A 57,671-nucleotide genomic window follows, 5' to 3' on the forward strand; every position below is an offset into this window, starting at 1 on the left:
GACGTCACCTGGTCGCTGCCGTCGGTGCCCGTCGTGCGCGATGACATCGTCCACGTCGGCTCGATCGCCGCGTTCGTCCAGCCCGGCGCGGACTCCGTGCTCACCGCGCTGCAGAACACCCCGGAGCCGACGGTGATCTCGTTCGACCCGAACATCCGCCCGGCTCTGGTCGGCGACCGCGCGGCGGCGCTCGCGCAGGTCGACGCGATCACGGCGCTCGCCGACATCGTGAAGCTGAGCGACGAGGACGCCGAGTGGCTCTACCCCGGCTGGGGTGCCGAGGCGGTCGTGGACCGCCTGCTCGAGACCGGTGCGCGTGTCGTCGCCGTGACGATGGGCGGCGACGGCGCGCTGATCGGCTCGGCGCACGGCAAGGTCACCGTGCCTGCTCCGCACGTCAAGGTGCGCGACACCGTCGGCGCGGGCGACACGTTCTCGGCGGGGCTCATCGACGCGGTGCTGCACCAGCCCGACCTGCTGCAGACACCGGATGCCGACGCCCTCACCTCCCTCGGGCGCCACGCCGCCGCCGCCGCGGCGATCACCGTTCAGCGTCCCGGTGCCGATCCGCCGACCCGGGAGGAACTGGACCGCGCGCTGCGCGCGGAGGGGGTCCGGCGCTGCACGACCGAGGGCATCGGCCTCTTCCCGTACTGACGCCGCACGATCGGAGGCTATCTCGCTTTCGGAAGGACGATCTCAGCGAGATCGTCCCTCCGAAAGCGCGAAACCCTGCAGAACCGGAGGCGGCGTGCTCAGGGCAGCTCGACGGAGTCCGCGTACACCAGGCGGTGGTCGCGCTGAGGCAGGACCGCGAGGAGGGGCGGCAGCCCGATCGTGTCGGCTTCGTGCACCTCGTACTCGGCGAGCTGCACGCGCAGGCGCTCGCCGGCCACCCGCTCGGGCAGCGCGACGCTGCCCACCCACTCCGCCTCGGCGAAGCGCTCCTGTCGAACCGCCGAAAGGCTCAGGCGCACATCGAGCTCCACCGGGTCGCCGACCGCGGTCCAATCCAGATCGCTCGTCGCATCGGCGGGCAGACGCTCCGCCCAGGCCGCGATGCGCCGCGACGCACGGATCTCGGAAGCGAGATCGGGAAGTCCGCGTGCATGCTCGGGAACGCCCACGGTTCCGGCGAGCGAGAGGATGACCGCCGACGAGTCGGGAGTGACGGTGAACGTCGCCTCACGGCGGGGGAGCGGCTGCAGCCAGTCGGCGCGGACGACGCTGGAGATCTCCACCCCTGGCACCGAATGGGGCTGATACCTCGCGAGCGCCAGCTGCACGAACGGCGTGTACGCGTCACCGGATTCGATCGCGACGTCGCAGAACCAGAGGCGACGCTCCGGATCGAATTCGGGTTGATGGCCGACCACGACGACGGTGTCGGGCACCTCGGCCAGCGCGACGGTCCCGACCGCTGTGCGCCGCGGGAAGTGCGTCGCGTACGGTCCCGCCGGGAGCGACTCTCCCGCGAAGACCGGATCCGCTCCCCACGCTGTCGTGAAGCGCAGCCCCGCCGCCCCGGTGCCGGGCGTGAACGTCCGGAACTCGGTGACCAGCGCCGCCGTGGCGCGGACGTCGGCGGCCGCCGAGAGGTCGGCATCCGCGGTGCGTGCCTCGCCGATCGAACGGTCGACACTCACGAGGAAGCGATCCAGCGCGGTGCGGGGGCGGGCCGATCGGATGCCGCGCTCGGGCGCCGGCGTGGCCTGCGCCGCCTGGGCGAGGCGCTCGGCGATGAGCGTCGTGGCGTCGCCGCCCGGTGCGCCGATCGCGCTCTGCGCGACGACCTCCTGCGCCCACGCCTGCGCGGCACCGCGCGTGGCGCTGTCCACGAGGATTCCGGCGTCGACGTCGACGGGCCAGCGCACGTGCGGCTGGCGGGCCAGCACGACTCCGAGGAGCTCGTCGGGGCCGCTGGAGAACCACGGGCGGCCGAGATAGACACGCAGACCGCCGGCGGTGCGGATGCGGCGCACCGCGAACGGCGCCTCCACCGCGAGCGCCTCGGTGCGCCACTCCCAGTACGGCACGAGGTACTGCACGTCCGGCGGGGCGGGTCGCGAGCTGGAGGGCACGTCGACCCGCAGGGCCGCGCCCGTCGATGTGGTCAGCGCCGGGTCGTCGGTGATCCGCGCCGGGAAGTATTCGCGGAAGCGCGTCGTCGCGGTCGGGGTGTAGTCGACCCACCGATGCCGGGTGTCGCCGAACTCGTGCCGGACGGCGTGGCGCGGACCGTCGGGTCCCGCCGGCGGGCCGTTCGTGCGCCACAGGCGCGCGTCGACCTCGAAGGGCTGGATCTCGAAGTCCGACACGTGGGATCGCTTGCCCTCCTCCCGCGGCATCGGCTCGAGGACGTCGTCGACGGGGTCGGACCACGCCGCATCGATGTCGAGGCGCCCGGTGCTCGCGGCGTGGTTGTGCACGACACCCGGCAGCAGCGAGAACGTCGCGTCGACGTCGCGCATCCAGCCCGGTTCGAGTCGGATCTCCGGAGCTTCGAGCGGCTTCTCGACCGCGTGCACGAGTGTCAGGTCGCTCGCGGGGGTGATCATCCAGTGGCGACCGCGCCGGACGGTCTCGCGCTGCGCGGCCGATGCCGGCGCCTGGTCCTCGTCGATCAGATGCCACACGCGCATCAGGTCGATGTCGGCGTCGTCGAGGAACGAGCTCAGGTGGACCGTGCGCAGTGTCGCCTTCGGCAGCGCCACCGTCAGGACGCGGGCATCCGCGTCGAAGTCCGGCGGCCCGTCGCCCTCGACGACGCGCAGCAGCACCGGCCGGCGGTCGGTCCAATCGGCGGGGTCTCCGGGCCAGCGCAGGAGTCGGGTGGGCGGATCGCCCTGCACGTCCGGTGCGCCGCCGGCCTCGTCGCCGGGCAGCGTGGTGAGCGAGATGCCCCGGGAGAGCGGATCGGGCAGATACGGCAGGTCGAGCGACGCGGCCGGGTGCACGACGTACTGGCCGTCGGGCAGCACCTGATCCTTCTGGCCGGTCAGGGCATCGGCCGGTCCGCGCGGGTTGATCACCTGCGCACCCGGCGCGGTGAGGAAGCTGCCGGCCTCGCGCGCGGCGACCTGGAACTGGGCGGCGACCGCACCGGCGTCGCCGGTGAGGGCGGCGTCGAACATGCCGTGCATCTCGGCGAGCTGCACGCTGCCGATCGGAGCGGCCAGGTGGCGCTCATTGCGCGCGCGGTAGACCACACCGGCGTCGCCGCCGGGCTCGTGCCCGGGGAGCGTCCGCACGCGATCGAGAGCGATGTACTCCTCGACCGGGACGTCGAGCGTCGACCGGATCACGAGACGCATGAGGGATTCGCCCTCGGTGTACTGCGTGAGCGGGATCACCGCCGGGGAGGGGACCGGCTCCCAGCGCTGGTACGTCTCGAGATCGCGCTCGTGGGCTTCGTCGAGCTGATCGTCGGGGATCGACATCCCGGACAAGTCGACCGCCCGCACCCGCAGCCGGTACGCGCGCCCGAACCGCAGGCGGGGAAGCGACCCGCGCTGCACCCGGAATCGCGCGGCGAGCGGGAAGCCGGTGTCGGCGACCTCGGGCGGGGTGGCGGGATCCACCGGCGCGGTCTCGCCGACGACCTTTCCCGGCCGCTTCACCGCGAGCGACCATCCGTCCCAGCCGGCGAGCGTCTCGTGCAGGTATTGGTCGGCGGCGGGGTCCGGTGCCGCACTCGAGGTGGCGGCGGCCTTCAGGTAGCCTTCGTCCGGCGCGGGTTGCACGCTGAGGGGCCGCGCGTCGGCGCCGGGCGCGACGAGCTCGTACCGGCCCTCGCGCCGGTGCAGCGAGAACCACTCCCGCGTCCCCGACTTCTCGTCCTGGATGTCGATGCGCCACCCGCGGGTCACATCCTCGGCGCCGAGCTGCGCCGGCTGACCGGCCGTGTGGCGCTGATCGTGTCGGGCGGACCGGTCGAACTGGGCGACCATGTCCGCCGCCCGGTCCTGCCGGGCGACGATGATCCCGGTGGAGCGAAGGGCCGGCAGCGACGACGCATCCGCCGTCATGGACTCCGCCCCGTTGTTCGCCTGGGCGCTGTCGCGCAGATCCTGATCGGTGCGTTCGAGGTGCGCGAGAAGCGTCGTGAGCTTGAGTGCGGCGCCGTCCGGGTCGAGCTGGTCGACGAGGAAGCGTCGGGCATCGTCGACGGTGAGGCTGCCGTCGACGATGTCGGGGACCTCCGAGCGGGATGCCGGAGCCCACGCGCGGTCCGTCCGGTGCGCCAGCGTCCGGGGTCGCGCCTGCTCGGGCGCGGTCGCGGGGACGATGAGCTCCTCGAGCCGCCCCCCGTTGAACCCGGACGCGACGCGGATCTCACTGATCTCGCGGATGCCGCCGTCATCGGGGATGCCGATGTCGATCGCGAGCCCGAGATGGCGCAGCAGCGCCGGGTAGTCCGCGCACCGGGCGACGAACGAATGGAACTCCGGCGCGATCGGCGGCGGCGCGACGGCTGTGGCGGCGGCCTCGTCCCAGGGGTCGTCGGTGCGGTCGTAGAAGGTCGTCGCCGCCGCGAGTGCGAAGGCCGGCCGCTCGGCCGGCGGGACGTCCTCGATCCGCAGGAAGCGTCCGGGCAATCCGCCCGGACGCGGGTCGGAGGTCCGCCGCACACCGGCGATGAGTTCGCGGATCGCGCGCCGGTGACCGCCCTCGCCGAACCGCTCGCGCACGCTCAACGGCGAACGCAGCTCCGCGAGCTTGCCCGCGAGCGGTCCGCGGGTGATCGTGGGGAAGGCGGTGGGGCTCGTGACGGCGACGGTCTGGTACAGCCCCGCGACGGCCCGGGCGACATCGGCGACGGGGTACGAATGCACGACGGCCTGCGAGAAGTCCTGGAACCCGGCCTCGCCCACCGCGGTCGCCCCGAACAGCTCCTCCCACACCTGCGGGTCTGGCGTCACCGCCCCGGGGTCACGCACCTCGGTGAGCGGGATGCCGTCGAGCACCCCCAGCCCGTCGACCTCGATGGCCCAGCGCGCCTCGGTCAGGGTCTTCGGCCAGTTCGCGAACGCCGCGAAGTCCGCGAGGGGGAGACGGATGCCGCTCCCGGCCGGCGCGCCGGTGGAAAGTCTCGGCGTGACGAACACCGTCACTTTCAGCAGCCCGTGCTCCGGCATCCGGCCCGCGGGGATCGCCGTGAAGATCGCGGCCTCGGTGCTCACGGCGTCTCCACTCCGAACGCCTCGCAGTACTGCGCCCACGGGTCCTGCTCGAGCCCGCGGTCATCGACGTACCGGTCCATCGTGTCCAGGAACGTGGGGTCGCCGCTCGAGCCGGCGAATTGCTTCTCGCACGAGACCGACACCGAGAAGGACAGGAAGCACACCGACACCTCGATGCTGATCGAGGCCTTGCCGACGGCCTTGGAGGCTCCTCCGATCGAGCGGTAGCTGAGCTCGAGGTAGAGCTCGATCGCGGCGGTGATGAGTCCGAGGACGTCCACTTCACCGCGCGCCCGGAAGTAGCCGGTGAGCTGCACGGCCTCGGTGTCGCCCTGCCGCTCGAGGCGGAAGTAGATGCCCGCCATGACCGACAGGCTGCCCGACGCGACCACGAAGCTCATCTCCACCGCGGCGCCGAACTCGAACGCCGCCTCGATGACCTTCAGTCCCTTCGGCGAGACCGTCAGCGCGAAGAACCCGCCGCCGGCGAAGAACGCGACCTGCAGTCGGAACGGGTTCTCGCGGGTCGCGAAGAAGAACCGGAACTCGAGGGACTCGCCGATGAACGGCACCGAGAGCTCGGCGCCGACGTGGATGTTGCTCAGTGCGAACACCCCCACCGCGAGATCCGGGATCTGCAGATCGAAGCCGGCCTTCAGTCCGCTCGGCTGGATGTCGAGATAGGGCGGATCGCTGAAGCCGTCGAACGGGATGATCTCCTTGAGCGTGTTCACGAACGCGAGCGGCCCCAGGAACTCGATGCCCTCGGCGCGGCCGTCCTCGCCGTCGCTCAGCTCGACGTTCACGTCGGTCTTGCGGCCGGGCTGGACGGAGAACTCCATCACCGTGACGTGGATCGCGAGGAAGCCGGTGTCGCCGAACAGCGTCACCGTGAACGGCGGCAGGGCGCACGAGACGAGCGTGGTCGGCGTTCCGCCGCGTAGCGGCGCCTGCACTTCCGAGACGAGCCGCAGCACGCCGTCGCCTTCCGGGCGGAACACCGGCGGGCTGACGCCCGTGGGCGGCCACGGGACGAGCGGTGTGCTCCACTCCAGTCGGGCACTCACCCGCTCGGGCAGCAGAGCGCCGGTCGCGAAGGCCTGAACGGCCTGGGCGACGGTCGCGGCATCCGTCACGAGGTCCGCCAGCCGGTCCAGCAGCGCCAGCAGGCGCTCACGCTCCGGTCGCGCCACGGCGAGCGCGTCGCCGATCTCGCGGAGACGATCGGCGAGGGCGCGGGCGTCACCGGCGACCTGCGTCAGCAGCACGTCGAACGGCTGAGGCGGATGCGGCGGCTGCAGCACCGCCGCGAGGGCATCGGCCACCGCCGCCGCGGAGACGCCGAGATCGGCGGCTGCCTGCTGCACCGCCGCGGACTGCGCGGCGAGCGGAGCGCTCTGCGCCGCGAGGAACGCCCTCGCCTCGGTGATCGACGATCCCAGGTCGACGACGACGTTGACCGACTTGGTGACGAAGGCCGGAAGCGGTCCGCCCGAGGAGGGCAGGAGCTCGGACAGAGGCAGGATGCCGAACAGCTTCGCCGCATCGAGGCCGAACATGCCGCCGACGTCGAATCCCGCGGCGTTCGACGCGAGCTGGGTGAGGTCGCCGCCGACGGGACCGACGCGGCGGGCGAGGGCGGTCACGCCGACGCTCGGACTGACGAAGCCGCCGGAGCGCTGGGACTGCGTGGAGAACCCCATCGTGACGGCGGATGCCGGAGGCAGAGGAGTGCCGCTGTCATCCGACAGCTGCAGGAACAGCCCGCCCTGATTGCCGGGGGCATTCGCCCCGGCGCCGACACCGTGCTCGCGATACGCCTTCGCATACGTCAGGGCCTGGGCGCCGGTCTGACCGGTGAACGCGGACATCGCGGGCACCGGCGCGTGGGCGACGCGCATGACGGGAAGCACGAAGTTGATCGACTTCTCCTTCGTGACCGTGTCGAACTCGGCGTCGAAGCGGATGCGCTGCGTCGCGAGCGTCGTGTCGTCGGGGTCCAGGGGCGGCGCGAACGCGAGCCGCTGGCCGAGGAGCGGATAGGTGGTGTCCACCGCGTTCGCCGCCGCCAGTGCGGCCTCCCGGGACGCGGCGCCCTCGAAGACGGTCTTCTCGACGAACACCGCGGGGCCCTCGAACTCGACCAGCCGGTTGGCGATGTCGTTCGCGAGGAAGCGGAAGTGGAAGGCGTGCGTGCCGGCGCCCGGCGCGCCGGGTCCCGGTGCCGGACCGTCGCCCTCGGCCACCTCGGGGACGAAGATCTGCCCCGGTGCTCCGGTCAGGAGGGTGCGCGGGGCGGAGAGCGGCGGTGTCTCCTGCGTGAGCAGCCGCACCCAGCGCAGCGGCATCCGATTGTCGAACTTCTTCGTTCCCGTCGCGAGGAACCGCCGCTCCGGCTCGCGGACGACGACGAAGAGCCGCTGGTAGAGCGTCGCGCGGCCGTCGGCCTTGACCCGCCGCTCGGTGACCTTGACGAGCGAGGCGCGGTGGCCGAACGGCAGCAGCACGCCCTGATAGACGACCTTCACGTAGTGATCGCGGCCGAGGGTCGCCCGGTGACGCCACTCCTGGATCGACAGCCCTTCGGCGCGGGCCGGATCGAAGTGCGCCTCCAGCGCCAGCCATCCCCCCGGGGCGGTCAGCATGAGGCGCTCGACAGCCGCGGGCTGCGGCTTGTACCCCGGCCACCGGTGGTTCGAGGTGAGGTGCACGAGCTGCATGCGATCGCGGACGGTCAGGCTCGCGCGGAACGGAGGAAGGGTCGCGGGGTTGCCGAAGTCCTCGCTGGGGAAGACGGCTTCGCGGGCCACCGCGGCTTCGGGCGTCCGGAAGTCACGGGTCCACACCGCGCGCACCGTGCGCGCGGCAGCCCGGGCTTCGTCCAGCGGCGGAGCGCTCGCCGGGTCGAGGTCGGCCGGGCCGTCGGTGCGCGTGGCGAGCCGTGAGTGCCACAGCTCGATCCGTCCGTCGTGCTCCGCCTCATGCAGCGCGTGCGCGAACGCCCCGCGCGAGTGCGGGCTGAGCTGCAGCCGCCACGGGATCTCCAGGGCCGTCTCGGTCTCGGTCGGCGGCCGCGGGATCGGTGGGCGCACGTCGATGGGGATGCGCGGCCCGATCTCCAGGCCCGGCCGGATGTCGGTCGTGACCGCGGCCACCGCCGCGGCCGCCCCGAACCGCTCCTCCAGCTCGGCGGCGGTGCGCCGCAGCTGCACCGCCGCGGTCAGGTCGACGAACGCGGCGTCCGTCCGCCGAAGGCTGCGGCGGACCGCGGCGCGGCGGGAGACCCGCACCCGCGCGTCGACCGATGCGATCGCCCCGCGCTCCACCGCGAGCTCCTGCCACCGGATCAGCGGCGCCGCGTGCTCGGCGTGCGGCACGACGCTCAGGGGCAGCACCCGCATCGCGTGCAGCAGACCGGCCGCCGTGAACGGGATGCGCTCATCGGCCACCGCGTACGCGACCCGGCTCTCGCGCGCGATGCGCGCCTTGACCGGATAGCTCGGGACCTCCGCGCCGCCGGGCGGTGCCGCGGCACGGTTTCCGTCACCGGGCACCGGCTCCGTCGCGAAGGCGCCGGCCGGACCGGCCGGGTCGAAGAACGCCTGCTCGAGCAGGTGCTGGGGTCCGAACACCGCGACGAGGAAGGCGGGCTTTCCGGCGTCGCGGCGGACGAGGACCGGGATGCCGGCATCCTCGTTCCGGTCGAGGTTCACGAACCGGAATCCGATGTTCAGCAGATCGCCGGCCCGCAGAAGATCCAGCCGGGGAAGCGTCTCGCCCGACGCGCCGGCGACCATGTCGACCACGCCGCCCAGCTCACCGACCGGCACCGTGATCGAGGGCGCCCGCTCGAACACGCGCGACACCGCCGCGGCCATGCGTGGATCCCGTTGCCCCGCCATCGTGCCCCCGCACTGCGCCGCTCCCCCGAGTCGACGGCGACACTCTACTCGCGCCGGCCGCGCGGCACACCCCCTCCGGCGACAGCCGTCGTGGCACGCCGAGTCGCCTCGGTCAAGCCCCCGGAGCACCGGGGTGCGGGCGCGCAGAGTGGAGACCCCCCCCGACGACCCGGAAGGACCCCATGCCCCGTTTCGGCTACACCCTCATGACCGAGCAGAGCGGACCCCGCGACCTCGTTCGCTACGCCGTCGCGGCCGAGGAGGCCGGCTTCGAGTTCGAAGTCTCCAGCGACCATTTCACACCGTGGCTGACGAGCCAGGGCCACTCGCCCAACGCCTGGGTCACGCTCGGCGCCGTCGCGCAGGCCACGTCGAACGTCGAGCTCATGACCTACGTCACCTGCCCGACGATGCGATATCACCCCGCGGTCGTCGCCCAGCAGTCCGCGACGCTGCAGCTGCTCTCCGAGGGGCGCTTCACCCTCGGGCTCGGCTCGGGCGAGAACCTGAACGAGCACGTGATCGGCGAGGGCTGGCCCGCGGTGCAGGTGCGCCAGGCGATGCTCGAGGAGGCGATCCAGATCATCCGCGAGCTGCACACCGGTGAGCTCGTCACGTGGGAGGGCGACTACTTCCGGGTGGACTCCGCGCGCATCTGGGACGCCCCCGAGGGCGGCGTTCCCATCGGCGTCGCCGTCTCGGGTGACAGCTCGATCGAGCGGTTCGCCGATCAGGCAGATCACCTGATCGCGGTGCAGCCCGCCGGAGACCTGATCGAAGCGTGGGATGCCGCCCACGGGAAGGGCTCGCGCAAGATCGGTCAGATGCCGATCAGCTGGGATCCGGACGAGAAGGTCGCGCGCGAGCGCGCGCACGACCAGTTCCGCTGGTTCGCCGGGGGGTGGGCCGTGAACGCCGACCTGCCGACGCCGGCGGGCTTCTCGGCGGCGAGCCAGTTCGTCCGGCCGGAAGACGTCGCCGATTCGATTCCGTGCGGCCCCGATCTCGACAGGATCGCGGAGGGCGTCAAGGAGTACCTCGACGCAGGTTTCACCGACGTCGCCCTCGTCCAGGTCGGTGATGAGGGGCAGGAGCGCTTCCTCGCCGAAGCGGCCGCTCCGCTCCTGGAGAAGCTGCGCGCGCTCTGAGGCGCACCGCGGGGCCGGGTGTCCGGCGGGAGTACGGTGGAGGGATCCCCCCACTGCCGACCGTCGGACACCCGTGACCTCTCCCGCGCTCCCCACGCCCTCCTGGCGCGCGTGGACGATCTGGAGCGTCGGGGTCGCCGCCTACGTCCTCGCGATCACGAACCGCACGTCGCTCGCCGCGGTCGGCGTGGACGCCGCCGATCGGTTCTCCGCCGACGCGTCGACCCTGTCGATGTTCGCGGTGCTGCAACTCGGCGTCTACGGCGCCATGCAGATCCCGGTCGGGGTGTGGCTGGACCGCTGGGGTGCGCGCCCGATCATCACGATCGGGATGATCCTGATGGCGGTCGGCCAGCTCGTCATGGCCCTCTCGCCGAACGTGGGCATCGCGATCGCCGCCCGCATGCTGCTCGGCGCCGGCGACGCGATGGTCTTCCCGAGCGTCCTGCGCGTGATCGCCACCTGGTTCCCCGCGCAGCGCGGTCCGGTGATGGTGCAGATGACCGGCATCCTCGGACAGCTCGGTCAGATCATCGCGATCATTCCGCTCGCTGCGCTCCTGCACGCCACCTCCTGGTCGATCGCGTTCGGCAGCGTCGCCGGGCTCGGTGTCCTGTTCGCGGTGCTCGTGTTCGCGGTCATCCGCAACCATCCGCCCGATCGGGCCGAAGACGTCTCGGTCGACACCGACACCGGGGCGATCAGGGTCGTCACGTCGGCCGTGGACACGAGGGTCGGCATCCGCGCCGCCTGGTCGCACCCCGGCACGCGCCTGGCGTTCTGGTCGCACTTCACGACACCGTTCGCAGGAACCGCGTTCATCATGCTGTGGGGTGTCCCGTTCCTCACCTCGGGGGAGGGGCGCACGCAGGCCGAGGCGGCGGCGATCACGACCGTGCTGGTGCTCTCGGGCATCGCGATCGGGCCGGTCATGGGTCTGCTCTCCGGGCGCCTGCCGCACATGCGGTCCCGCGCGCTCGTCCTGCCGACGATCGCCGTGCAGATGATCGCGTGGCTCGTGGTGATCGCGTGGCCCGGTCCTGCGCCGCTGTGGCTGCTGTTCGTGCTCGTGGTCGCCCTCGCGACGGGGGGACCGGCATCCATGATCGCGTTCGATCACGCACGGACGCACAACCCGAGCCACCGGCTGAGCACCGCGACGGGCATCACGAACTCGGGCGGGTTCCTCGCCGGGATGATCGCGATCTTCCTGATCGGTCTCGCGCTCGACCTGCAGGGAGCGGGCACGCCCGACACGTTCACGCTCGACGCGTTCCGGATCGCGTTCCTCACGCAGGTGCCCTTGTGGCTCGTGGGGGCGGTCTTCATCGTGCGCGAGCGCAAGCTCACGCGCATCCGCCTCGGGCTGGACGAGCCGCGGCGCAAGCGGCGGCGCTGACGGCTCTTCGCGTCGGGAAGGTGGCGGCTCTGGTCGTCTTGCGGGTGACACCTCGGTGCGGTGGGGGAGGCCCCCGCTAGCGTCCGGGGCATGGCGGAACCGGTGCGGGCGTGGTGGGCGCGGAGGCAGTTCTCGCGCGGTGCGGAGGTCCCGTACCCGGTCGGCACCTACCGCGAGGCGTGGGCGGCGTACCCGATGCTGATCCGCCAGTACCACCCGGAGCTCAACGCGGGCATCACCCTCACCCAGGTGCCCCCTGCGGCCGACGTGCTGCTGCTGTGGGAGTGCGAGTCCGGGCACCGGTTCGTCGCGACGCCGTCCGAGCAGCGCGCACGTCCGGGGCGGCAGCGCCGTCGGTCCGCGTGGTGTCCCGACTGCGCCGAGCTCGCCGCGCCGAAGCGAGTGGTCCCGGCGGCGGTCCCGGCCCCGCCGAGCGCTTCAGGCCCGACGCCGTCGGCCGCATCCCCGGCCCCACCGCGCACCGAACGCCCGACCCCGGCGCCGCCGCGCGTGAAGCGGCCGCGCCCTCTGTGCCCGAAGACCCCGGCGCTCCCCGCGGGCGAGCCGTTCGTCAGCGCGTGCGCGCCGCGGCCGGCATCCGCCGTCGAAGCCCGACTGCGCGCCGACATCTTCGCCCGGCTCGAGGTGACGCCGGGCATGAACGCGGTCCGGATCAGCCGCCCCTTCTTCGACCACCTCGAAGTGTGGCCGGACATCCTGCTGCCGGAGCTCCGCGTCGCGATCGAGTACGACAGCACCGGCCGGTTCGGCCTCGAACACGTCGGCTCACGCGAAGATGCGGACAGACGCAAGGACCGGATGCTGCGCGCCGCGCGCTGGGAGGTGGTGCGCATCCGCACCGGCAAGCTCGAGAAGCTCGGCCCGTACGACCTGCAGCTCTCTTCGCTCGGGCGGCGCGGCATCGACCAGCTGATCGACACCCTGCGCGAGATCCGCGGGCCGCTGTTCGTCGATGCCTATCTGCGCTGAGGCCCCGATACGCGAACGGCGGCCAGGACCTCTCGGTCCTGGCCGCCGGGTGGGGGGCGTGTGTTTACTTGAACGCGTCCTTCACGTTCTCGCCGGCCTGCTTGAGGTTCGCGGCCGCCTGGTCGCGCTCGCCCTCGGCTTCGAGACGCTCGTTGTCGGTGGCCTTGCCGACCGCTTCCTTGCCCTTGCCGGTGAGGTCCTGTGCCGCGTTCTTGATCTTGTCGTCGAGGCCCATGGCTGTCTCCTTCGTTCGAGGTCGAGTGGCTCGTGTCTGCGCCGCTCGTGGATCCATCCCACGCCGACCCCGGCCGACCGGACAAGGGCTTGACAACCCCGACCCGTGCGCTACCAGCCGCCGCGGGTGGGGGTGTGGCCTTCGCGGGCCCCCTCCGGCATCGCCATCTCGGCGCGAACCCCGAGCAAGCGCACCGCGCGGTCCGGCGCGATCTTCGCCGCGAGCTCCCGCAGCTTCCCGCGGATGACCGCCGGGTCCGCGGTGCCGGCGATCTTCTTCGTGAACGTCTTCGTCGTGAACGGCGCGTACCGCACCTTGAGCCCGAGCCCGACGACGGGTCGGCCCTCGGCCGCGACGTCGGCCAGCACCTGCGCGAGCAGGTCGTCCAGCGCCGCGTCGATCTCGGCACGGTCCTCGAGGTTCGCGTTGAACGTCGTCTCACGACTGTGCCCGCGCGCGACCCACGGGGTGTCGTCCACGACGCTCGCGCCCTCGCCGCGCCCGAGCTGCGCGTACCACGGGCCCATCCGCGGGCCGAACTCGGCGATCATGGCCGCCCGGTCGGCCTGCGCGAGCTCGGCGACGGTGCGGATGCCGAGCCCTGCGAGCCGACGCGAGATCTTCGTCCCGACGCCCCAGAGCTCGATCGTGGGCCGATCACCCATCACCGACAGCCAGTTCTCGACCGTGAGGCGGAACACGCCGCGCGGCTTGCCGAACCCGGTGGCGACCTTGGCCCGCACGAGCGTGTCGCCGATACCGACGCTGCAGTGCAGCCGGGTCGCCTCGAGCACCGCCGAATGCACATCCCGCGCGTACGCCTCCGGGTCGGACGTCTCGACGCCGACGAACGCCTCGTCCCAGCCGAGCACCTGCACGACCGCGCCGGGCTGCGCGCGGAGGGTCGCCATCACGACGGCGGATGCCGCGTCGTAGGCCGCATGGTCGACGGGGAGGATGACGGCGTCGGGGATCTTCCGGGCGGCGATCCGCAGCGGCATCCCCGACCCCACGCCGAATGCGCGGGCCTCGTAGGACGCGGTGGAGACGACCGCCCGTTCAGCCGGGTCGCCCCGGCCGCCGACGATGAGCGGGAGTCCGGCGAGCTCGGGATGCCGCAGCACTTCGACCGCGGCGATGAACTGGTCCAGGTCCACGTGCAGCACCCAGGAGCGGGCAGCTGCACTCATGGCCGGAAGGTCAGGACCGGCGACTCTGCGTGTGGAAGAGCAGCCCCACGGCGAGGGAGATCACCAGGATGCCGGCAGCGAAGATCAGCCCCTGGAACGCCGACACGGTGAATGCGAGACCGAGCAGGTAGAAGCCCGCCAGGAACAGCACCAGGTACAGAGCGAACAGAACGATCATCGCTACCTCTCTCCAAAGTCCCTCCGATCGTACCGGGACTTCTGCTGCCCCGCGCGCCCGCGCCCGCGCGGAACCGGGCGCGCGTGCCAGGCTGGGAGCATGTCGCACAGTCAGCCAGGCCGGGAGTGGTGGCGCTCCGCCGTGGTCTACCAGGTGTACCCGCGCAGCTTCCAGGACTCCGACGGCGATGGCATCGGCGACATCCCCGGGATCGTCTCCCGGCTGGACTACCTGCACGATCTCGGCGTGGACGTCATCTGGCTCTCGCCGGTGTACCGCTCGCCGCACGACGACAACGGCTACGACATCAGCGACTACGAGGACATCGACCCGACGTTCGGCACCCTCGCCGATATCGACGAGCTCATCGCGGAGCTGCACGCGCGCGGGATGAAGCTCGTGATGGATCTCGTCGTCAACCACACATCGGACGAGCACGCCTGGTTCGTCGATTCGCGGTCGGGTCGGGATGCCGAACACGCCGACTGGTACATGTGGCGCGATCCGCGCCCAGGTGCGGTCGGCGGCCGGCCGGGCGCGGAGCCGAACAACTGGGGCTCCTTCTTCTCCGGTTCGGCGTGGGAGTGGGAGCCTGCGCGCGGGCAGTACTACCTGCACCTGTTCTCCCGGAAGCAGCCCGACCTCAACTGGGAGAACCCGGTCGTGCGCCGCGCGGTGTACGACATGATGAACCGCTGGCTGGACCGCGGCGTCGACGGATTCCGCATGGACGTCATCAACTTCATCTCGAAAGACCTCGCCCTTCCCGACGGCGAAGTTCTCTCCACGGGTTTCGGCGACGGCATGCCGTTCTTCCGCAGCGGCCCGCGGCTTCAGGAGTTCCTCGCCGAGATGAAGGCCGAAGTCTTCGACGGTCGGGAGCAGGACTATCTCACGGTGGGCGAGATGCCCGATGCGACGCCCGAGCTCGCCGCCCGGCTGACCGACTCGCGCACGGGTCAGCTGAGCATGATCTTCCAGTTCGAGCACGTCGGACTCGACCAGATCGGCGGCAAGTGGAACGTCGGCGAGCTCGACCTCCGCGACCTGAAGCGCTCGTTCGCGCGCTGGCAGGAGGCGCTCGCCGAGCACGGCTGGAACAGCCTGTACTGGAACAACCACGACCAGCCGCGCATCGTTTCGCGCTGGGGGAACGACCGTGAGCACTGGTACGCGTCGGCGACCGCGCTGGCCACGGTCCTGCATCTCCAACGCGGCACGCCCTACGTGTATCAGGGCGAAGAGCTCGGAATGACGAACGTGCCGTTCGACGACATCGGTGCCCTCCGCGACATCGAGTCGATCAACCATTACGCGACCGCGGTCGATCTCCTGGGTCACGAGCCGGAGGATGTGCTGGCGGCGCTGCGCGCGATGGGTCGCGACAACGCCCGCACGCCGATGCAGTGGACCGCCGAGCCCGGCGCCGGCTTCACCTCCGCCACCCCGTGGATCGGGGTGAACCCGAACCACGAGCGCGTGAACGCCGCGGCCCAGGTCGGCGACCCGGGTTCTGTGTGGGCCCATTACCGTCGCCTGATCGCGCTGCGGCACGAGGACCCCGTCGTCGTGCAGGGCGACTTCCGGATGCTGCTCCCCGACGACCCGGCAGTGTTCGCCTACACGCGCGAGGCTGAGGGGACGCGCCTCCTGGTGGTGGCGAACCTCTCCGACGAGACGGTCGAGTGCGACCTCGCGGGCGACCGGCTCGTGCTGACGAATCTGCCCGAACGCGCCGGCGTCGGGGGCCGGCTGGCGCCGTGGGAGGCCCGGATCTACCGGTCCACCGTCGCCTGAGCGCGGCGCAGCGGTGGCAGCCGGCGGTCGGCCGGGAGCAGCGATGCGGGATCATCCTCGTCCCAGCGCTGCCAGGTCTGCAGGATCCAGAACAGCAGGAACACCACGAGGGCGACGGCTTCGCCGACGAGGATCCACGGCGGAGCCGCCCCATCGGCATCCCGTCGCGCGAACGTCGCGGCCAGCAGCACGATCATGTCCACGACCAGCACGGCGGCGATCGCGATGTACGTGATCCGCAGCCACCGGGGCGGCGTCCGGCTCGACGTGCGCCAGAACGCGTTGAGGACGGCATCCGCGGCGATCAGCCCGAAGAAGATCACCGTCGCGCTCACGTGCGCGAAGCTCAGGAACGCCTCCGGAGCGATGAGACCGGTCACGGTCACCAACACCAGCACGATCACGCCGAGGATGATCGAGAACAGCGATCCGGGGGCCTGTCCGAGCGTGCGCAGGACGAGCGCGACCGCCAGGACCACGGCGAGCACGACCAGATACGTCACCACGCCGTTCGCGACGTCGGGCCGCGCCACGGGCGGCACGCAGGGGCTGCACGGCACGTCGACGCCCGGGACGGACCCCGACCCGATCACGGTGGGAACGAGCGCGACCAGGGGAGCGAAGAGCGCCGCCGCGTCGAGGATCACGCGCTCGGCTCCGCGGCCGGACAGGGCGAGCAGAGCGAGCGATGCCGCGATCAGTGCCCCGACGAAGGCGTTGCGCGCCGGCGTGTAGAAGTAGTCGCTGATCGCCGAGAGCCAGCCGAACGCCGGGACCGCCGCGAGGACGGCGACGAAGATCACCACGACCGTGCCGCCGATCGCGAGTCTGAGGTAGCGGTGGGTGCGCTGGGGCGACGTGGACGTGCTCATGATCACCCTCCGACGCGACACAAGGGGGCCGTGCCACGCAGGACCCATTCTCCTGCAGGGCGACGACCCCCGTGCGGCCTCCCCCCGGAGGCCGATCGCGCAACCGGCGCGATCAGCGGTTCTCGGCGGCTTCCTCCGCAGCGATCTCGGCCTCGACGGCTTCATCCAGCGCCTCGTCGAACTCGGCCTCGGCTTCCACGAGCTCCAGCGCGGCGAAGGCGGCGGCGACGTCGACCGGGTTGACCCGGCCGTCCGCGATCACGACGCCGCCGGCGCGACGCGCGGCAGCGGCGAAGGGCGCCGCCCACAGGTTCTCGTACACGAGGACTCCGGCGACGCTGCCCGGGCTCATCTCCGCGGCGAGGATCTCGACGTCGTCCTCCGCGAGCAGGCCGGCCAGGCCCGCCTCGATCTGGGTGAGCGGGCCGAGGTCCTCGGTGTCCGAGAGCTCGACGGCGTCCAGGTTGCCCTCGGCGTCCTTCGTGATGACGATCATGTCGATGACCCGGATGGTCCCGGCGTCGACGAGCCGCACGATCTCCTCGGCGATCTCGCCGGTGAAGTTCTGCGCGCCCGCCGGGAACTCGACGATCAGATAGTCGACAGGCCCGTACTCGTCCTCGTTCTCGGCCATGGAAAACCTTCCTCTTCGTGGGAGCCGTCGCGGCTCATGATCACGTTAGGCAGACCTCCACCGAGCGACGTCATGCAGATCGGGTGATATCGGCGGGGTGAGGTCGGAGGGTGATGCGAGACTCGATCGGATGAGCGATGAGACCCGCACGGCCGCCCTCGAGATCCTCCGCACGCTCGTGGGTGCGCCGGACGCCGACTTCCACGACGGGCAGTTCGAGGCGATCCGCTCCCTCGTCGACGACCGCAGCCGTGCCCTCGTCGTCCAGCGCACGGGGTGGGGCAAGTCCGCCGTCTATTTCGTCGCGACGCTCCTGCTCCGCCGCCGGGGCGGGGGGCCGACGGTGCTCGTCTCGCCGCTGCTCGCCCTCATGCGCGATCAGATCGCCGCCGCCGAACGCGCGGGCGTGCGCGCCGTCGCGATCAACTCCACGAACGCGCACGAGTGGTCCGACGTGCTCGGCCGGCTGCAGAACGACGACGTCGACGTGCTGCTGCTCTCGCCCGAGCGGCTGAACAATCCGGCGTTCCGCGACGAGCAGCTGCCGGCGCTCGTCGAGCGCATGGGGATGCTGGTCGTCGACGAGGCGCACTGCATCAGCGACTGGGGCCACGACTTCCGTCCCGACTACCGGCGACTGGGCGAGCTGATCCGCCGCCTGCCGGCGGGGGTGCCGATCCTCGCCACGACGGCGACCGCGAACAGCCGGGTCGTGACCGATGTCGAGGAGCAGCTGGCCGGCGGCGGGGTCGAGGTGGTCACGATCCGCGGGCCCCTCGCGCGCGCGTCGCTCCGGCTCGGCGTGCTGCGGCTGCCGGACGCCCGGGCACGCCTCGCATGGCTGCTCACGCACCTCGGCGACCTGCCCGGCTCGGGCATCATCTACAGCCTGACGGTGAGCGGGGCGCAGGACGTCGCGCGGCTGCTCCGGGATGCCGGCCACGACGTGCACGCGTACACCGGGCAGACGGATGCCGCCGAGCGCGAGGAGTCCGAGGCTCTGCTGAAAGCCAACCGGGTGAAGGCGCTCGTCGCGACGAGCGCGCTGGGGATGGGGTTCGACAAACCCGACCTCGGCTTCGTCGTGCACCTCGGCGCTCCGTCGTCCCCCGTGGCGTACTACCAGCAGGTGGGCCGAGCGGGGAGGGCGACGGAGAACGCCGACGTCCTGCTGCTGCCCGGTCCCGAAGACCCCGACATCTGGCGCTACTTCGCGACGGCGTCGATGCCCACGCAGGAGCGCGCCGAGCGGGTGATCGCCGAGCTCGGCGACCACCCGCTGTCCACTCCGGCCCTGGAGGCGCTCGTCGACATCCGTCGCACGCCGCTGGAGCTGCTGCTCAAGGTGCTCGACGTGGACGGTGCGGTCCGCCGGGTGCGCGGCGGCTGGATCGCGACCGGCGCGCCGTGGACCTACGACGCCGAGCGCTACGAGCGCATCGCGCAGGCGCGCCGGATCGAGCAGCAGCACATGCTCGACTACGAGCGCACGGACGGATGCCGGATGGAGTTCCTCCAGCGCACCCTCGATGACCCGACCGCGGCGCCGTGCGGGCGGTGCGACGCGTGCGCAGGAGCCTGGTATCCCACTGACATCGCGGAAGCGGCCACGGGCTCGGCCGACGCGTCGCTGGCGCGCGTGGGCGTCCCCATCGAGCCGCGGGCGCAGTGGCCGACCGGAGGCGACAAGCTCGGCATCCCGCTGAAGGGCAACATCCCGCCGGCCGAGCGCGCCGAAGAGGGCCGGGCGCTCGCGCGGCTCACCGATCTCGGCTGGGGCGGCTCGTTGCGCGCCCTGCTCGATGGCGGCGCAGCCGATGCCCCGCTCACGCCGGCGATGCGCGACGCCGTGGTCCGGGTGCTCGCCGACTGGCCCTGGACGGCGCGGCCGGCATCCGTCGTCGCCCTGCCGTCCCGTCGCCACCCGCAGCTCGTCGGTTCCCTCGCCGAGCAGCTCGCGGCGGTCGGTCGGCTGCCGTACCTGGGCACGCTGGCCATCCGGGGCGGCGGCCCGAGCGGCGCCCCGGGCGGCAACAGCGTGTTCCGCCTCTCCGGGCTCTGGGACCGTTTCGACGCGACCGGGCTGGAGATCCCTCCGGGGCCGGTGCTCCTGGTGGACGATCTGGCCGACAGCCGATGGACGCTCACCGTCGCCGCGCGCGAGCTGCGCCTCGCCGGCGCCGAGGCCGTCCTGCCGTTCGCCCTGGCTCTGCGCGGTTGAGGACTGCCGGCCAGCTGTCCATTCGGCGTCGCTGTGTGCCGAAAGACTGCTGGCTGTGACCGATGTCGTCCGCGCCGGCCGGTTCGACCTCCGTCGGCACCGCTCAGCAGTCGCCGGGCACGCGCACGGGTCGTGCGCGGCCGGTCAGGCGGGGATCGTCGCGGTGTCGATCACGAACCGGTAGCGCACGTCGCCGCGCACGACCCGGTCGTACGCCTCGGTCACCTCGTCGGCGCTGATCGTCTCGATCACCGAGGCGATGCCGTGCTCGGCGCAGAAGTCGAGCATCTCCTGCGTCTCGCGGATGCCGCCGATGTTGGAGCCGGCGAGCGAGCGCCGACCGCCCACGAGCGAGAACACCCGGAACGTCTGCGGCTTCTCGGGCAGGCCGACGAACACGAGCGCGCCGTTCAGGCGCAGCGTCTGCAGGTAGCGGTCGACGGGGATGTCGGCCGAGACGGTGTTGATGATGAGGTCGAAACGACCGCGCAGCTCCTTCAGCGCGCCGGCGTCGCCGGTGCCCTCGGGGTCGGTCGCGACATAGTCGTCGGCGCCGAGAGCGAGTCCCTCCTCCTTCTTGGCGAGCGTGCGCGAGAGGACGGTCACGTGCGCACCCATCGCGTGGGCGATCTGCACGGCCATGTGGCCGAGTCCGCCCATGCCGATCACGGCGACGCGCTTGCCGGGGCCGGCGCCCCAATGGCGCAGCGGCGAGTACGTCGTGATGCCGGCGCACAGCAGGGGGGCGGCGACATCGAGGGCGATGCCGTCCGGGATGCGGAGCACGTAGTTCTCGTCCGCGACGATCTCGGTGCTGTACCCGCCGTACGTGGGGGTGCCGTCGTACTGACGGCCGTTGTAGGTCGCGACGTTGCCCTCGAGGCAGAACTGCTCCTCGCCGGCCAGGCAGTTCTCGCATTCGCGGCACGAATCGACGAAACAGCCGATGCCGACGCGGTCGCCGACGGCATGCCGGGTGACCTCGGAGCCGACCTCGGTGACGATGCCCGCGATCTCGTGACCCGGGACCATCGGGAAGATGCCCGCACCCCATTCCTCGCGAGCCTGATGGATGTCGGAGTGGCAGATGCCGGCGAACGCGATGTCGAGGCGCACGTCGTGCGGGCCGACCTCGCGGCGCTCGATCGTGCCGCGCTCGAAGGCCTGGCCGGGGGTGGGGACGAGAAGGGCGGGAGTCGTTGAGGGCATCCCCTCATTCTCCCAGACGTACGCTGGGGGGATGCCGCAGCTCGACCATCCCGTCACCGTCATCATCCCGTGGCGACCGGCGCCGTCCCGGGTGCCCGCTTTCGATTTCGTCGTGGACTGGTACGCCCGTCATCTGCCGGAGTTCCGCATCCAGACGATCGACACCGAAGACGACGTCTTCGTGCTCGCCGCGTGCCGCAACCGGGGCATCGCCGCGCACGATCCCGACGAGGTCGTCGTGGTGTGCGATGCCGACACGCTGCCCGAGCCCGAGCCCCTCCGCGCCGCGGTGATCGCCGCGCGGACGAGCGGGCTCGTCCATCTGCCGTACACCGAGTACCACTGGCTCGGACGCGAGGGCGACGCGCAGCTGCGCGCCGGTGTGCCCGCCGCCGAGTGCGACTTCGAGCTCGTGATCGGCGCGTGCTCGGGCGTGTACGTGACGACGCCGCGCACATGGGCGTCGCACGGAGGCCAGGACGAACGGTTCCGCGGGTGGGGTTTCGAGGACGCGGCGTGGTTCCTCGCGCACAACGCGCTGCTCGGCGCGGAGCCGGTCCGTCACGAGGGCAACGTGTACGCGCTGCACCACGCGGCCGAGGTTCGCGCCGGCGCACGGTACGACGCGAACGCGGCGCTCATGGAGCGCTACCGCGCCGCGGAGGGCGACCGTGAGGCGATGGCTCAGCTCGTGGCCGGATCGGGCGCGCTCAGCAGCTCGTAGGCGATCGCGGGGCCCGGCATCCGCTGCTGCTCCCGCGCGATCCCGCGCAGGAGGGGCGAACCGGCGAGCTCGCGAACGGTGCGCAGCGCCGTGATGAGGTCGGTGACGGATGCCGCATTCGGGTCGAGCGCCGCTCCCGCACCCGTCCGCTCGATCGCCGCCGCACCGGCGAACTGGTCGGTGGAGAACGGCAGGACCAGAAGCGGCACCCCCTGACCGATCGCTTCGGTGACGGAGTTGTTGCCGCCGTGGGTGACCGCCGTCGTCGCCGCCGAGAGGAGTCGCACCTGCGGCAGGTAGTCGCGGACGAGCCAGTCCTCGGGGATCTCGCCGAGCTCGGACACCGGCGTCGATCCGGTGGCGATCGCCGCCGGCATCCCGATCTCGATCAGCGCTTCCGCGACGCGACGCAGGACGTCACCGCGCACCGAGAGGAAGCTCCCGAAGCTCACGTACGCGAACGCCGGGGTCGCCGCGATCCAGCGCTCCACCTCGTCGTCGACCGCTTCGACGCGTCGGGTCGAGCCGAGGAACGCGTGCGGAGGCAGTGCGCGCCCGTCGCCGTCGGCCAGCGCGGCCGGATAGTTGTAGAGCACGAGATCGCCGTGCTCGCCGAAGGCGTCGGCCGTGAGCGGCGCATCGGGGCGCAGGGCGCGCGCCGTGCGGTTCCATTCCGCGGTGAAGCGCGCGGACACTTCCTCGCACAGTGTGCGCAGGTCGCTCAGCTCGGCCTCGTCGGGGTCGAACGCCGTCGGCCAGAACGGCGGATACCCGTAGACCTCTCCGGCGACCGGGAGGGCGCTCGGGTGGCCGAGCACGACGTCGGCGTAACGGATGCCGGCGGTCTGCAGGGCGAGCCGCGCACTGAAGGCCAGATGGTCCACGATGATCGCGTCGGGCTGCACCGCATCGACCGCGGCGAGCACGCGGCGGCCGGCATCCACCGGTTCCCACATGAGGTCGGTGAGCCGCTCGCGGGCCTGGTAGCGCAGGGTCGGCACCATGCCCCGGCGGGTCGCGTCGAAGAACCCGCGCAGCGAGTCGGACTCCTCCGCGGGCTGCTCCTCCGCGCGGATGACCCGCGCATTGCTCCCGCGGCCGAGGGGGAGGTCGAGGCGCTCGAAGCCGAACTCGCGCACGATCGGGTCGGTGGCAGGCCCGGTGGCGACCACGACCCGGTGGCCGGCATCCCGCCACGCGGTGGCGATCGTCGCGAGCGGCAGAAGGTGCGAGGCGTAGTCGGGACTGATGACGAGCAGGGTCATCGCGCGCACCTCACGAGAGCGCGACGCCGTCGACCGCGTTCGCCGCGCGGATCAGGGCCTCTTCTTCGGCGGCGACACCGCGGTACACCGGTCCGAGCGCCGTGGCCATCGCCTGGATCGTGAACTTCGTGCGCACCATGTCGTGCGCGGCCCGCACCCGGTCCTCGTCGGGGTGGGCAGCCGCATCGAGGGCGGAGGCGACGCCGGCCTCGAGCCGGACGGGATCCCACGTCTGGGTGAGGACGCCGGTCACGCCGTCCTGCACGTACGTCGCAGGTCCTCCACCGTCGGGGGCGACCACCATGAGGCCGGTCGCCATCGCCTCGAGCAGCGCGATGCCGAACTCCTCCTTCACGCTCGCGCACACGTACACGCCACCCGCGGGGCTGAGGCCCGGCATCCCGAACCGCGCGGCGGCGAGCCAGAACGCCGCGACGCCGTTCGGGCGGTGGCCGGCGAGGATGAGTCCCGACGACGGGTCCGGGACGGCCGCGCGGATGCGGTCGAGCTGCTCGCGCTCGTCCAGTGACGGGTGCTCGAGCTCGCCGCCGATGATCACGAGGTTCGCGCGATCGCGCAGCGGTCCCGACGCCCACGCCTCGACGAGGGTCGCCATGCCCTTCACACGGTGGAGGCGACCGAGGCTCACGATGAGCGGAAGGCCGCGCCGCTCGGGAGCGAGCTGCTCGACGAGCGCACGGAGCTCGGCGATCGCTCCCGGTGCGACGCCGCCGTCCGCGTGCGCGCGGGCGGCATCCGCGGCGCGGTCGACGACCGCGAGGTCGACGCCCTCGGCCACGATCGTGTGCCGCTCGGGGTGCGCGGTGATGTCGATGCCGACGAGCTGCGCCATGTCCCGCTGCAGATCGGGGCGGGGGAAGAGCACGGTGTGCGCGGCGTTCGACGCGAGGCTCGTGACCAGACGCGCCCGGAACCAGAAGTGCTCGACCAGGTCCACCTCTCCGAACCGCTCGCGGGTCAGCGCCCCCGAGCGGTCGAGGGAGCGGATCACGGCGTGCGGGTCGGGCGCGACCGTGAAGACCGTGGGGATGCCGAGCTCGCGGGCGACGTCGGCGGCGGCGAAGCTTCCGACATCGGCCATCCGCAGGTGGAGGAGATCGACGGGCGCCGCGGCGCGGAGGATGCGACGGATGCCGCGCCGCGCGGTGACGCGGAGGGGCCAGGCGGCTGCCGACGGGACCGGCTGCGGCAGCAGCGGAACACGCCCGTACACGTGGCCCGACGTCGCGGAGCCGATCTCGAGCAGGTCCTCGGCGGCCTGCGGAACCGGGCCGCGCGACAGCGTGATCACGCGGTCGACCCCCGTGGTGGGATCGGCCACGAGCGCGTCGCCCAGGCGCACGAGAAGCGTCGCGATGCCGCCGTTGTCCCCGGCGCCGACCGACGCGAGAGCGGGGTCGATGTCGGCGTGCAGGAAGAGCTGCCCGACCGTGAGGCCGTCCGCGCGGGCGACGCGCGGGTGGGGGACGGCATCCAGGTCGATGAGCGCGAGCCGCGCGACTTCGGCGATCCGCCCGTCGCCGCTGACGAGGTCTTCGAGCAGCGCGGGGATCGCCGGCGCCCCGCGGCGCTGTCCGAGCGCGGCGATCGCCGCCACCCGGACCTCTTCGTGTTCGGCGCGGTCGGCGGCGAGTTCCAGCAGCGGCCGCGTGGCGATCGCGTGCCGGACGAGCCCGAGCGTCTCGGTCAGCCGCGCGCGGGTCGAAGGCTCACGCTCGCCCAGCAGCGCCGTCTCGAGCGCGACGGCCAGGGTCTCGGCCGCGGTCGACGACCACTTCTCCAGCGTGCGCTGCGCGAGCATGCCGGTGAAGCCGCCCGCGGCGACCAGGGCGATGAGTCTGCTCATCGCGTCGAAACGGGGCAGGACCGAACCGAGCGCCCACGCCGCGTGCTCGCGGATCGTGGCGCGCTCGTCGGAGAGCAGCGCGGTGAGCATGCGCGCGGCCTGCTCGTCGAAGATCTCCGCGAGCGCGTGCACCGCGGCGATCGCGGCGACCTGATCGTCGCCGTTGAGCGCCGACGCGAGGATCCGCAGGGTGCGCACCCCCGGGTCCCGACCCGCCTCGAAGGCGAGGTCGTCGGCGAGTCGCATCGCCTCGACGATTCCGGGCGCGTCGCGCACCGCATCCAGAGCAGTCTGAACGCCCATTCACGGTCCTGTCCTCCGCGCCGACGACAAGCGGGCGGGCGTTCGATGGTAGCCCGGCGGGAAGACGTCCCGGGTGGACTAGCGTGTACTGGTTCCCCCCGAATAGTCTGAGGAGCTTCTGCGTGCGTGTCGTGACCCTGGGCGATGTCGGTGTGATCGACGACATGATGCACATCGGCGATGAGGCGATGTTCCGCGCCGCGCGCGATGAGCTCGCGGACCGCGGTGCCGCCGTCACCTCCGTCTCATCCGTGCCCGCCGAGACGGCGGAGCGCTACGGCGTGACCGCGGTGGGACGTATCCGCTTCGACGGCCTGGACCGCGCGGCGTCCGAAGCGCGGCTCGGCGCGGTGCTCGCCGCGGCCGACGGTGCGGGCGCGCTGGCCGCCGATGACCCGGCGCATGCGGTGATCGCGGCGGTCGCCGACGCCGACGGCGTGCTGATCGCCGGCGGCGGCAACATGGCCTCGACCTGGCCCCTGCACGTGTACGAGCGCGCCGCACTCGGCGGGGTCGCGCAGCGCCTCGGCCGCCCGCTCGTCGTCTCCGGGCAGACTCTGGGACCCGACCTCCGTGGCCGCGATCGGGAGCTCGTCGCCCAGCTGGTGCACTCGGCGCGCCTCGTCGGTGTGCGTGAGGCGGCATCGCATGCGCTCGCCGCGGATCTCGGCGTCACCGCCCGGCTCGGCGTCGATGACGCCTCCTTCGTGTCGGCGGATGCCGCCCCGGTGACCGGGGGAGTGCTCGTGAGCCTGTCGCTCTCCCTCGGCGGCGCATCGCGGGCCGAGACCGTCGCCGCCGTCGCCGCGCTCGTGGATGCGGCCGCCGAGCTCACCGGCGAGCCGGTCCGGTTCCACGCCCACTTCGGCGCGCTCACGGGCGCGTCGCCGCGCGGGGACGCGGTGCTGCACGATGAGGTCCGCGCGGCGATGCGGACGGGCTCCACCGTCGTACCCACCGGCGATGTGCCCGCTGCGGCTGCTCTTGCCCGCTCGGCATCCCTCCTCATCACCGGGCGCTATCACCCCGCGGTCTTCGCCGCGCCCTCCGGTGTCCCGGTCCTCGGTCTCGTGACCGACGAGTACACGGCGGTCAAGCAGCGCGGCGCTCTGGCCCACTGGGGTCAACAGGCCACCGTGCCGATCTCGGCCGCGCAGAGCGACGGAATCCCGAACCTGCGCGAGCTGTGGGCGGAACGCGACGGAGTGCGCGCCGAGGCCGACCGGCGGCGGCCCGGCCACCTGGCGGAATTCGGCGGATGGTGGGACGCGGTGGCGGACGCGCTGGCCTGAGGCGCCGGTCACCACGGGCGGGGGTCCGGCCGTCCGCCGCGCGCGGGACGACGGATACGCTCGAGGTCATGGGGGACGGTTCCGCACTCGTCGTGATGGGGGTGTCCGGTGCGGGCAAGTCGACGATCGCGGCCGCCGTCGCCGCGCGGGTGGGCGGGATCTTCCTCGACGCCGACGACTTCCACCCGGCATCCAATGTCGCCAAGATGACCGCCGGGATCCCGCTCGACGACGACGACCGTGCGCCGTGGCTCGCGGCGGTCGGCGATGAGATCGCGCGCCGCACCGCGGCCGGGGAGACCGTCGTGGTGGCGTGCTCGTCTCTCAAGCGCGCGTATCGCGACGCGCTGCGCGCCCGTGCGGACGGCACGTGCTTCGCGCTGCTGGACGGATCACCCGAGCTGCTGGCGACGCGCCTCGGCGCGCGGGCCGACCACTTCATGCCCGCGACGCTCCTGAACTCGCAGCTCGTCGCGCTCGAGCGGCTTCAGCCCGACGAGACCGGGTTCGCGGTCGACATCTCTCAGACTCCCGATGCGATCACGGCCGAGGTCGTGGCCTGCTGGCGGGACGTGGCGGAGGCCGCAGCGCGGCATCCGCGAATCTGAGGAGATCGGAGTTCCGGAGGTCTTCCGGCGCCGAAACCACCTCCCGAACCTCGATCTCCTCCGAACTCGCGGTCACACGTGGTCGCGCCACGAGTGCCGGGGTGCGTAGCCCAGCAGCCGCCGCGCCTTGTGGATCGACAGGAGCGTGTCGTGCTCGCCGAGTTCCGCGGTGGTCGGCACGTCGGGGAACACCTCTGCCACGAGCTCGGCGTTCGGGCGTGACATGACGGTGTCCGCCGCGGCGATGATGAACGTCTCGAAGCCCGCGGGCGCGTTCTCGAGCGCACGCTGCACGGCCTGCGCCCCGTCGCGGGCGTCGATGTAGCCCCACAGGTTCCACTTGCGCAGCAGCGGATCGGCGTCGAAGGGCGGGAACTCGGCGTAGTCCTCCGGGTTCATCACGTTCGAGAAGCGCAGGGCGGTGACCGAGAGATCGGGGTGCCAGCGCACGAGCTCGGTCGCGAGCTGCTCTTCCAGCACCTTGACGATCGAGTAGACGCTCTCGGGGCGCGCGGTGTACTCCTCGTCGACCGGGATGTACGGCGGCGGCACGTCGAAGGGCAGCCCCAGCACCGTCTCGCTCGAGGCGTAGACGATGCGACGGATGCCGAGCCGGACGGCCGCCCAGAACACGTTGAACGTGCTCGCCATGTTGTTGTGGAAGGTCGCGACATCCGTGCGCAGGCCCGGGGCGGGGATCGCGCCGAGGTGTACGACCGCGTCGTAACCGTCCGAGCGGTCCACGCCGCCCAGCGCGTCGACCACCTGTCCGTAGTCCGTCAGGTCGACCTGGACGAAGCCGTCCTGCCGCGGCCCGACGATGTCGAGTCCGGTGACGTCGTGGCCGGCATCCCGGAGTTCGCGGAGGACGACGGAGCCGAGCTTGCCGGTCGAGCCGGTGAGTGCGATGCGCATTCGTCCAGCTTGCCCCTGCTCCTGCGCGAAAGGGCACGAACGTCCGGGTTGGACGGCGTGTCGCCCTGCAGATGTGCCCTCTCGCGGGCGGCAGAGCGACTTTCAGGGATCTGCCAGGATTCCGCTGCGCGGCCCGGAAAGACGCGGAATACGGATGTCGAGCGCGACCGCTCGGCGGCGTGTCGGGCGTGTGCGTCCAATCCGATCCGCGGATGTTTTCGGATCACCCCCTGTGCGGCGAAAGCCCGCATCGATTGGAGAGAGAAACATGCGAAAGATCACCCGTCTCGGACTCATCAGCACCGCCGGCGCGAGCGCCGCGGCCCTCGCCGTCGCTGGATTCGCGCTGCCCGCCTCGGCGGACACGTGGAACCCGAGCGAGGAGACCACGACGACCGTGACCGAAGCCTCCACCTCGATCGAGGGCTTCCAGACCTGGTTCCGCGAGAACGTGCTCGGAAGCGGCAACGACACCACCGCCGGCAACCTCGGCATCGACGGCGGCCTGATCAACGGGCCGCTCGTCAGCGACTCGCTGAACCCCGCGGTCCTGTCGGGCAACGACACCCCTGTGCTCTCGGGCAACGACGTTTCGGGCAACCTGTCCGGCAACGACGTCTCGGCGCCTGTCGGATCCGGCAACGACGTGTCCGCCCCGATCGACGCCCCGATCGGCTCGGGCAACGATGTCTCCGGCACCGAGCTCGGCTCGGTCGGTGACGTCGCGAACGGAGCCGACGTGGGCGGCGACACCGGCGTGTCCGTCGGCGACATCGGCGCCGAGGTCGATGACCTCGTCGGCGACGTGAGCGGGGACGTCGACTCCCTCGTCTCGGGTCTGCTCGACTGATCCCGTCTCTTTGCGAAGCGGCGCCTCGGCCTTTCGGCCGGGGCGCCGCTGCGTTCCTGCTGCTTCGCGAGAGGGCACAAACGTGCGTCTCCCACGGCGTGTTGCCCTACAGATGTGCCCTCTCGCGAAGCAGTAGGGAATAGACGCACGAATTGGTTGTTGGGTCAACCAACGGCGGGCGCACACGAACCCACCGACGAGGGGGGAGACCGATGACCACGACCGCTCTGGATTGGCGCCCGGCGCCGATCCACACTCGCGGCGCCGCCGCCGACGCGACCCGGATGGATACCGTCGAACTCCTCGTCGGAGACCTCGACGCGCAGACCGAGTTCTACCGTCGCGCTGTGACGCTCGATGTGCTCGACCAGTCGGGGGCCCGCGCGACACTCGGCCGCGACGGCATCCCGATCATGACCCTCACCCACACGCCCGACCTGCCGCCCTTCGACCGGCGCGACGCCGGGCTCTACCACACGGCCATCGCGTTCCCCGATCGCGCGGCGCTGTCCACTGCCGTGCTGTCGATGGCGCGCCAGGCTCCTCATCTGTACGAGGGTGCGACCGACCACACGTTCAGCAACGCCTTCTACTTCCACGACCCGGAGGGCAACGGCATCGAGTTGTACTGGGACCGATCCGTCGAGGTGTGGCAGAACAAGCCGGCCGGATGGATGCCGCAGAACACCGCGATCGACCCGAACGCGTTCCTGCGCGAGCACTTCGATCCCGCGCGCGAGACTCAGGATGAAGCCACGATCGGTCACGTGCACCTGCAGGTCGGCGACATCCCCACCGCACGCCGGTTCTACGTGGACATGCTCGGCTTCGACGTCACGATCGACGTCGGCTCCGCCCTGTTCATCTCCGCCGGCGGCTACCACCACCACATCGGCCTGAACACGTGGCACAGCGCCGGCGCGGGACCCCGTGCCGTCTCGCTCGGCCTCGGTGACGTGCGATTGCGGATGCCGGACCGCAGCGACGTGCTCGCGCTCGCCGACCGCGCCCGGCATCACGGGGTCGCCGCCGAGGACGATGGTGAGAGCCTGCGCCTGCGCGACCCCTGGGGGACGCTGCTGACCGTCACCCCGGAAGGCGCTGCGGCATGAGCGCGCCGATTCCGTTCCCGCCCGCCGCGGAGGTCCGCAGGGAGGTGCGGATTCCGCTCCGATTCAGCGACGGCTTCGAGGCGGACGCGCGCGTGTCGACCTTCCGTCATCTCGCCGACGGCGCGGAGCACCTGCTGCTGCGCTTCGACGGACCGGGCGAGGCGGAGGTCCCGCTCGTCCGTCTGCACAGCGAGTGCCTCACCGGCGACGTGTTCGGCTCGCAGCGCTGCGACTGCGGTCCGCAGCTGCGCGAAGCCGTCGAGAGGCTGAGCCTCGAGGGTGGTGCGCTGCTCTATCTCCGTCAGGAGGGACGGGGCATCGGACTCTACGCGAAGCTCGACGCATACGCCCTGCAAGACCAGGGGCTCGACACGTACGAGGCGAATGCGGCGCTCGGCCACGGCGAGGACGAGCGCGACTACACCGCGGCCGCGCAGATGCTGCAGGCCGTCGGCATCCGTCGCGTCCGCCTCCTGACGAACAACCCGGACAAGGTCGCGCAGCTGGAGGCGCTCGGAGTGGACGTGGAGGTGACCGTGCCGACGGGCGTGCACCTGACCGCGGCGAACGCGCGGTATCTTCAGGCCAAGCGCGACCACACCGGCCACCTCTTGAACCTCCCGGCGGCGTGACGACGCGCGGAGCGGAGCGGACGATGACCCACCCGGTGCCGCGGATGACGCCGGAGGAGGCGCAGGCGTGGCTCGGTCTCATCCGCGTGTGCGACCTGCTGCCGAGCGAGCTCGACTCGCAACTGCAGCGGGACTCGGCGATGACTCATTTCGAGTTCGGCGTCATGACCTACCTCCGGTGGATGCCGGAATCGACGGCATCCATGAGCGAGATCGCCGAGGCGACGAACGCGACGCTCTCGCGGCTGTCGCACGTGTGCTCGCGGCTCGAGCGGCGCGGCCTCGTGCAGAAGTCGACGTCCCCGGCCGACCGGCGGGTCTCGCGAGTGACGCTGACCAATGCCGGGCGACGCGAGCTCGTCCGCGCCACACCGGGGCACATCGCCACCGCCCGCCGGCTCGTGATCGATGCGCTCTCGCCCGAAGACCTCGCCGATCTCGCACGGATCACCGCCAAGCTTGGCGAGCAGCTGGACCCGGAGCAGCGATTCGCGACGGGGCGGTAAGGCCGCGGCATCGAGCCTGGTGACGATAACATGGGGCCTTCCGACCCTCGCGAGGCGCATCCCATGAGAACTGTTCTGTCCGGTACCCAGCACGCGCTCCGCGCGGGCGACTACGAAGCCGTCATCGCGAGCGTGGGTGCGAGCCTGCGCTCCCTCACCTTCGCGGGGCGCGACCTCGTCGTCCCGTTCGACGCCGATGAGGTACGACCCTCGTATCGGGGCGCGACGCTCGCGCCGTGGCCGAACCGCATCGTCGACGGGCTGTATGCCTTCGGCGGGACCGAACGCCAGGTCGCACTCACCGAACCGGCCCGGCATCACGCACTGCACGGCCTGGCAGCCTGGCTCGACTATGAAGCGGTCGACAAGGGGCCGAGTCACGTCACCCTCGAGGCTGCGGTCGAGCCGCAGACCGGGTATCCCTGGCGCGTCGTCATCCGCACGACGTTCTCGCTCGATGCGGAGGGGCTGACGCAGACCGTCACGGCGACGAACGAGAGTCCGGATGCCGCCCCCTGGGGCACCGGCCCGCACCCGTACCTGGTGGCGGGCGCCGGTCACGTCGATGACTGGACGCTGGAGCTGCCGGCCGACGAGGTGCTCGCAGTCACGCCCGATCGCCTCAGCCCGATCGGACTGCGCCCGGTCGACGCGGACGATCCGGAACGGTTCGACTTCCGCGCCGCCCGCGCGATCCGTGCGGTGGAGATCGACCACGCCTATACGGCGCTGCAGCGCGACGAGGCCGGCCTCGCGCGCGTGCGGGTCACGGGCGCGGCCGGTTCCGGCGTCGAGATGACGTGGGATGCCGCGTGCCCCTGGGTGCAGATCCACACGTCCGACAAGGGTGTGGGCAAGCCCGGGCACCGGACGGGTCTGGCGGTGGAGCCGATGACCTGCGCGCCCGATGCGTTCAACGCGGACCGATACGACTACGACGCGGGCCTGATCGTCCTCGAGCCGGAGGCGTCAGCCTCGGCATCCTGGCGGATCTCCGCCGTCTGACCCGAGGTTCTCGCTCGCCCGCGCCCCTGGGTTCCACTCCGAGGTGGTCTCTTCCTCGTCGAGGTGGTCTCATTCCCGTCGAGGTGGTCTCTTCCTCGTCGAGGTGGTCTCTTTCCCGTCGAGGTGGTCTCATCCTCGCCGAGGTGGTCTCTTTCCCGTCGAGGTGGTGACCACCATTTCGGCGGGGAACTGACCATCTCGGCGGGGAACCCACCATCTCGGCGGGGAACCCACCATTTCGGCGGGGGGAGCACGCCACGCGGCGGGATGGGTGAGTGCGAGGCTCAGTGGTGCGAGTGCTCCACCATCTCGCCGTGCGGCACCGCGTGACGGCCGGCTTCGGTCGCAGCCAGCGCCGGGGTGACGGCGCCCGAGACCAGCACCGCGGCGACCACGAGCCCGATCAGACCTGAGCGGCCGGCATCCGATCGGCGAGTCGCACGCGCGCAGCCCAGGGCCACGGCGATCAGCAGGACGATCGCCACGGCCACGGCGAACACGCTGATCCGCACGGGGTCGAGCGCCAGCGCGGTCGCTGTGACGAGGATCCCGGCCAGGGATCCGGCGATGCTCGCCCGCGGAGCGACGATGCGTCCGCGGGCCAGGATCACCGCACCCCAGCCGAGCGCGCCGGCGCCGATCACGATCAGGGAGATCCCGACCACCCCGATGGCGGGATCGTCCTGCACCGTCGTGATGGCGCCGGCACCGAGCGCGATCTGGACCAGCCCTGCGCCCCACGCGACGATCGCGGGCCAGATCGAGGCGGTCGCGCGGCCCCCCGAGGCGACGACCTCCTCGTCCGATGTGGCGATCGTGCGCGGGGCGGTCAGGCTGTCCATGTCGGCTCCGTTCAGGCTGCGCGGGTCGACCGGCCCGCGCGCGTGCCGCGCTCGGCCCCGAGCCCGACGCCCAGCAGCACGATGGCGCTGGCCAGGTGCAGGAAGTGGTCGAACGTGTTCAGCGCGAGGATGTTCAACGCCGTGCCGACCAGGAAGAACCCGACGATGCCGAGCAGCAGATAGGCCGCACCGATCGTGATGTTCACGCCCTTCGCAGCGCGCGCCGACGTGAGCCCTGCGATCAGCAGCGCGGCGCCGATGAGCAGGTGGGCGACGTTGTGCAGCGGGTTCACCATGAAGATGCCCAGCAGCAGGCATCCTTCGGTGGCGAGGAAGCCGACGCCGCCGGTGACGGCGAAGCCGAGCAGCCCGACGAGGATGTACACCGCTCCGAAGATGGTCGCGATGAGGCGGTTGGGTGACGAACGCATGAGGACCTCCTGTGTGGTGCGCGGCGTTCGTGCCGCGCTCAGAGGGTGTTCGGAGGCGCGTGCGGATCGGTTTGCCGCACCGCAGAAATCCCCTCGGACCAGCGCAGATGCGCCCCTATGATGAGCGGCATGAACCTCGCCTCCCTCTCCCGGCTCACCGAAGTCACGCCGATCAGTACGAACGTGAACGACGCCCTGTTCAACGTCACGACGGGCATCCTCACGTTCCTCTGGTACGTCCTGATCGCGATCGCGATGTGGATGGTCTTCAAGAAAGCCGGCTGGCCCGGCATCCTCGCCCTGATCCCCATCGTCAACATCGTGATCCTGGTCAAGATCGCCGGCTACTCAGGGTGGATGTCGCTGCTCTACCTCATCCCGATCGTCAACATCGTGTTCTCGATCATCGTCGCCATCAAGGTGGGCGCCGCATTCGGCAAGGGCGGTGCCTGGTCGTTCTTCCTGCTGTGGCTCATCTCCTTCATCGGCTTCTTCATCCTCGGTTTCGGCGACGCCAAGTACACCAAGCCCGTCCGCGCCTGAGCGGATACGGAAAAGGCCCGAGGCGATCGCCTCGGGCCATTCTCGTGCGGATGCCGCAGCTCAGCCGCGGGTGCCGCTGTGCTGCGCGCGACGCGAGCCGGTCGGTCGCGACGCGCGCGGAGTGAAGTTGTTCTGCGCGGGCTGGCCGGTTCCGGTCGAGTAGACAGGGCGGGCCTGGCCGGCTCCGGATGCCGCCCGGCCGGCGCCCTGCGCCGAACCGGTGCCCTTGCCACGACCTGCGGATGCCGCACGGCCCGAACCGGCGGCGTTGCCGCCACGGCCCGAACCGCCGGCGTTGCCGCGACCGCGACCCTGGCCTGAGCGCTCGCCGCGCTCCGCCGGGCGGCCGGACTGACCGGTGCCACGAGCCTGGCCCGTGCGGGGCTTGGCGGCCCGCTGGGGCTGGGCCTGCACGGGGGCGGGCGTGACGTACTCGGCGCGCTCGCCGACGAGCTCGACGATCGGAGCAGACTCTGCGCCCACCTGCTCGAGCGGCGCGGTGATGCCCGCCTTGCGCAGGAGGTCGTTCACGTCCCGACGCTGCGAGGGGATCGTCACGGTCACCACGGTGCCTGCGGCACCCGCGCGCGCCGTGCGGCCCGAGCGGTGCAGGTACGCCTTGTGCTCCATCGGCGGGTCCACGTGCACGACGAGTTCGACCTCGTCCACGTGCACGCCGCGCGCGGCGACGTCGGTCGCGACGAGGACGCGGACGCCGCCCTTCGAGGGCTCGGCGCCGAACGCTGCGAGGTTGCGCTCGCGCGCCGCCTGCGACAGGTTGCCGTGCAGGTCCACCGACGGGATGCCGGCTGCGGTGAGCACCTTCGCGAGCTTCTTGGCCTGGTGCTTCGTGCGGGTGAAGAGGATGCGGCGCCCACGACCGGAGGCGAGGTGCTTGACCAGGTCGGACTTCTCCTCGTCGGCGACGAGGAAGACGCGGTGGGTCATCTCGCCCTGGGGGACGCTCTGGTCGTCGATCTCGTGGCGGACCTCGTCGCGGAGGAATTTGCGCACGAGGCCGTCGACCCCGCGGTCCAGGGTCGCGCTGAACAGCATCCGCTGACCGCCCTGGGGCGTTGCGGCGAGGATGCGCGTGACGCCGGGGAGGAAGCCGAGGTCGGCCATGTGGTCGGCCTCGTCCAGCACGGTGATCTCGACGCGGTCCAGGCGCACGACACCCTGCTTCATGAGGTCTTCCAGGCGGCCGGGACACGCCACGACGATGTCGACGCCGGTGCGCAGTGCGGCCTCCTGCGGCTTCTGGCTGACCCCGCCGAACACGGTCGTGACGGTCAGACCGGATGCCGCGGCGAGCGGCTGGATCGTCGCGGCGATCTGCGTCGCGAGCTCACGGGTGGGAGCGAGGACCAGTCCGCGCGGGCGGCCGGACGTGCGGGCGGCGGCGAAGGCGCCCGACAGGCGCGCGACGAGGGGCAGCGCGAACGCGATCGTCTTGCCGCTGCCGGTGCGGCCGCGGCCGAGCACGTCGCGGCCGGCGAGCGAGTCGGGGAGCGTGTCGCGCTGGATGGGGAAGGCTTCGGTCTTGCCTTCGCGGGCGAGGGAGTCTGCCAGCGGCGCGGGCACGCCGAGGTCGAGGAAAGTAGGCATGGGGATGCTTTCGGGATGACGCGCCGATGAGGGGCGCTGAGAGGGCGACGGCGCGGGTTCGCGCATCGGTTCGCCGTATGAAATGAGCCGCGGCATGAGAGCCGCGAAGCGTGACAACGACGCTGGGCGGAGGATCCGCCGTGTTCACGCTAGCACGAGCGGCAGGGGGGAGCCTGTGAGGGCGAGACTGGGTATCTGCCCCGCAGGTGATGAGACTGCTATCACATTCCGGCGCCCGCATAAACCGGCGCGTACTGTGAGGTGAAAGCGATCGGCACCCGTCTTTCGCCTCCGCCCGTTCCGCCCCCGCGGGATCCCCCGAATAGGCAGGTGTCGCAAATCACTACACTCACCGCACCCGAGTCCACGATGGGCCGCGTCCGTCAGACGTACGCACGCAAGGAGAGCTTCCCGCCCATCACCCAGGCCTACACGAAGGTGTCCCAGGTGGTGCGTGAGACAGGTCTGCTGGAGCGGACCCCGTGGTTCTACATCCTGGTCGCGACCGCGATCACGCTCGGCTTCGCGGGAGCGATCACCGGTTTCGTCCTCCTGGGTGACAGCTGGTTCCAGCTTCTGATCGCCGCGGCGCTCGGCATCCTGTTCACGCAGGTCGCGTTCCTCTCCCACGAAGCGGCCCACCGCACGATCCTCAAGTCCGGCCGTGCGAACGACATGCTGGGCCTCATCATCGGCAACGGCATCGTGGGGATGAGCCGCGACTGGTGGGGCTCGAAGCACACCCGGCACCACGCGAACCCGAACCGTGTCAGCAAGGACCCCGACATCGAGGTCGACACGATCCGCTTCCTGGAGGTCGACGCCGAGAAGGTCAGCGGGCCGATGAGCCTCATCACACGTCACCAGGGCTGGCTGTTCTTCCCGCTCCTCACGCTCGAGGGGCTGAACCTGCACTTCCTCGCGTTCCGTCACGTCCTGAACTTCCGCCACGAGGTCAAGGACCGCTGGCTCGAGATCGGTCTGCTCACGCTGCGCTTCGCGCTCGTCCTCACCCCCGTCTTCCTCTTCCTGCCGCTGGGCATGGCGTTCGCCTTCATCGGCGTCCAGATGGCCGTCTTCGGCATCTACATGGGTGCGGCGTTCGCTCCGAACCACAAGGGCATGCCGATCATCGATGCCGACGCGAAGCTCGACTTCTTCACGAAGCAGGTCCGCACGTCCCGCAACATCTCCGGCGGATGGTGGGCCACGTGGCTCATGGGCGGGCTCAACTACCAGATCGAGCACCACCTGTTCCCGAGCATGCCGCGTCCGCACCTCGCCCAGGCGCGCGAGATCGTGATCGAGCACTGCAAGACGCTGGGCGTTCCGTACACCGAGACGACGCTCATCAAGTCCTACGGCATCGTCATCCGGTACCTGAACGACGTCGGCCTCGCCGCCCGCGATCCGTTCGAGTGCGGCATCGTCGCGAAGTTCCGCAACAAGGGATCCCTGACGAGCTGATCGTCACCGTCTCTCGACGCCGGTCGTCTCTGCTCCTGCAGCGAGGCGACCGGCGTCGTCGTGTGCGGCGGCTCCGCGCTGGGCGCGCCCCCGCCGGGCGCGGACGGTACCCTCGAGAGCAGGGGAGGTGCGCGCATGGGGAAGACCGCGGATTCCGTCGCCGAAGGCGTCTCGATCGCGTCCGCGGCAGCGCGTCTGAGCGTGCGCAACCACATCCTCGTCGCCACGATCGCGAACGACGAGACGTTCGACCTCGCCCAGATCTCGCCGTTCGCGAGGGAGACTCTCCTCTCCCTCGCGAAGGAGCAGGAGGACGCGGCAGCGCTCGCACGCACGCAGCGCAAGCGTGCGTGGGGCAAGTTCACCGACTCCGACGGCACGCACGACTACCGGGACCGCGACATGCGCAACCTGCGCAAGCGTGAGCGTCAGTACCGCGGTGTGGCCAAGGAGCTGCGCGCCCGGGCGGACGACGCGAACGCGGTGCGCGAGCTCGTCGAGGAAGCGCGGGACGCGGCGTGGGGCGACGTCGAGGCCAACCTGCAGCGCCGGTTGAAGGTGGAGGGGATGCGCCCGGACGTCGACCCCGACTACGAGATGATGCGCGGTGCGCGGATGCAGGCGCTCCGGCTCGTGGACCTGCCGCGGCTCTCCGCGCACCGGCGCACGCTGGCGCGCAGCGAGAATGCGGGCGCTGACCCTGCGGAAGAGGTCCCTGCGGAGTAGGGTCGCCCGCATGCCGGAGCATCCGCTGAGGTTCGCGTCCGATCACCCGCTCGTGCAACGGGTGCGGGGATTGTGCATGCGGTATCCCGAGGCCGCGGAGGTGATCGCCCACGGCCGCTTCACCTTTCGCGCCGGCAAGCCGCAGTTCGCGATCGTCGGCGCGGCGCACGAACCCGACGGCGCTGTCGAGTTCCTCCCCGACCCGCTCGAGCGCGAAGCCCTTCTCGAACGCGACGACGTGTTCGTGCCGCCGTATGAGGGCGCGTACGGATGGCTCGCGATCCGCGTGGACGCGGCATCCGGCGACTGGGGCTTGTTGGAAGAGCTGCTGGACACGTCGTATCGCCGGGTCGCGCTGGTCCGCCAGCTGCGGGCATTGGATGCCGCTCCCGTCGTGCCTGTGGCGGATTGAGCCCCGATTCGGCAGGAGCGGACGCGTGGGGTATTCTGGACGCTGGCCTGCTCGCGAGGGCGGCCATGCGCCCGTAGCTCAATGGATAGAGCATCTGACTACGGATCAGAAGGTTGGGAGTTCGAGTCTCTTCGGGCGCACACTGTGTTGAGACAGTGAGGGAACGGTCCGCTTCGGCGGGCCGTTTCTTGTCTGCCGCTGAAGAAACTGGCCAGAGCGGCTGTCAGAACGCGTCCGCCGACGAAAGTGGCGCTCGACCCACGCGGCGGTTCGGCAGACACTGGAGGCATGACGCCTCCCCTCTCCTTCTCGAAAGCCGAGAATTCCGGACACGATCACCACGGACGGGAGGCGTGACGGACATGGACGCGTTCAGCCCCGTCGACGTGCTCGCCGCCGACCTGCCTCTGGTCGAGGTGCCCCGCGAGCAGGTGACCTCCGGATCCCCGCGCACGGGTGTGCAGCCGGTACTCGACGTGTTCGGCGTCGAGATCGGCATCTGGGAGATGACCGAAGGCGGCATGCGCGACATCGAGATCGACGAGGTCTTCATCGTGCTGGAGGGGGAAGCGTCCGTGACGCTGCTGGTGGACGAGGTGGAGACGGAGCGGATCGACCTGCGACCCGGGTCCCTGTGCAGGCTGTCGGCCGGGTCCGCGACGCGCTGGGATGTGTCGCGTGCCCTCCGCAAGGTGTACGTCATCGAACGAGAGGCGAGCGACTCATGACCGCTGCGATCCCGCCCACCGCCTACGGGCACGAGCTGAAGACTCCGATCGACGCCGTCCGCAGTTCTCTCGCAGGCGCCCGCACGGTGCCGTTCTGGATCGACGATCTGGGCCCGACGCCGCAGCGCCCCGCGCTCGCCGGCCGCCACGAGACCGACCTCCTCGTAGTGGGTGGCGGATTCTGCGGCCTCTGGACGGCGCTCATCGCGAAGGAGCGTGATCCGCAGCGCTCGGTCACCATCATCGACGCTGTCCGGGTGGGGTGGGCGGCGAGCGCCCGCAACGGCGGGTTCGCAGAGGCGAGTCTGACGCACGGTGAGGAGAACGGCGAGCTGCACTTCGCCGACGAGATGGCCCTCATCCGCCGGCTCGAGAAGGACAACTTCGCCGCGTTCCGCGACACGATCAGCCGCTACGGGATCGACGCGGAGTGGGAGGAGACCGGAACCCTCACGGTCGCGACGGAGCCTCACCAAGTGCCGTGGCTGCGCGACGCGGCGGCGAGCGATGACGACCACGATGCTGTCTTCCTGGAGGGCGACGCCCTCCGCGCCCGCGGCGACTCACCGCTCTACCGCGCGGGTCTGTTCACCGAGGAGGGGGAGGCCTACGTGCACCCGGCCAAGCTCGCGCGCGGGCTCGCGGAGGCCGCCGAGCGCCTGGGCGTCCGGATCTTCGAGCGCACGCGCGCGAAGGATCTGCGCATCGATGCCTCCGGCCGCGTCGAGGTCACCACGAGCGAAGGCGTCGTCAGTGCCGAGCGCGTGGCGCTCGCCACGAACGTCTTTCCGTCGCTCCTGCCGAGTCTGCGCCTGTTCACCGTGCCGGTGTACGACTACGTCCTGATGACCGAGCCGCTCACCGACGAGCAGTTGCAGGCGATCGGATGGACCGAGCGGCACGGCATCACCGATTCGTCGCGGGAGTTCCACTACTACCGGAAGACCGCCGACAACCGGATCCTGTTCGGCGGGTACGACGCCGTCTACCACCGCGGGGGCAAAGTGCGGCCGGAGCAGGATCTGCGCCCCGAGACGTTCGAGCGTCTGGCCGATCACTTCTTCCTCACGTTCCCGCAATTGGCCGGCATCCGCTTCACCCACACGTGGGGCGGCGCGATCGACATGTCGACGCAGCTGGTCGCGTTCCACGGCGTCGCCCGCGGCGGTCGCGTCGCATACAGCGCGGGATACACGGGGCTCGGTGTGGTGGCGACCCGGTTCGGCGCGGAGGTGATGCTCGATCTCCTCGAGGGCCGGGACACCGAACGGACCGGGCTGAAGATGTCCCGGCGGCTCCCTATCCCGATCCCACCGGAGCCGTTCGCATACCCGCTCATCCAGATGATGCGCAACGCCGTGGCGGCCTCGGACCGCAACGGCGGCAAAGACGGGCTGCTGCTGAAGACGGCCGGGCTCTTCGGCGTCGGCTTCGACTCCTGAGACTCCATCTGCACGCCGAGACTATGGGGAATCCCCTCGGTCTCGGCGTGCAGATGCAGTCTCACGGTGACGCGGTGGGACGGAGCGGACCGCGCGCGTGGCCTAGTCTGGCGGCAGGAGATGTAAGGGGAGCGGCGTGCAAGCGATCGGCCATCTGCTCCCGATCGCCGTCGCCGTCGCCGTGAGCTCGGTGCCGATCCTCGTCGCGATGGTGCTCCTGCTCTCGCCGCAGCGCTCCCGCACCGCCCTTCCCTACCTGATCGGCTGGGTGGCCGGCATCGCGATCCTGCTTTCCGTCTGCGCGCTCATCGCGCACGCGCTGCCGGCGCGTTCGAGCGCGACCGAGCCCGATGTCTGGATCGGGGCCGGCGAGATCCTGGTGGGCCTTGCCCTCGTCGTGCTCGGCGTGCTGACCTTCCGGCGGCGCGGGCGGGCGAAGACCACGACGCTGCCGTTGGGTCTCGGGTCGGTGAGCCGGCTCGGAGCCTGGTCGTCGCTCGCGCTGGGCTTCGTGCTGAATCTCCGGCCGAAGGGTCTGCTGCTCGCGGTCGCGGGCGGACTCGTCCTCCGGGCCGACGCGGGATCGGTGCCGATGGCGATCGTCGCGGTGATCGTCTTCACCGTGATCGCCGCATCCACGGTCGCCACTCCGGTCATCGCCGTCACGGTTGCCCCGGGAAAGACGGAGCCGACTCTCGCTCGCGTGCAGGAATGGATGCTGAGCAACGGCGGCGTGCTGACGGCCGCGATCCTCGTCCTCATCGGCGTCGTGGTGTTCGGGATGGGACTCGTGCGGCTCTGACCCCGGACGATGCCGAGGTCAGAGCCGCACACGTCGCCTCAGAAGAGGCACCCTCCCGCGGCGAACGGAGTCGCGATGTCGTGCGAGACGTTCGCGCCGTCGACCGTCCCGCCGAGCGTGACGATCGCTGAGCCGGCAGGGATCGTCGGCTGCCTCGTGCTGAACGCCGCCGAGGTGCGCTTTCCGGCAGCGAGGCCCGCGACGGTCTTAGAGCCGTACGGGGTCGCGACCGTGACCGAGAGCGGGACCGTGCTCGTGTTCTCGATGCTGACGACCAACTGGGTCTTGCCGGCGACGCATCGCGTGACGGCGGAGGTCTGTGCCGTGAGCGGCGCGGGAGACACGAACGTCACCGTGTAGACCTTGGTCGATCCACTGGGCGCGGTGACCGTGATCCGCGCGACACCTTCCCCGTCCGCCGGCTGGAGGACCGAGACGGTCGCATCGCGGTCGACGCCGACGGCGCGAACTACGGGGAGCGTCTCGCCTGCCCACGTCACCTGGTACTCGACGCGATCACGGCCGAACCCGTCCAGCGGGATGCCGTCCGCCGTGATCTGGGCGAGGTCGGCGACATCGGCCGTGCCGGCCGAGGCCGCGAAGATCTCCACTTCGGAGACGATCATGTGAGTCGCGGGGTAGGCGGCCATCACCACGCGGATCTCGTCAGCTTGCGCCCCGCCGACCGGCACGTCGACGACGGGGGCCGAGCCGTCCGTCGGGGTCGGCACCGCGATGGTCGCCGTCGGGTTCCAGGAGCCGCTCGAGGACCGGTGCTCGACGCGGAGGGACTGCGCCCAGCTCGTGCTCGAGCCATCCTTGAAGAAGTGGATCTTCACGTGCTCGACCCGCTCCGCGCCGGCGAGCCGGAAGGTCAGGGTGTCCGAGGTGTTCTTCGTCCCGGAACGCCAGTTCGACCAGCCCTTGTCATTCGTGATGCCGTTCTTGGTCCTGTCGACACCGTACGAAGCGCTCTCGGTGAAGGTCGCCGTCGCGGTGGACGCGGGCGCGACGTTCTTCTCGGTCGGCGCCGTGAGGATCACCGACAGTGCGGCCTCGAGCGTGGTCGTGCCGCTCGTGGCGGCACCCGGAACCATCACCACCCCGGATGCCGCGAACGAGGCGTCGGTGAGCGCGCTCCAGTTCCACGTCACGGACAGATCGCGGGTCTGATCGCCGACGCGCACGGGCACCGAGGTCGGCGCGGCCGCACGCACACGGCTGAGGCTCGCGCCGGCGTACGTCGTGACGGAGACGGGTTCGGTCGCCCGGAACTCGCCGACGTTGACCGTGGCGATCGCCTCGAACGTCGCGCCGAACAGATCGGTTCCGGATCCGGACACCGTGCGGGTCCCGGCCGTGGACCAGTCCACACCACCGGTCGCCCACGACACGGCCGCCGCGCGCGTCACACCCCCCGCATACGTCAGGGGGATCGTCGACGGGAGCTGCGGAGCCTGACCGGTCGCCGTGGCGGTTCCGACGGGTGCGACGGCGGCGATCGCCGTGTCCGCGAGCCGCCACCGCTGGTTCGCTCCGTCGTTGGAGGTCCACAGGCCGACGCTCGCTCCGTCGGCCGTGCTCTGGCCGTTGACATCGAGGACCCGCTCGCCGGCGACGCTGAGCAGCGAGTACGTCGCGCCGTCGGACGTGGTGGAGATCCACTGCAGGGCGGGGTCCGCGGATGCCGCATCCGCGGACGCGGAGACGAGAGTGGTCCCGCCGCCTGCGACGCCGAGGAATCTGCCGTCGCCTGCCTGCAACGTGACCCGGTGCCGATCCGAGCCCTCACCGGAGATCGTGCGCACGGTCCAGGTCTGCGCGGACGCGGCAGCCGTCGTCGTCGCACCCGTGCGGATCGCGACCGCTGAGGCGTCGGCGGACAGCGCGCGATCACTCTGGACGCCGAAGAGCTGGTAGCGGTGGCCGTCGCGCAGTCCCGGAGCCTCGGCGGACACGCCGGAGACGCCGCTGACCACGAGGGTCGTGACGGACTTGGCCGGGACGGATACGACGGCCTTGCCCGCGGCATCCACTGCCACCGGTGCTCCGGCGACGAGGGCGTTGGCCGTGGGGTCCTCCGCGGGCGACTCGGTCGTGATGATCGGTGTGACGGTCGCGCCGGGGGCGATCGTGCCGAACTTCGAGAGGTCGATCGTGAGGTCGCGGGAGGTGGTTCCCGTGTTCACGTGCACGAGCGTCGCGCTGTCGCCGGTCGCGCTCACGGCCGCCGTGGTCTGCGTGTTCTCGGTCGGGATCAGGTGGTCACCCGGACGGATGTAGTGCGTGTAGTTGCGGATCGTGTTGAACTTCGCGTTCGTCAGCACCTTGCACGACGGGTCGGCGTCACCGTCGGCGAGACGTCGTAGCGAGTTCCCGTCGGCGTTGCAGTCGAAGTCGATGAAGACGCTGCCCCAGTTGAGGCGCTCGACCTTCTCCATGTTGTACAGGTCTTCGACCGGCTGCCACAGCACCCAGGCGGTCGGCTCCAGTTCGCGCAGATCGTCGGTGATGCGCGAGGCGATCCCGAGTCCGTTGTCGATGTTGGTCTGGTTGAACCCGACGCCCGACGTGTCCCAGTTGCCCTCGATCTCGCTCATCCACAGCGGCTTGTCGGAGCTCTTCGCGATATCGCGCACGACGGTGCGGCCCGAGGTCCCGTACGTGTGGACGTTCAGCTGCGAGACGGCACTCTTCGCCGCCGTGCTCCAGCCGTTCCAGTTCGTCGCGAAGATTCCGGGGTTGGTCTCGTCCATCGCCGAGATCCGCACGTCGGTGTCGGCATCCGCGAGCCGCTCCTGCAGCGCCGCGATCATCTGATCCTGTCGGGCCGGACCGATGTGAGCACCCTCCTGACGGCTCGCCGAGGTCGGCCAGCCGTCGGCTCCGATCTGCGTGGACCAGTAATTCGTGTTCGGCTCGTTGAAGGGATCGAGGGTGTCGAAGGAGATGTCGTACGTGTCCTCGAGGTGCTCGACGACGTTCACGAGGTACGACGCGAAGGCATCCATGTTCGCTGTCGGCAGCTGCTCGGAGGTCGCGCTGCCGATGCCTCCCGAGACGAAGCCGCTTTCGGTGAGGAAGTACGACGTCTGGGCGCCCGAGGCGATCTACAACGAAGCGACCGGGGAGTACTACGTGTACTGGTCCGCGCGGGATCGCCGCGAGAACAACACACCCGACTGGGCACTGCGGGTCTACCTCACCAAGACCCGGGACTTCGTGACGTTCACTCAGCCCGAGGTCTGGGCGTCGCTGAACGCTCAGGGCGACGCGCAGACCGGGCCGAACATCATCGACTCGACCATCGCGAAGGAAGGCGACACGTACTATCGCTTCTCCACATCCGACTGGTGGACGATCGTGGACACCGCGACGAGCCTGGACGGCCCCTGGACCACTGTGATCGCGCGCGACCAGGCCGGTTCCTACGGCTTGCGCGCGCGCATGGAGGGACACACCGTCTATCAGCTGCCTGATGGGCGCTGGGCGGTAATGGGTGATGACGGCGGGTACTACGGTCACATCGCGGACACCCTCGCGAGCCTGGACTTCACGCAGCTCAGCGTGGGATCGGGCGCGAATCAGTACTCCTTCGACCAGCGGTTCCGGCACGGCTCGGTGCTGCGTCTGTCCGCCGCCGAAGAGGAGCGCCTCCTCGCGGCGTACGGGGACGAGCCGGTGGATCCGGTCGATCCCGAAGAGCCGCAGGCAGGGCCCATCGCGGAGTACACCTTCGACGACGGGACGCTCGCGGACGCGGTCGGCGACAAGGACCTCACGGCCGCCGGTACGGCGGCGGTGGCGACGGATGCCGACAAGGGCAAGGCCCTGCGCCTGACCGGAGCGGCAGGCGGCTACGCGTCCTTCCCGACCGGGTTCTTCGACGGGCGCGACACGATGACCGTCTCGATGGACGTCAAGTCCGAGCTGACGAGCGGCAACTTCTTCACGTTCGCCCTCGGAAAGGACACCACGGATTACTACTTCCTGCGTGTGCGCGGCGGTGATGTGCGCAGCGCGATCACCCAGTCCTCGTGGCAGAGCGAGTCCGCGGTGACGGGATCGGTCTCTTCCGGACAGTGGCACCGCTACGACGTGGTGTTCGAGGGCGACTCGATGACCGTCTACGCCGACGGGGTCAAGCTCGGGGCGAACGACTCGCTGTCCGCGACGGTCGGCGACCTCGGAACGGGACTGCTCGGCTATCTCGGCCGCTCGTTCTACACCGGCGATCGGGCGTTCCAGGGATGGTTCGACAACGTGCGCGTCTACAACCGCGCGCTCTCGCAGGCCGAGGTGCTCGCCAACGCGGGCGTCGAGGACCAGCTGCTGGACGTGTCGCTGACTCAGCCGGAGAAGCTCAAGGTCGCGCCGTTCGTGGACGCGACTGAGCATCGCGTGGTGATTCCGGTCGTCAAGGGAACCGACGTGTCGGCACTGGCGCCCACCTTCGCCACGGTCGCCGGGGCGAGCGTCTCGCCCGCGAGCGGCACCACCGTGGATCTCAGCGACCCGGTGGAGTACACCCTGACCACCCCGTCCGGCGATGACGTGACGTGGACCTTCGAAGCGCGGGTCGTGAACAGCCCTGTCCTCGACGGGCTCTACGCGGACCCCAACATCGCGGTGTTCGGCGACACGTACTACATCTATGCCACGACCGACGGTTTCCCGGGCTGGGGCGGCAACGAGTTCTACGTCTGGAAGTCGAAGAACCTCGTGGACTGGGAACGTGCGGAGCAGCCTTTCCTGAAGCTCGACGGCGCGAACGGCAACGTGCCGTGGGCGACGGGGAACGCGTGGGCGCCGACGATCATCGAGCGCGCCGGGAAGTACTACTTCTACTTCTCGGGGCACAACGCGGCGCTGAACCGCAAGACGATCGGCGTCGCCGTGGCCGACAGCCCGGAGGGCCCCTTCGTCGCCCAGCCGACGGCGATGATTCTGAACAATGAGGCCGTCACTTCGGGGCAGGCGATCGACCCTGCGGCGTTCCACGACCCGGTGACCGGAAAGTGGTACCTCGGGTGGGGCAACGGCAGTCCGGTCCTGGCGGAACTCGCCGATGACATGGTCTCGATCAAGCCGGGGACATACCAGCGGATCAACGGGCTCACCGACTTCCGGGAAGGGGTGTTCTTCAACTACCGGAACGGTCTGTACCACCTGACGTACTCGATCGATGACACCGGCTCGGAGAACTATCGCGTGGGGTACGCGACGGCGACGAGCATGACGGGCCCGTGGACCTACCGCGGCGTGATCCTGCAGAAGGATCTCTCCCTCGGTATCAAGGGGCCGGCGCACAGCTCGATCATCAACGTGCCGGGAACGGACGATTGGTACATCGCCTACCACCGATTCGCCATCCCGGGAGGGGACGGCACACATCGTGAGACGACGATCGATCGGATCCGGTTCGGCGAGGACGGCCTGATCCAGCCCGTCGTCCCGACCCTCGAGAGCGTGGCGGCACAGGAGATCCGGCTCGGACCCGACGTGCAGGTGAGCACGACGGCGCGGTGCGTGAGCGGCAAGGTCACTCTCGTCGTGCAGGTGAAGAATCTCAGCGACGCACCCGTGACCGCGAATGCGAGAACGCCGTACGGCACGAAGGTCCTCTCCGGCATCCAGTCGGGTAAGAGCGCCTCGTGGGCGATCAGCACGCGTGCCGCCGCGGTACCCCCGGGCTCGGCATCCGTCTCCGCGACGTCGACGACGGGATCCTCTGCCGGCACGAAGGAGTTCACTGCCGCCTACGGCGCCTTCAGCTGCGGCTGATCCGCCCGGCGATCCCCACCCGCGAGCACCGGTCCCTCCCCCCAGGGGCCGGTGCTCGCTGCTGTGTGCGCTCCACCCGTCCCCGGTCCCCGACGATCGCCGCGGCCTCTCCCCCCGCCGTCGAGACAGGGGGCCACCGAACCCGAGCGGGCCGCGCCTCGTCTTGACGACATCCCCGGTCGCGGCGTCCCTCCAGGGATGTCGCCCGCGGCGGGCAGAGTGGGTCGGCGGCACGCGAGAGGGCCCCGGTGGACGAATCCACCGGGGCCCTCGGATGGCGTGCCTACAGGCGCGGCATCCGTTCGGTCATCCGCAGGAGCGCGCCGCGTACGGTGCGGTCACGACGGCACTCGCGCTGCCCTGGGTGACGTTCACGCTCACCTCGGACCCTGTCACGGACGCGACACGGGACGAGAACGCGTACGAGGACGACTTGCCGGCCGCGACCGTCGCGGTCTTGGTGCCGAACGCCGTCGAGATCGCCACGTTCGCGGCGTCGGAACCGCCGGCGGTCACCTTCACCGTGAGGGTCACCTTGCCGCTCACGCAACGCGTGTCCGCCTGTACCTGGACATCCACCGCGGACGTCACCGTGACGGTGGCCTCGACGGGCATGCGCGAGTCGTCCTGGGCAACACCGGAAACGGTGAAGGTGCCGGGGCGCTCGTACTTCGATGCCGCCACGGTGTCCCAGACCACCTCGACGGTCTGCTGGGAGCCGTCCTTCTTGGTCAGCGACGCCTGCGGAAGCACAGGTGCGACGCCCGTCGTCGTGGCCACGTCGATCGCGGCCACCGAGGTGACGGCGATGTTCGGCGCGTAAGCCTCCAGCACCTTCTGGTACTCAGCGCGCGTGACCGGGATCACCGTGCCGTGGCGAGGCTTGCCGCCGTCGGCGTTCTGCGGCAGGCCCGCCCGCAGCTTCGTGCCGAGCGGCTGCCAGGCACTGCCGTCGTCGATATCCGTCGTGCCGAACGGGACGTAGTGGTTGGGTCCACCGTGGTAGTTCGGCTGGTCGATGAACAAGAACCAGTCCAGACCGTTCACGTCGCCCTCGTTCGCGGCGAAGATGTTCGCGCCCTCGCCGCTCGAGTACGTGCCGCCCGGCTCACCGTTGGGCAGGCCGCTCGCGACCCGCTCCTTGACGAGAGTCCACTGGTCCGCCGCTCCACTGGTCCCCGGAAGCGTGCCGGTGATCGTGGCGAGGAGGTCCGTCGACTTCTCCTGACGGATCGTCATGCTCGCCTCGTCCTTCGTGAAGCGGTGGTAGACCCCGTCGACCTTGGCGACGGTGGAGTCGATCAGGCCGAGGCCGGCGCCCCGGCGCACGTCGCTCCAGATCTTCGGCTCGGAGAACGTGATGAAGTCGTCCGTCGTGGCGTACATCATCCGGTTGTACGTCACGGCGGTGCGATCGGCCGCGTTCGTCGTCGGGTACAGGTTCGACGCCCAGAACACCACGAACGTGTCCAGCTCCTCGTCCCAGTACGCCTCCGGAGCCCATGTGTTGCCCGCGAAGTCGGTCGAAACCTTCACGTGCCGCTGCTCCGACCAGGTCACCAGGTCGGTGGACTCCCACACCTCGATGTACTTCGAGCCGGAGATCTGCGCGGTCGTGAATCCGCCCGCGAGGCCGGCGACCTTGAGGTCGGTCGCGATCATGTAGAACTTGTCGCCCTCAGGAGCGCGGATGATGAACGGATCCCGCAACCCCTCCGTGCCGACCGTCGACGTGAAGATGGGCTGTCCGCCGTTCAGCGTGTTCCAGGTCAGTGCGTCGTTGCCCTTCGAAGCGGCGATGCTCACCCGCTCCGCACCCTGACCCTCACCCGTGAAGAACGTCCAGAAGTACGCTTCGGTCTTCGCGGTGCCACCAGGCATCGGCTGGATGCGGGCCGAGAACGTCCGGCTCGCGGTGGCACCCGCATTCGTCGCGGTCGCCGTCAGCTCGACGGTGATCGCGGCTGAACCTGCAGCGGGGCGCTGCACCTCGACGGTGCGCGAGTCCGTCCGCACGCCGTCGCGCAGTTGTGCGTGGTCTGCTCCGCCCTCGGCGACCGTCCACGCGATCGTGGACCCTTGTGCGCCGACCGCGGGAACGGAGAAGTTCGTGCGGATGTCGTCGAGATTCGCGATCTGGATCGCGGCGAGGTCCTGGTCGACCTTCTGGGTGGCGCTGAGCTGCTGCGGCACGAGGACCGGATACGTCTGCGTGCGCGTCTCCGAGCCGACCGTGAAGGTCGCCGTCAGCGTCACGTTCGCGTCGCCGTCACCCGCAGCAGGTCGGATGACCGTCGCCGTCGAACCGCTGACCGAGATTGCGGCACTGTCGGAAGCCCACCCGACCGCTACTCCGGCGCTCGTGACCGGAACGACGAAGTCTGCCGTGGCCGTCGTCGGGATGCTGACCCCGGCGACCGCGCGGTCGAGGGCCTGACCGCTGTACAGCGACTGGACATCGGCATCCGAGAATGCCTGCGCGTAGACGGCGAAGTCGTCGACGAGGCCGTTCCAGCTGGTGTCGTTGTAGGTCGAACGGCCGAGACTGGCCACGAGCGTCGATCCGAATGCCGCGACATCGCGCGCGATCGTGTTCTGGGTGATGCGCTGGCCGTTCACGTACACGCGTAGCTGTCCCGTCGTGCCGTCGATGACGGTGGTGTACAGGCTGAGCCCCGCCGGGGTGCGCGCGCCGGCGGTCGGGGTGTTGGTGGCACCCGCGCCGACCTCGGTGCCCCACGGTGCTGAAGCGTTCACGGAGTTCGTGACGACGGACTTCACGTATCCGTTCGGATTGGCGGGATTCAGAAGCCAGTACCCGGACGAGAACGACGCGCCGCCGGCGACGGGCGCGCCGATGAATGCGGCGGCGGTGTTGCCGTTGCCCGAGCGCGGCGACAGCCAGGTCGAGATCGTCAGGTCCTTCTTGCCGACCAGTGGTGCGGTCGGGATGTCGAGGTACGCGGCGGTGCCGCGTGCGCCGCCGGGCAGCGACAGGCTCCCGTCGGCGATGCTCCCGCCGGACTGACGGAGGGTCGCGTCATGGCCGTTGCCGCTGGAGTCCGCGACCGTCGTCCCGGATGCGCCATCGAAGCTGTAGTGGATCAGCGGCGTCGCGGTCGTGGCCGCGTGCGCGGCCGTCGGAATGGCGGCACCGGTGAGGGCGAGGGCTACGGCGGTCGCGACCGCGGTGCCTCTCGCCATCCACCGAGGACGGGAGGTGGTTCTCATGCAGGGTTTCCTCGCTCTCAGCGATCGCGTCGAGCGACGCGGAGCGGAGGGGACGTCGCCGTCCTCCCGGACACGGTGTGCATCGTCGCGCGATCTCTCGACCGCATCGCGGTCGGGGACAGGTGTGTTACCGGAAACATTCCAGTGTTGTCACGGTAGGGCGAGCGCGGACGGGGTGTCAAGCGATCAGGCGTACCGAAAGTTATCGATAACAGCGCCGATGCATGAATGACGGACTTCGGGGTTGTTCTCGGTAACCGTTATCGCTAACATCGGTGGCGAGCCCGCAGATCCAGTGCAGGATCCCCAGCAAAGGTGCATGATGCTCGACTCGGTGACGCTTCCGCAGGGCCCCGCCCCGCAGCAGGATGCGCGTCCGAAGCGCCCGCGACGGATCCGGCGGTTTTCGGCGCCCCCTCGAAACCCGAAGGTCGGACCGTCCGACCGCTCACTCGTTCGGCCGGCGACCTCGTCGGCCGCGGAAACGGAGAAATCAGCAATGAGAAACCACGGCTTCATCGCCCGCGCCGCTGTCGGCGCTCTGGGTGGCGCACTTCTGCTCGGCGGCGCCGGCGCGGCAATCGCCGCGGAGGTCGACGGCGACCAGGTCGACGTCAACGTCAACATCGAAGCGGTCGAGCCCGTCGGCGCGCTGACCATGACCGTCGCGGACGACGCCACGACCCTCACCGAGGTCGCGTCGGCGGATGAGGACTTCCGCGAGTTCGCGGGCACGCTGCCCACCGTGACCGTCACCGACGATCGCGAAGAGGTGCCCGCGGGCGTCTTCTGGTACGTCAACGGACAGTCGTCCGACCTGACGGCGGCCGGCGGGCTGTCCATCGGGGCGGAGAACCTCGGCTGGTCGCCCGCGCTCCTCACCGGCGATGACGGCTTCGTCACCCCCGGCGAAGAGACGGTGCCCGCGCTGGACGAGCCGACGAACACGCCGAACCCGGAGGGGAACAACGTGGGACTGGAAGAAGCAGAGCTCCTCGCCCTCGCGCTGGATTCCAGCGAGGCCCGTCCGACCGGTCAGTGGACGGCGAACGCGAACCTGAAGCTCAAGACGGCCGCGACCGTCGCTCCCGGCGCCTACTCGGGAACGATCACGCTGACCCTGTGGGAAGACGCGTACTGATCTTGACCGTGCGCTCGAACATCTCGTGCTGAAATCGGGTCGGAGGTCGCCGCCGGCGGCCTCCGACCCTGAGCTCTGTCTGGAACACCCGTGCTTCATCTTTCCGTCGGTACCCGCTCGGCCGCGCGCACTGCCGCGGCACTGATCGCCGTCGTCCTCCTGGTGGGGCTGACGCTCTTCTGGCCCGCCGACGCACGCGCGGCATCCGATGACGATCAGCAGGTGCGCTGGTCGGTGGTCCCGGCCGACGATGCAGGACCCGATGGCCGTCGCGCCGTCGAAGTCGAGCTCGACCCGGGAGAAGTCGTCCAGGATCATTTCGCCGTCCGCAACATCGGATCCGATGAGGTCGTCTTCGCGCTCACGGCTGCGGACGGGTTCACGACGCGCACCGGTCGGTTCGACATCCTTCCCGCCGATGAGCAGTCCGTGGATGCCGGAACCTGGATCTCGCTGCCGGAGACGGTCACCGTCCCCGGAGACAGCACTGTCGTGGTTCCGTTCTCGATCATCGTTCCCGACCAGGCCGAGCCCGGAGATCACGCGGCCGGCATCACGGCATCCGTTCTGTCCGTCCGCACTGCGGAAGACGGTACGAGTGTGGGGGTGGACAGCCGCATCGGCTTCCGGGTGCTGACGAGGGTGACCGGCGAGATTGCACCGGCCGCCGCCCTGGCGGATCTCGTCGGAGGCTACGCGATCTCGTGGAATCCGCTTCGCCCGGGTGAGGCGACCGTTTCGTTCGATGTCGTCAACGAGGGCAACACGCGGCTCATGGCGGAGGGATCGGTCTCCGCAGGCGGGCGCACCGTGTTCTTCCCCGGTCCGGGGGAGTCGCCACAGGAGATGCTTCCCGGCGACACGCGACGCATCACGGTCGTCCTCGATGACGTCTGGCCGCTCGTCGCGGTCCCGGCGACGGTGACGGCGACGCCGACGGTCGTGACGTACTCCGGCGAGGAGGCCGTCGTGGATGCCGCGACCGGTGATCTCGTCGTGTGGGCCCTCCCGATTCCGCAGGCGATCGTGCTGGCGGGAATCGCCTTGATCCTCACCGCGATGATGTGGGGTCGCCGACGCTCCCGCCGACGACTCGATCAGCTGCTCGAGTCCGCTCGGGAAGAAGGCCGCCGAGCCGCTGCGAAGGAGCTCGTCTGATGCTCGCTCCCGGTGTGACGGACGGCCTGGAGCCCTCATCGACGGTGGGCGAGACCGGTACGTCCTCGTCCGGCGTCACCGTGCACGTTCTGATCACTCCGCGCGAAGCGCCTTCCGTTCTGGGCTCCACCGGCGCCGACGCGCCGATCGAACTCATCGTGCTCGGCATCGTGCTGACGGTGTCAGGGATGGCGTTGCTGCTTCGGCGTGCCGTGGCGCGGCCACGCACGGGCGCGCCGGACGGGCCCGGCTGACCTCGGACTTATGCTTGTGAGCGCTACCACGGCGCATTTTACGATGCCGACATACTGTGGACGCCGAAACGGCGCAGAATGGCGCACAGCGAGGTGAGGAAAATGTCCGACCACACGACCCGAGGCTGGCCGAAGCCCAGCATCTACGACGTCGCGAAGCACGCCGGTGTGTCGCACATGACGGTCTCGCGGGTGCTCAACGACCACCCGAACATCCGGGAGTCCACGCGTGAGCGGGTGCTCCAGGCGATCGAGGAGATGCAGTACACGCGGAGCTCGATCGCACGGGCGCTGGCGACCCGCAAGGCGATGCGGATCGGTGTCCTCGTGGACAGTCCTGTCCAATGGGGGCCCAACAGCACTCTCCGGGCGATCGAGAGCGCGGCGCGCTCCTTCGGGTACGCCGTGAGTGCCTTCTCGATCTCCGACGACGACGAGCTGCCGATCGCGACGGGGATCACCGACCTGGTCGCGCAGGGGATCGACGCGCTGTGTGTGATCGCTCCGCGCGCTTCGGCGCTGGACCTGCTGCGTGAGCAGAGCGCGAACATGCCGACTCTGGTGATCAAGTCCGAACCCGACCCGCACGTGCACACGGTCGCCGTCGATCAGGGTGCGGGGGCGCGGCTGGCCGTGTCGCACCTCATCGACCTCGGGCACACCGCGATCGCGCACGTCGCAGGGCCCCTGGACTGGTACGACGCGCGGGCGCGCGAGCAGGCCTGGCGCGAGACCCTCACGGGTGCGGGGCTCCCGGTGCCTGCGTCGATCATCGGGGACTGGACGTCGGATCACGGGTACGAGGTCGGTCGCTCCGGTCAGCTCGACGACTACACAGCCGTCTTCGCGGCGAACGATCAGATGGCCCTCGGCATCATCCACGGACTCGCCGAGCGCGGCATCCGCGTCCCCGACGACATGAGCGTCGTGGGCTTCGACGACCTGCCCGACTCGCGCCACTTCCTCCCGCCGCTGACGACGGTGCGACAGGATTTCGCCGCGCTCGGCACCCTCGCACTCCAGCTGCTGATCGGCGCGATCGACGGCGAGGAGCGTGCCGTCCACGACGTCATCGAACCAGAGCTCATCATCCGCGGATCGACCGCCGCGCTCACTCGCTGAGGCCTGACCGCACGCGGATTCCGCTGACCGGAGCCGCTCGTGCGGGCTGGCCTTTGTTCGCGGTAACGAAATTGTCACGGAAATGCGGAAAACACTTGCGCCGCGGAATGTTAGCGCGCACAATGAGTTTCGCACACGCCCAGGAGTGACCCGAACACGGGCACGGCGACTTCTCTCCGACCACGTGGTCGGCGAGTCTCAAGGAGGAGAACTGATGGCAAAGAACAAGCGGATGCTGGGGCTGTTCGGCATGATCGGCGCGGGGGTGCTCGCCCTCGGACTGGCCGGCTGCGCCGGTGGTGGCAGCGACAGTGCGGACAGCGGCAGCGCCGGAGGGGATGAGCTGGTCGAGGTCGGCTTCGTGGCGGTCGGGCCCGAGGGCGGCTGGCGCAACGCGAACGAGCAGGCGATCAAGGACGCGTTCTCTGAGGAGGCCGGCTTCGACCTGAAGTACGCGCCCGCCGCGAGCCCGACCGACCAGAAGTCGCAGCTCGACGCGTTCTCGACCTTCGTCAACGACGAGGTCGATGTCATCCTGCTGACGGCCACCGAGGCGTCCGGCTGGGAGGACTCGCTCAAGCTGGCCCAGGAGGCCGAGATCCCCGTCATCCTGCTCGACCGGGGTGTGGATGCGAGCGACGATCTGTACGTCACGCGCATCGCTCCCGACAACGTGAACGTCGCCGCATCCGTGGGCGACTGGGCCGTGGAGACCTATCCCGAGGGTGCCAGCTACTACGTCCTCGAAGGTGTGCCGGGCCTGTCCGTCGTGAACGAGCGCAACGAGGGCTTCGACGCCGCGATCGACGGCAAGAGCGGATGGAACAAGATCGGCGCGCAGACGGCGAACTGGACCGCCGACGAGGGCAAGTCGGTCATCGAGACCGTGCTGAAGGAGAACCCGGGCCTGCAGTTCATCTTCGCCCAGAACGACGAGATGGGCATCGGCGCGGCGGCTGCGGTCACCGCTGCGGGCCTGGTGCCGGGCACCGACGTCAAGATCGCGACGATCGACGGCACGACGCCCGCCCTCGAGGCGCTCGCGGCCGGTCAGCTGAGCTTCGTGGCGCAGTACAACCCGTTCTTCGGCGACCTCGCCGTCGACGCGGTGAACTCCGCACTCGCGGGCGACTCGGTCGAGAAGACGATCATCGTTCCGGGCGAGACGTTCGACTCCGCCGAGGCCGGTCAGGCCGCGCTGGATGCGGGCAAGGGCTTCTGATCCGTCGCACGGTCGGCTAGGACGAAACCGGACACGGGCGGGGTCGCCGAACTCGGCGGCCCCGCCCGCGCCATTCCCGTCACTCATCCCGCAGCACCAAGGAGTCACACAGCGATGTTGGAACCGATTGCGATCGTCGAGGTCAAGGGCGCATCGATCACCTTCCCGGGGGTCAAGGCGCTCGATGAGGTCAGCTTCCGCCTGCTCCCCGGCGAAGTGCACACCCTCATGGGTGAGAACGGCGCCGGCAAGTCCACGCTGATCAAGGCCCTCACCGGCGTCTACCAGATCGACTCCGGCGAGATCGTCGTCATGGGGGCGGTGCGCCACTTCACCGGAACCGCCTCGGCGCAGGCCGCGGGAATCTCCACGGTGTACCAGGAGGTCAACCTCTGCACGAACCTCAGCATCGGCGAGAACGTCATGCTCGGCCACGAAGTGCGGGGCCTCGCGGGCGTGAACTGGCGGAAGACCCACGCCCGGGCACGCGAGGCACTGGGCCGGATGGGCCTCGGTGAGCTCGATCCTCGCGCCCCGCTGTCCTCCCTCTCGATCGCCATGCAGCAGCTCGTCGCGATCAGTCGGGCGATGGTCACGGACTCGAAAGTCCTCATTCTCGATGAACCGACATCGAGCCTGGACGCCAACGAGGTCGAGGTGCTCTTCGGGGTCATCCGGCGCCTGCGCGACCAGGGCGTCGCCATCCTCTTCGTCTCGCACTTCCTCGACCAGGTATACGCGATCAGCGACCGGATCACGGTCCTGCGCAACGGCCGGTTCGTCGGCGAATACCTCACGCGCGACCTCGACCGCACACAGCTCATCTCGAAGATGATCGGCAAAGACTTCGAGTCGCTGCGCGCCCTCGGCTCCAACCGTCAGACCGAAGTCCGCGATCGCACTCGGACGCCGCTGCTGGCTGCGCAGGGGCTGGGGCGCAAGGGCGCGATCGAGCCCACGGACATCGATGTCCATGCCGGTGAGGTCGTCGGCTTCGCGGGGCTCCTCGGTGCGGGACGCACAGAGCTCGCCAGGCTCATCGCAGGAGCCGATAAGGCCGACTCCGGCGACATCAGGATCCACGGCAAGAAGGTCAGCCTGACCTCTCCGGTCGCAGGGCTGTCCCACGGCATCGCCTATTCGACGGAGAGTCGCCGCGATGACGGCATCGTGGGCGACCTGAGCATCCGCGAGAACATCATGCTGGCCGTCCAGGCCCGCCGAGGATGGTTGCGGCGAGTTCCGGCGCGCGAGGTGGATGAGCTCGTGACGACCTATATGGAGCGCTTCAGCGTCCGGCCCAACGACCCGGATCGCCCGATCCGCCTGCTGTCCGGTGGCAACCAGCAGAAGGTGCTGCTCGGGCGCTGGCTCGCCACGAACCCGGATCTCCTCCTGCTGGACGAGCCCACCCGCGGCATCGACGTCGGCGCGAAGGCCGACATCCAGGAGACCGTCGCCGAACTCGCCGAGGGCGGCATGGGCGTCGTGTTCATCTCCTCCGAACTCGAGGAGGTCGTGCGCCTGTCCGAGCGCATCGTCATCCTCAAGGACCACCAGAAGGTCGGCGAGGTCGTCAACGGCCCGGAGGTCACCGCGGAGAGCATCGTCGCCGTCATCGCCGCCGAATCAGAGGCCGAGGCGGAAGCGGGAGCGGCGGCGCTCGCCGAGGACACGCCCGCGGGCACCCCCGTCGTCAAGGAAGGAGACGCGTCATGAGTCGCATCAAGACCGCGCTGCGAACCCCGTGGTTCTGGGCGATCGTCGGCATCGCGGTGCTGCTGCTGATCAACTCGATCAAGAACCCCGCGTACCTCGCGCTCAGCGTGAACCCCACGACGGGACTGCTCACGGGCAACGTGCTGGACATCCTGCGCATCTCCGCGCCGATCATCATGATCGCACTCGGCATGACGTTCGTCATCGCCACCGAGGGCATCGACCTCTCCGTGGGCTCGATGATGGCCGTGGGCGGAGCGGTCGCGATGCAGACCCTCTCGACGATCGATGACCCGACGTCGGCCGGCGCGATGTTCGCCGCAATCGGTCTCGCCGTCCTCCTCGCGGTGATCCTGGGATCCATCAACGGCCTGCTCGTCGCCGTCGTGGGACTCCAGCCGTTCATCAGCACGCTCATCATGATGCTCGCGGCGCGCGGCATCGCACGGGTGATCACGGACGGACAGAACACCAACGCGACGAACGAACCCTTCCGGCAGCTCGCGAACGGTCAGATCCTCGGGCTGCCCACGAGCTTCGTGATCGCGATCGTCATCGTCGTCGTCGTCGCGCTCTTCATGCGCCGCACGGCGCTCGGGCTCATGATCGAGTCGATCGGCATCAACCCCAAGGCCAGCCGGCTCGCCGGCATCCGTCCTCGTCCGATCCTGTTCTTCGTCTACATCCTCTCCGCTGCCCTGGCTGCGGTGGGCGGGTTGTTCAGCGTGTCCGAAGTCATGACGGTGAGCGTGTCCGGGACCGGCAACCTGATGGAGCTCGACGCGATCCTCGCGGTCGTGATCGGGGGCACGTCCCTGGCCGGGGGGAAGTTCTCGATCCTCGGGTCGACGATCGGCGCACTGCTGATCGCGACCCTGAACAAGACGGTGCTCTTCCTCGGCATCCCGGCGGCCGCCACGCCCGCATTCAAGGCGCTCGTCATCATCGTCCTCGTCCTGCTCCAGTCCGAGCGCATCCGTTCGCTGGTGTTCGGGCGCTCCA

The 57,671-nt window shown here is 70.3% G+C and carries 45 protein-coding genes and 1 tRNA gene (2 of these 46 only partly in view); 30 read left to right on the forward strand and 16 right to left on the reverse strand.

The genetic code is table 11. From position 1 onward, the window contains the following. Positions 1 to 657, forward strand: partial view of a carbohydrate kinase gene (locus tag AB0P18_RS13110; RefSeq protein WP_363360388.1) — the 3' portion only. The gene continues 330 nt to the left of window position 1, outside the view; only the last 657 of its 987 coding nucleotides appear in the window; its start codon lies beyond the left edge, outside the window; its stop codon occupies positions 655 to 657. Positions 658 to 755: 98 nt separating this feature from the next. Here AB0P18_RS13110 and AB0P18_RS13115 read toward each other — a convergent pair whose 3' ends face one another. Beyond that, complete coding sequence (locus AB0P18_RS13115; RefSeq protein ID WP_363360389.1) at positions 756 to 5,183, reverse strand: hypothetical protein; 4,428 nt, start codon at positions 5,181 to 5,183, stop codon at positions 756 to 758. Next, positions 5,180 to 9,061, reverse strand: coding sequence for a hypothetical protein (locus AB0P18_RS13120; protein WP_363360390.1), 3,882 nt, complete (start codon positions 9,059 to 9,061; stop codon positions 5,180 to 5,182). The genes AB0P18_RS13115 and AB0P18_RS13120 overlap by 4 nt, the downstream gene beginning before the upstream one ends. Positions 9,062 to 9,267: 206 nt before the next feature. Between AB0P18_RS13120 and AB0P18_RS13125 the strand changes: the two genes are divergently transcribed. The 3 genes from AB0P18_RS13125 to AB0P18_RS13135 all read left to right on the forward strand — a co-directional run bounded on the left by AB0P18_RS13125 (position 9,268) and on the right by AB0P18_RS13135 (position 12,622). After that, the gene (locus tag AB0P18_RS13125) at positions 9,268 to 10,233 is read left to right on the forward strand and encodes an LLM class F420-dependent oxidoreductase (RefSeq protein ID WP_363360391.1); all 966 of its coding nucleotides are present in this window, start codon (positions 9,268 to 9,270) and stop codon (positions 10,231 to 10,233) included. Between the two features lie 73 nt (positions 10,234 to 10,306). Next, positions 10,307 to 11,632: an MFS transporter gene (locus AB0P18_RS13130; RefSeq protein WP_363360392.1), complete on the forward strand. Its 1,326-nt coding sequence runs from the start codon at positions 10,307 to 10,309 to the stop codon at positions 11,630 to 11,632. Between the two features lie 90 nt (positions 11,633 to 11,722). After that, positions 11,723 to 12,622: a zinc-ribbon domain-containing protein gene (locus tag AB0P18_RS13135; RefSeq protein WP_363360393.1), complete on the forward strand. Its 900-nt coding sequence runs from the start codon at positions 11,723 to 11,725 to the stop codon at positions 12,620 to 12,622. A 64-nt stretch (positions 12,623 to 12,686) separates the two neighbouring features. Here the strand turns inward: AB0P18_RS13135 and AB0P18_RS13140 are convergent, their stop codons facing one another. From AB0P18_RS13140 to AB0P18_RS13150, 3 genes are all read right to left on the reverse strand, one after another. After that, positions 12,687 to 12,857, reverse strand: coding sequence for a CsbD family protein (locus AB0P18_RS13140; protein WP_344055689.1), 171 nt, complete (start codon positions 12,855 to 12,857; stop codon positions 12,687 to 12,689). Between the two features lie 110 nt (positions 12,858 to 12,967). Further along, entirely contained in the window at positions 12,968 to 14,023 is a 1,056-nt protein-coding gene (locus AB0P18_RS13145; RefSeq protein ID WP_363360486.1) for a DNA polymerase IV, read from the reverse strand. Positions 14,024 to 14,057: 34 nt separating this feature from the next. After that, the gene (locus AB0P18_RS13150; protein WP_344055688.1) at positions 14,058 to 14,225 is read right to left on the reverse strand and encodes a hypothetical protein; all 168 of its coding nucleotides are present in this window, start codon (positions 14,223 to 14,225) and stop codon (positions 14,058 to 14,060) included. Positions 14,226 to 14,324: 99 nt separating this feature from the next. Here AB0P18_RS13150 and AB0P18_RS13155 point away from each other — a divergent pair, with 99 nt between their 5' ends. Beyond that, entirely contained in the window at positions 14,325 to 16,022 is a 1,698-nt protein-coding gene (locus AB0P18_RS13155) for an alpha-glucosidase (protein WP_363360394.1), read from the forward strand. Here AB0P18_RS13155 and AB0P18_RS13160 read toward each other — a convergent pair. Beyond that, the gene (locus AB0P18_RS13160) at positions 16,001 to 16,894 is read right to left on the reverse strand and encodes a hypothetical protein (protein ID WP_363360395.1); all 894 of its coding nucleotides are present in this window, start codon (positions 16,892 to 16,894) and stop codon (positions 16,001 to 16,003) included. The genes AB0P18_RS13155 and AB0P18_RS13160 overlap by 22 nt on opposite strands. A 112-nt stretch (positions 16,895 to 17,006) precedes the next feature. Beyond that, positions 17,007 to 17,528 (reverse strand): DUF6325 family protein, encoded by a 522-nt coding sequence (locus AB0P18_RS13165; protein WP_344055685.1) that lies wholly within the window; start codon positions 17,526 to 17,528, stop codon positions 17,007 to 17,009. A 130-nt stretch (positions 17,529 to 17,658) separates the two neighbouring features. Here AB0P18_RS13165 and AB0P18_RS13170 point away from each other — a divergent pair, with 130 nt between their 5' ends. Next, positions 17,659 to 19,749 (forward strand): RecQ family ATP-dependent DNA helicase, encoded by a 2,091-nt coding sequence (locus tag AB0P18_RS13170; protein WP_363360396.1) that lies wholly within the window; start codon positions 17,659 to 17,661, stop codon positions 19,747 to 19,749. A gap of 144 nt (positions 19,750 to 19,893) precedes the next feature. Here AB0P18_RS13170 and AB0P18_RS13175 read toward each other — a convergent pair whose 3' ends face one another. Next, complete coding sequence (locus AB0P18_RS13175; protein WP_363360397.1) at positions 19,894 to 20,958, reverse strand: NAD(P)-dependent alcohol dehydrogenase; 1,065 nt, start codon at positions 20,956 to 20,958, stop codon at positions 19,894 to 19,896. A 31-nt stretch (positions 20,959 to 20,989) separates the two neighbouring features. On the opposite strand from AB0P18_RS13175, the gene AB0P18_RS13180 reads away from it, so the two are divergent. Then, positions 20,990 to 21,682, forward strand: coding sequence for a hypothetical protein (locus tag AB0P18_RS13180; protein WP_363360398.1), 693 nt, complete (start codon positions 20,990 to 20,992; stop codon positions 21,680 to 21,682). On the opposite strand, the gene AB0P18_RS13185 is transcribed toward AB0P18_RS13180, so the two are convergent. Together AB0P18_RS13185 and AB0P18_RS13190 are read right to left on the reverse strand one after the other, a co-directional pair. Then, positions 21,643 to 22,947 (reverse strand): glycosyltransferase, encoded by a 1,305-nt coding sequence (locus AB0P18_RS13185; RefSeq protein WP_363360399.1) that lies wholly within the window; start codon positions 22,945 to 22,947, stop codon positions 21,643 to 21,645. The two genes, AB0P18_RS13180 and AB0P18_RS13185, sit on opposite strands and share 40 nt — an antisense overlap. Positions 22,948 to 22,957: 10 nt before the next feature. Next, a complete protein-coding gene (locus AB0P18_RS13190; RefSeq protein WP_363360400.1) occupies positions 22,958 to 25,117 on the reverse strand; it encodes a glycosyltransferase in 2,160 nt (719 codons plus the stop codon). Between the two features lie 122 nt (positions 25,118 to 25,239). On the opposite strand from AB0P18_RS13190, the gene AB0P18_RS13195 reads away from it, so the two are divergent. Both AB0P18_RS13195 and AB0P18_RS13200 read left to right on the forward strand, forming a co-directional pair. Then, the gene (locus AB0P18_RS13195; protein WP_363360401.1) at positions 25,240 to 26,409 is read left to right on the forward strand and encodes a polysaccharide pyruvyl transferase family protein; all 1,170 of its coding nucleotides are present in this window, start codon (positions 25,240 to 25,242) and stop codon (positions 26,407 to 26,409) included. Positions 26,410 to 26,477: 68 nt separating this feature from the next. After that, positions 26,478 to 27,017 carry a gluconokinase gene (locus tag AB0P18_RS13200; protein WP_363360402.1) on the forward strand — a complete coding sequence of 180 codons (540 nt, stop codon included), beginning with the start codon at positions 26,478 to 26,480 and terminating at the stop codon, positions 27,015 to 27,017. A gap of 72 nt (positions 27,018 to 27,089) precedes the next feature. Here AB0P18_RS13200 and AB0P18_RS13205 read toward each other — a convergent pair whose 3' ends face one another. Next, positions 27,090 to 27,932: an NAD(P)-dependent oxidoreductase gene (locus tag AB0P18_RS13205; RefSeq protein ID WP_363360403.1), complete on the reverse strand. Its 843-nt coding sequence runs from the start codon at positions 27,930 to 27,932 to the stop codon at positions 27,090 to 27,092. 268 nt (positions 27,933 to 28,200) lie between these two features. On the opposite strand from AB0P18_RS13205, the gene AB0P18_RS13210 reads away from it, so the two are divergent. The 5 genes from AB0P18_RS13210 (at position 28,201) to AB0P18_RS13230 (ending at position 32,037) form a co-directional block, all read left to right on the forward strand. Further along, complete coding sequence (locus AB0P18_RS13210) at positions 28,201 to 28,782, forward strand: hypothetical protein (RefSeq protein ID WP_363360404.1); 582 nt, start codon at positions 28,201 to 28,203, stop codon at positions 28,780 to 28,782. A gap of 212 nt (positions 28,783 to 28,994) precedes the next feature. Then, positions 28,995 to 29,894 carry a VOC family protein gene (locus tag AB0P18_RS13215; RefSeq protein ID WP_363360405.1) on the forward strand — a complete coding sequence of 300 codons (900 nt, stop codon included), beginning with the start codon at positions 28,995 to 28,997 and terminating at the stop codon, positions 29,892 to 29,894. Further along, on the forward strand, positions 29,891 to 30,526 hold the full coding sequence (gene ribA, locus AB0P18_RS13220; RefSeq protein WP_363360406.1) for a GTP cyclohydrolase II: 636 nt from the start codon (positions 29,891 to 29,893) through the stop codon (positions 30,524 to 30,526). Before AB0P18_RS13215 ends, ribA begins: the two co-directional genes overlap by 4 nt. A gap of 23 nt (positions 30,527 to 30,549) precedes the next feature. Continuing rightward, positions 30,550 to 31,032: a MarR family winged helix-turn-helix transcriptional regulator gene (locus tag AB0P18_RS13225; RefSeq protein ID WP_363360407.1), complete on the forward strand. Its 483-nt coding sequence runs from the start codon at positions 30,550 to 30,552 to the stop codon at positions 31,030 to 31,032. 63 nt (positions 31,033 to 31,095) lie between these two features. Further along, positions 31,096 to 32,037: an aldose 1-epimerase family protein gene (locus tag AB0P18_RS13230; RefSeq protein WP_363360408.1), complete on the forward strand. Its 942-nt coding sequence runs from the start codon at positions 31,096 to 31,098 to the stop codon at positions 32,035 to 32,037. Positions 32,038 to 32,321: 284 nt separating this feature from the next. Here AB0P18_RS13230 and AB0P18_RS13235 read toward each other — a convergent pair whose 3' ends face one another. Together AB0P18_RS13235 and AB0P18_RS13240 are read right to left on the reverse strand one after the other, a co-directional pair. Further along, positions 32,322 to 32,879 (reverse strand): hypothetical protein, encoded by a 558-nt coding sequence (locus AB0P18_RS13235; RefSeq protein ID WP_344055670.1) that lies wholly within the window; start codon positions 32,877 to 32,879, stop codon positions 32,322 to 32,324. An 11-nt stretch (positions 32,880 to 32,890) separates the two neighbouring features. Beyond that, positions 32,891 to 33,310, reverse strand: a complete 420-nt coding sequence (locus tag AB0P18_RS13240; RefSeq protein WP_363360409.1) for a DUF4383 domain-containing protein — start codon at positions 33,308 to 33,310, stop codon at positions 32,891 to 32,893. A gap of 129 nt (positions 33,311 to 33,439) precedes the next feature. Between AB0P18_RS13240 and AB0P18_RS13245 the strand changes: the two genes are divergently transcribed. Then, positions 33,440 to 33,853 (forward strand): DUF5684 domain-containing protein, encoded by a 414-nt coding sequence (locus tag AB0P18_RS13245; RefSeq protein WP_363360410.1) that lies wholly within the window; start codon positions 33,440 to 33,442, stop codon positions 33,851 to 33,853. Positions 33,854 to 33,913: 60 nt separating this feature from the next. Here the strand turns inward: AB0P18_RS13245 and AB0P18_RS13250 are convergent, their stop codons facing one another. Then, entirely contained in the window at positions 33,914 to 35,461 is a 1,548-nt protein-coding gene (locus AB0P18_RS13250; RefSeq protein ID WP_363360411.1) for a DEAD/DEAH box helicase, read from the reverse strand. Between the two features lie 369 nt (positions 35,462 to 35,830). Between AB0P18_RS13250 and AB0P18_RS13255 the strand changes: the two genes are divergently transcribed. The 7 genes from AB0P18_RS13255 (at position 35,831) to AB0P18_RS13285 (ending at position 41,038) form a co-directional block, all read left to right on the forward strand. Continuing rightward, positions 35,831 to 36,928, forward strand: coding sequence for an acyl-CoA desaturase (locus AB0P18_RS13255; protein ID WP_344055882.1), 1,098 nt, complete (start codon positions 35,831 to 35,833; stop codon positions 36,926 to 36,928). Between the two features lie 135 nt (positions 36,929 to 37,063). Beyond that, positions 37,064 to 37,654 carry an asparagine synthase gene (locus AB0P18_RS13260; protein ID WP_363360412.1) on the forward strand — a complete coding sequence of 197 codons (591 nt, stop codon included), beginning with the start codon at positions 37,064 to 37,066 and terminating at the stop codon, positions 37,652 to 37,654. Between the two features lie 10 nt (positions 37,655 to 37,664). After that, positions 37,665 to 38,066, forward strand: coding sequence for an MmcQ/YjbR family DNA-binding protein (locus AB0P18_RS13265; RefSeq protein ID WP_363360413.1), 402 nt, complete (start codon positions 37,665 to 37,667; stop codon positions 38,064 to 38,066). 67 nt (positions 38,067 to 38,133) lie between these two features. Beyond that, positions 38,134 to 38,206 (forward strand) — tRNA-Arg (locus AB0P18_RS13270). 222 nt (positions 38,207 to 38,428) lie between these two features. Then, on the forward strand, positions 38,429 to 38,794 hold the full coding sequence (locus AB0P18_RS13275) for a cupin domain-containing protein (protein WP_363360414.1): 366 nt from the start codon (positions 38,429 to 38,431) through the stop codon (positions 38,792 to 38,794). Further along, on the forward strand, positions 38,791 to 40,236 hold the full coding sequence (locus AB0P18_RS13280; protein ID WP_363360415.1) for an FAD-dependent oxidoreductase: 1,446 nt from the start codon (positions 38,791 to 38,793) through the stop codon (positions 40,234 to 40,236). The genes AB0P18_RS13275 and AB0P18_RS13280 overlap by 4 nt, the downstream gene beginning before the upstream one ends. Positions 40,237 to 40,372: 136 nt before the next feature. Continuing rightward, on the forward strand, positions 40,373 to 41,038 hold the full coding sequence (locus AB0P18_RS13285) for a GAP family protein (protein WP_363360416.1): 666 nt from the start codon (positions 40,373 to 40,375) through the stop codon (positions 41,036 to 41,038). A 38-nt stretch (positions 41,039 to 41,076) separates the two neighbouring features. Here AB0P18_RS13285 and AB0P18_RS13290 read toward each other — a convergent pair whose 3' ends face one another. After that, positions 41,077 to 44,049: an RICIN domain-containing protein gene (locus AB0P18_RS13290; protein ID WP_363360417.1), complete on the reverse strand. Its 2,973-nt coding sequence runs from the start codon at positions 44,047 to 44,049 to the stop codon at positions 41,077 to 41,079. Between AB0P18_RS13290 and AB0P18_RS13295 the strand changes: the two genes are divergently transcribed. Next, positions 44,048 to 46,822 (forward strand): family 43 glycosylhydrolase, encoded by a 2,775-nt coding sequence (locus AB0P18_RS13295; protein ID WP_363360418.1) that lies wholly within the window; start codon positions 44,048 to 44,050, stop codon positions 46,820 to 46,822. The two genes, AB0P18_RS13290 and AB0P18_RS13295, sit on opposite strands and share 2 nt — an antisense overlap. A 306-nt stretch (positions 46,823 to 47,128) precedes the next feature. Here AB0P18_RS13295 and AB0P18_RS13300 read toward each other — a convergent pair whose 3' ends face one another. Continuing rightward, positions 47,129 to 50,053 carry an immunoglobulin-like domain-containing protein gene (locus AB0P18_RS13300; RefSeq protein WP_363360419.1) on the reverse strand — a complete coding sequence of 975 codons (2,925 nt, stop codon included), beginning with the start codon at positions 50,051 to 50,053 and terminating at the stop codon, positions 47,129 to 47,131. Between the two features lie 499 nt (positions 50,054 to 50,552). On the opposite strand from AB0P18_RS13300, the gene AB0P18_RS13305 reads away from it, so the two are divergent. The 7 genes from AB0P18_RS13305 to AB0P18_RS13335 all read left to right on the forward strand — a co-directional run. Further along, a complete protein-coding gene (locus AB0P18_RS13305; RefSeq protein WP_363360420.1) occupies positions 50,553 to 51,194 on the forward strand; it encodes a hypothetical protein in 642 nt (213 codons plus the stop codon). 90 nt (positions 51,195 to 51,284) lie between these two features. After that, positions 51,285 to 52,352 carry a hypothetical protein gene (locus AB0P18_RS13310; RefSeq protein ID WP_363360421.1) on the forward strand — a complete coding sequence of 356 codons (1,068 nt, stop codon included), beginning with the start codon at positions 51,285 to 51,287 and terminating at the stop codon, positions 52,350 to 52,352. Next, positions 52,352 to 52,606 carry a hypothetical protein gene (locus tag AB0P18_RS13315; protein WP_363360422.1) on the forward strand — a complete coding sequence of 85 codons (255 nt, stop codon included), beginning with the start codon at positions 52,352 to 52,354 and terminating at the stop codon, positions 52,604 to 52,606. Before AB0P18_RS13310 ends, AB0P18_RS13315 begins: the two co-directional genes overlap by 1 nt. A gap of 102 nt (positions 52,607 to 52,708) precedes the next feature. Then, positions 52,709 to 53,728 (forward strand): LacI family DNA-binding transcriptional regulator, encoded by a 1,020-nt coding sequence (locus tag AB0P18_RS13320; protein WP_363360423.1) that lies wholly within the window; start codon positions 52,709 to 52,711, stop codon positions 53,726 to 53,728. Positions 53,729 to 53,942: 214 nt separating this feature from the next. Then, complete coding sequence (locus tag AB0P18_RS13325) at positions 53,943 to 54,950, forward strand: substrate-binding domain-containing protein (RefSeq protein ID WP_363360424.1); 1,008 nt, start codon at positions 53,943 to 53,945, stop codon at positions 54,948 to 54,950. A 114-nt stretch (positions 54,951 to 55,064) separates the two neighbouring features. Beyond that, positions 55,065 to 56,669, forward strand: coding sequence for a sugar ABC transporter ATP-binding protein (locus AB0P18_RS13330; protein ID WP_363360425.1), 1,605 nt, complete (start codon positions 55,065 to 55,067; stop codon positions 56,667 to 56,669). Then, positions 56,666 to 57,671, forward strand: the 5' portion of a protein-coding gene (locus tag AB0P18_RS13335; RefSeq protein ID WP_363360426.1) for an ABC transporter permease. It continues 86 nt past the right edge of the window; the window shows 1,006 of its 1,092 coding nt (coding positions 1–1,006); the start codon lies at positions 56,666 to 56,668; its stop codon lies beyond the right edge, outside the window. Before AB0P18_RS13330 ends, AB0P18_RS13335 begins: the two co-directional genes overlap by 4 nt.

Source organism: Microbacterium sp. NPDC064584, from assembly GCF_040687315.1.
GTDB classification, from domain to species: Bacteria; Actinomycetota; Actinomycetes; order Actinomycetales; family Microbacteriaceae; genus Microbacterium; species Microbacterium lacus.

Coding starts and splice junctions, on each gene's coding strand:
- AB0P18_RS13120 (WP_363360390.1), bottom strand. CDS start 9,061: ATGGCCGCGGCGGTGTCGCGCGTGTTCGAGCGGGCGCCCTCGATCACG.
- AB0P18_RS13125 (WP_363360391.1), top strand. CDS start 9,268: ATGCCCCGTTTCGGCTACACCCTCATGACCGAGCAGAGCGGACCCCGC.
- AB0P18_RS13135 (WP_363360393.1), top strand. CDS start 11,723: ATGGCGGAACCGGTGCGGGCGTGGTGGGCGCGGAGGCAGTTCTCGCGC.
- AB0P18_RS13140 (WP_344055689.1), bottom strand. CDS start 12,857: ATGGGCCTCGACGACAAGATCAAGAACGCGGCACAGGACCTCACCGGC.
- AB0P18_RS13150 (WP_344055688.1), bottom strand. CDS start 14,225: ATGATCGTTCTGTTCGCTCTGTACCTGGTGCTGTTCCTGGCGGGCTTC.
- AB0P18_RS13155 (WP_363360394.1), top strand. CDS start 14,325: ATGTCGCACAGTCAGCCAGGCCGGGAGTGGTGGCGCTCCGCCGTGGTC.
- AB0P18_RS13160 (WP_363360395.1), bottom strand. CDS start 16,894: ATGAGCACGTCCACGTCGCCCCAGCGCACCCACCGCTACCTCAGACTC.
- AB0P18_RS13165 (WP_344055685.1), bottom strand. CDS start 17,528: ATGGCCGAGAACGAGGACGAGTACGGGCCTGTCGACTATCTGATCGTC.
- AB0P18_RS13170 (WP_363360396.1), top strand. CDS start 17,659: ATGAGCGATGAGACCCGCACGGCCGCCCTCGAGATCCTCCGCACGCTC.
- AB0P18_RS13175 (WP_363360397.1), bottom strand. CDS start 20,958: ATGCCCTCAACGACTCCCGCCCTTCTCGTCCCCACCCCCGGCCAGGCC.
- AB0P18_RS13180 (WP_363360398.1), top strand. CDS start 20,990: ATGCCGCAGCTCGACCATCCCGTCACCGTCATCATCCCGTGGCGACCG.
- AB0P18_RS13185 (WP_363360399.1), bottom strand. CDS start 22,947: ATGACCCTGCTCGTCATCAGTCCCGACTACGCCTCGCACCTTCTGCCG.
- AB0P18_RS13190 (WP_363360400.1), bottom strand. CDS start 25,117: ATGGGCGTTCAGACTGCTCTGGATGCGGTGCGCGACGCGCCCGGAATC.
- AB0P18_RS13200 (WP_363360402.1), top strand. CDS start 26,478: ATGGGGGACGGTTCCGCACTCGTCGTGATGGGGGTGTCCGGTGCGGGC.
- AB0P18_RS13205 (WP_363360403.1), bottom strand. CDS start 27,932: ATGCGCATCGCACTCACCGGCTCGACCGGCAAGCTCGGCTCCGTCGTC.
- AB0P18_RS13210 (WP_363360404.1), top strand. CDS start 28,201: ATGCGAAAGATCACCCGTCTCGGACTCATCAGCACCGCCGGCGCGAGC.
- AB0P18_RS13215 (WP_363360405.1), top strand. CDS start 28,995: ATGACCACGACCGCTCTGGATTGGCGCCCGGCGCCGATCCACACTCGC.
- ribA (WP_363360406.1), top strand. CDS start 29,891: ATGAGCGCGCCGATTCCGTTCCCGCCCGCCGCGGAGGTCCGCAGGGAG.
- AB0P18_RS13225 (WP_363360407.1), top strand. CDS start 30,550: ATGACCCACCCGGTGCCGCGGATGACGCCGGAGGAGGCGCAGGCGTGG.
- AB0P18_RS13230 (WP_363360408.1), top strand. CDS start 31,096: ATGAGAACTGTTCTGTCCGGTACCCAGCACGCGCTCCGCGCGGGCGAC.
- AB0P18_RS13235 (WP_344055670.1), bottom strand. CDS start 32,879: ATGGACAGCCTGACCGCCCCGCGCACGATCGCCACATCGGACGAGGAG.
- AB0P18_RS13240 (WP_363360409.1), bottom strand. CDS start 33,310: ATGCGTTCGTCACCCAACCGCCTCATCGCGACCATCTTCGGAGCGGTG.
- AB0P18_RS13245 (WP_363360410.1), top strand. CDS start 33,440: ATGAACCTCGCCTCCCTCTCCCGGCTCACCGAAGTCACGCCGATCAGT.
- AB0P18_RS13250 (WP_363360411.1), bottom strand. CDS start 35,461: ATGCCTACTTTCCTCGACCTCGGCGTGCCCGCGCCGCTGGCAGACTCC.
- AB0P18_RS13255 (WP_344055882.1), top strand. CDS start 35,831: ATGGGCCGCGTCCGTCAGACGTACGCACGCAAGGAGAGCTTCCCGCCC.
- AB0P18_RS13260 (WP_363360412.1), top strand. CDS start 37,064: ATGGGGAAGACCGCGGATTCCGTCGCCGAAGGCGTCTCGATCGCGTCC.
- AB0P18_RS13265 (WP_363360413.1), top strand. CDS start 37,665: ATGCCGGAGCATCCGCTGAGGTTCGCGTCCGATCACCCGCTCGTGCAA.
- AB0P18_RS13275 (WP_363360414.1), top strand. CDS start 38,429: ATGGACGCGTTCAGCCCCGTCGACGTGCTCGCCGCCGACCTGCCTCTG.
- AB0P18_RS13280 (WP_363360415.1), top strand. CDS start 38,791: ATGACCGCTGCGATCCCGCCCACCGCCTACGGGCACGAGCTGAAGACT.
- AB0P18_RS13295 (WP_363360418.1), top strand. CDS start 44,048: ATGTTCGCTGTCGGCAGCTGCTCGGAGGTCGCGCTGCCGATGCCTCCC.
- AB0P18_RS13290 (WP_363360417.1), bottom strand. CDS start 44,049: ATGGATGCCTTCGCGTCGTACCTCGTGAACGTCGTCGAGCACCTCGAG.
- AB0P18_RS13300 (WP_363360419.1), bottom strand. CDS start 50,053: ATGAGAACCACCTCCCGTCCTCGGTGGATGGCGAGAGGCACCGCGGTC.
- AB0P18_RS13305 (WP_363360420.1), top strand. CDS start 50,553: ATGAGAAACCACGGCTTCATCGCCCGCGCCGCTGTCGGCGCTCTGGGT.
- AB0P18_RS13315 (WP_363360422.1), top strand. CDS start 52,352: ATGCTCGCTCCCGGTGTGACGGACGGCCTGGAGCCCTCATCGACGGTG.
- AB0P18_RS13320 (WP_363360423.1), top strand. CDS start 52,709: ATGTCCGACCACACGACCCGAGGCTGGCCGAAGCCCAGCATCTACGAC.
- AB0P18_RS13325 (WP_363360424.1), top strand. CDS start 53,943: ATGGCAAAGAACAAGCGGATGCTGGGGCTGTTCGGCATGATCGGCGCG.
- AB0P18_RS13330 (WP_363360425.1), top strand. CDS start 55,065: ATGTTGGAACCGATTGCGATCGTCGAGGTCAAGGGCGCATCGATCACC.